The sequence below is a fragment of the Thiothrix fructosivorans genome, assembly GCF_017349355.1.
GTDB lineage: Bacteria > Pseudomonadota > Gammaproteobacteria > Thiotrichales > Thiotrichaceae > Thiothrix > Thiothrix fructosivorans.
This window is the reverse complement of sequence record NZ_JAFMPM010000005.1, coordinates 230,687-288,357: the sequence shown is the minus strand read 5'-3', so window position 1 is coordinate 288,357 and position 57,671 is coordinate 230,687. Positions and strand designations below refer to the sequence as shown.

54 protein-coding genes and 2 tRNA genes (1 of these 56 cut by a window edge) are annotated in these 57,671 nt (G+C 51.3%); 24 read left to right on the top strand and 32 right to left on the bottom strand.

Annotated features, from left to right (window positions below; all coding sequences use genetic code 11):
* Nucleotides 1-53: 53 nt before the first annotated feature.
* The 6 genes from J1836_RS02475 to J1836_RS02450 all read left to right on the top strand — a co-directional run bounded on the left by J1836_RS02475 (nucleotide 54) and on the right by J1836_RS02450 (nucleotide 2,510).
* On the top strand, nucleotides 54-755 hold the full coding sequence (locus tag J1836_RS02475) for a hypothetical protein (RefSeq protein WP_207249305.1): 702 nt from the start codon (nucleotides 54-56) through the stop codon (nucleotides 753-755).
* Nucleotides 756-829: 74 nt separating this feature from the next.
* Nucleotides 830-1,069 carry a helix-turn-helix transcriptional regulator gene (locus J1836_RS02470; RefSeq protein ID WP_207249304.1) on the top strand — a complete coding sequence of 80 codons (240 nt, stop codon included), beginning with the start codon at nucleotides 830-832 and terminating at the stop codon, nucleotides 1,067-1,069.
* A 2-nt stretch (nucleotides 1,070-1,071) separates the two neighbouring features.
* Nucleotides 1,072-1,404 carry a hypothetical protein gene (locus J1836_RS02465; RefSeq protein WP_207249303.1) on the top strand — a complete coding sequence of 111 codons (333 nt, stop codon included), beginning with the start codon at nucleotides 1,072-1,074 and terminating at the stop codon, nucleotides 1,402-1,404.
* Nucleotides 1,397-1,651: a hypothetical protein gene (locus J1836_RS02460; RefSeq protein ID WP_207249302.1), complete on the top strand. Its 255-nt coding sequence runs from the start codon at nucleotides 1,397-1,399 to the stop codon at nucleotides 1,649-1,651. Before J1836_RS02465 ends, J1836_RS02460 begins: the two co-directional genes overlap by 8 nt.
* The gene (locus J1836_RS02455; RefSeq protein WP_207249301.1) at nucleotides 1,641-2,102 is read left to right on the top strand and encodes a hypothetical protein; all 462 of its coding nucleotides are present in this window, start codon (nucleotides 1,641-1,643) and stop codon (nucleotides 2,100-2,102) included. Before J1836_RS02460 ends, J1836_RS02455 begins: the two co-directional genes overlap by 11 nt.
* 198 nt (nucleotides 2,103-2,300) lie before the next feature.
* The gene (locus J1836_RS02450; protein ID WP_207249300.1) at nucleotides 2,301-2,510 is read left to right on the top strand and encodes a hypothetical protein; all 210 of its coding nucleotides are present in this window, start codon (nucleotides 2,301-2,303) and stop codon (nucleotides 2,508-2,510) included.
* Between the two features lie 1,078 nt (nucleotides 2,511-3,588).
* Here J1836_RS02450 and J1836_RS02445 read toward each other — a convergent pair.
* From J1836_RS02445 to J1836_RS02435, 3 genes are all read right to left on the bottom strand, one after another.
* Entirely contained in the window at nucleotides 3,589-4,221 is a 633-nt protein-coding gene (locus J1836_RS02445; protein WP_207249299.1) for a hypothetical protein, read from the bottom strand.
* A gap of 190 nt (nucleotides 4,222-4,411) precedes the next feature.
* A complete protein-coding gene (locus tag J1836_RS02440; RefSeq protein ID WP_207249298.1) occupies nucleotides 4,412-5,185 on the bottom strand; it encodes a hypothetical protein in 774 nt (257 codons plus the stop codon).
* A 158-nt stretch (nucleotides 5,186-5,343) separates the two neighbouring features.
* Nucleotides 5,344-5,631, bottom strand: a complete 288-nt coding sequence (locus J1836_RS02435) for an Arc family DNA-binding protein (protein WP_207249297.1) — start codon at nucleotides 5,629-5,631, stop codon at nucleotides 5,344-5,346.
* A 120-nt stretch (nucleotides 5,632-5,751) separates the two neighbouring features.
* Here J1836_RS02435 and J1836_RS02430 point away from each other — a divergent pair, with 120 nt between their 5' ends.
* From J1836_RS02430 to J1836_RS02400, 7 genes are all read left to right on the top strand, one after another.
* Nucleotides 5,752-5,916, top strand: coding sequence for a hypothetical protein (locus J1836_RS02430; protein ID WP_207249296.1), 165 nt, complete (start codon nucleotides 5,752-5,754; stop codon nucleotides 5,914-5,916).
* Between the two features lie 110 nt (nucleotides 5,917-6,026).
* Entirely contained in the window at nucleotides 6,027-6,443 is a 417-nt protein-coding gene (locus J1836_RS02425; protein ID WP_207249295.1) for a hypothetical protein, read from the top strand.
* Entirely contained in the window at nucleotides 6,440-8,131 is a 1,692-nt protein-coding gene (locus J1836_RS02420; RefSeq protein WP_207249294.1) for a replication endonuclease, read from the top strand. Before J1836_RS02425 ends, J1836_RS02420 begins: the two co-directional genes overlap by 4 nt.
* On the top strand, nucleotides 8,128-8,352 hold the full coding sequence (locus tag J1836_RS02415; RefSeq protein ID WP_207249293.1) for a hypothetical protein: 225 nt from the start codon (nucleotides 8,128-8,130) through the stop codon (nucleotides 8,350-8,352). The genes J1836_RS02420 and J1836_RS02415 overlap by 4 nt, the downstream gene beginning before the upstream one ends.
* Nucleotides 8,349-8,693, top strand: coding sequence for a hypothetical protein (locus J1836_RS02410; RefSeq protein WP_207249292.1), 345 nt, complete (start codon nucleotides 8,349-8,351; stop codon nucleotides 8,691-8,693). Before J1836_RS02415 ends, J1836_RS02410 begins: the two co-directional genes overlap by 4 nt.
* 11 nt (nucleotides 8,694-8,704) lie before the next feature.
* Entirely contained in the window at nucleotides 8,705-10,801 is a 2,097-nt protein-coding gene (locus tag J1836_RS02405) for a hypothetical protein (RefSeq protein WP_207249291.1), read from the top strand.
* 91 nt (nucleotides 10,802-10,892) lie between these two features.
* Nucleotides 10,893-11,180, top strand: a complete 288-nt coding sequence (locus J1836_RS02400) for a hypothetical protein (protein WP_207249290.1) — start codon at nucleotides 10,893-10,895, stop codon at nucleotides 11,178-11,180.
* A gap of 123 nt (nucleotides 11,181-11,303) precedes the next feature.
* Here the strand turns inward: J1836_RS02400 and J1836_RS02395 are convergent.
* The 3 genes from J1836_RS02395 to J1836_RS02385 all read right to left on the bottom strand — a co-directional run bounded on the left by J1836_RS02395 (nucleotide 11,304) and on the right by J1836_RS02385 (nucleotide 16,190).
* A tRNA-Met gene (locus J1836_RS02395) sits at nucleotides 11,304-11,380 on the bottom strand.
* 70 nt (nucleotides 11,381-11,450) lie between these two features.
* On the bottom strand, nucleotides 11,451-13,775 hold the full coding sequence (locus tag J1836_RS02390; RefSeq protein ID WP_207249289.1) for a hypothetical protein: 2,325 nt from the start codon (nucleotides 13,773-13,775) through the stop codon (nucleotides 11,451-11,453).
* Between the two features lie 114 nt (nucleotides 13,776-13,889).
* Entirely contained in the window at nucleotides 13,890-16,190 is a 2,301-nt protein-coding gene (locus J1836_RS02385) for a DNA internalization-related competence protein ComEC/Rec2 (protein WP_207249288.1), read from the bottom strand.
* A gap of 53 nt (nucleotides 16,191-16,243) precedes the next feature.
* Here J1836_RS02385 and J1836_RS02380 point away from each other — a divergent pair, with 53 nt between their 5' ends.
* On the top strand, nucleotides 16,244-16,771 hold the full coding sequence (locus tag J1836_RS02380) for a DUF2062 domain-containing protein (protein ID WP_207249287.1): 528 nt from the start codon (nucleotides 16,244-16,246) through the stop codon (nucleotides 16,769-16,771).
* Here the strand turns inward: J1836_RS02380 and lolD are convergent.
* From lolD to J1836_RS02365, 3 genes are read right to left on the bottom strand one after another with little or no spacing between them, the layout of a single operon-like run.
* A complete protein-coding gene (gene lolD, locus J1836_RS02375) occupies nucleotides 16,757-17,437 on the bottom strand; it encodes a lipoprotein-releasing ABC transporter ATP-binding protein LolD (RefSeq protein ID WP_207249286.1) in 681 nt (226 codons plus the stop codon). The genes J1836_RS02380 and lolD overlap by 15 nt on opposite strands.
* The gene (locus tag J1836_RS02370) at nucleotides 17,430-18,695 is read right to left on the bottom strand and encodes a lipoprotein-releasing ABC transporter permease subunit (protein WP_207249285.1); all 1,266 of its coding nucleotides are present in this window, start codon (nucleotides 18,693-18,695) and stop codon (nucleotides 17,430-17,432) included. The genes lolD and J1836_RS02370 overlap by 8 nt, the downstream gene beginning before the upstream one ends.
* Nucleotides 18,688-19,935, bottom strand: a complete 1,248-nt coding sequence (locus J1836_RS02365) for a lipoprotein-releasing ABC transporter permease subunit (RefSeq protein ID WP_207249284.1) — start codon at nucleotides 19,933-19,935, stop codon at nucleotides 18,688-18,690. The genes J1836_RS02370 and J1836_RS02365 overlap by 8 nt, the downstream gene beginning before the upstream one ends.
* A gap of 59 nt (nucleotides 19,936-19,994) precedes the next feature.
* Here J1836_RS02365 and J1836_RS02360 point away from each other — a divergent pair, with 59 nt between their 5' ends.
* The 7 genes from J1836_RS02360 (at nucleotide 19,995) to J1836_RS02330 (ending at nucleotide 27,688) form a co-directional block, all read left to right on the top strand.
* Entirely contained in the window at nucleotides 19,995-20,243 is a 249-nt protein-coding gene (locus J1836_RS02360; protein ID WP_207249283.1) for a hypothetical protein, read from the top strand.
* Between the two features lie 90 nt (nucleotides 20,244-20,333).
* Entirely contained in the window at nucleotides 20,334-21,014 is a 681-nt protein-coding gene (locus tag J1836_RS02355; protein WP_207249282.1) for a hypothetical protein, read from the top strand.
* 11 nt (nucleotides 21,015-21,025) lie between these two features.
* Nucleotides 21,026-22,189, top strand: coding sequence for a copper amine oxidase (locus J1836_RS02350; protein WP_207249281.1), 1,164 nt, complete (start codon nucleotides 21,026-21,028; stop codon nucleotides 22,187-22,189).
* 11 nt (nucleotides 22,190-22,200) lie between these two features.
* Complete coding sequence (locus J1836_RS02345; RefSeq protein ID WP_207249280.1) at nucleotides 22,201-23,562, top strand: copper amine oxidase; 1,362 nt, start codon at nucleotides 22,201-22,203, stop codon at nucleotides 23,560-23,562.
* A gap of 43 nt (nucleotides 23,563-23,605) precedes the next feature.
* Entirely contained in the window at nucleotides 23,606-25,501 is a 1,896-nt protein-coding gene (parE, locus tag J1836_RS02340) for a DNA topoisomerase IV subunit B (RefSeq protein ID WP_207249279.1), read from the top strand.
* Complete coding sequence (locus J1836_RS02335) at nucleotides 25,498-25,965, top strand: MEKHLA domain-containing protein (protein WP_207249278.1); 468 nt, start codon at nucleotides 25,498-25,500, stop codon at nucleotides 25,963-25,965. The genes parE and J1836_RS02335 overlap by 4 nt, the downstream gene beginning before the upstream one ends.
* Nucleotides 25,966-26,056: 91 nt before the next feature.
* The gene (locus J1836_RS02330; RefSeq protein WP_207249277.1) at nucleotides 26,057-27,688 is read left to right on the top strand and encodes a hypothetical protein; all 1,632 of its coding nucleotides are present in this window, start codon (nucleotides 26,057-26,059) and stop codon (nucleotides 27,686-27,688) included.
* Here the strand turns inward: J1836_RS02330 and tadA are convergent.
* From tadA to recA, 15 genes are all read right to left on the bottom strand, one after another.
* The gene (gene tadA / locus J1836_RS02325) at nucleotides 27,650-28,156 is read right to left on the bottom strand and encodes a tRNA adenosine(34) deaminase TadA (protein WP_207249276.1); all 507 of its coding nucleotides are present in this window, start codon (nucleotides 28,154-28,156) and stop codon (nucleotides 27,650-27,652) included. The genes J1836_RS02330 and tadA overlap by 39 nt on opposite strands.
* A 12-nt stretch (nucleotides 28,157-28,168) precedes the next feature.
* Nucleotides 28,169-28,501, bottom strand: a complete 333-nt coding sequence (avd, locus tag J1836_RS02320) for a diversity-generating retroelement protein Avd (RefSeq protein ID WP_207249275.1) — start codon at nucleotides 28,499-28,501, stop codon at nucleotides 28,169-28,171.
* Nucleotides 28,498-29,592, bottom strand: a complete 1,095-nt coding sequence (locus J1836_RS02315) for a reverse transcriptase domain-containing protein (protein WP_207249274.1) — start codon at nucleotides 29,590-29,592, stop codon at nucleotides 28,498-28,500. Before J1836_RS02315 ends, avd begins: the two co-directional genes overlap by 4 nt.
* A gap of 159 nt (nucleotides 29,593-29,751) precedes the next feature.
* The gene (locus J1836_RS02310; protein WP_207249273.1) at nucleotides 29,752-32,676 is read right to left on the bottom strand and encodes an SUMF1/EgtB/PvdO family nonheme iron enzyme; all 2,925 of its coding nucleotides are present in this window, start codon (nucleotides 32,674-32,676) and stop codon (nucleotides 29,752-29,754) included.
* A gap of 194 nt (nucleotides 32,677-32,870) precedes the next feature.
* Nucleotides 32,871-32,951, bottom strand: coding sequence for a hypothetical protein (locus J1836_RS21940; RefSeq protein ID WP_242632704.1), 81 nt, complete (start codon nucleotides 32,949-32,951; stop codon nucleotides 32,871-32,873).
* Nucleotides 32,952-33,179: 228 nt separating this feature from the next.
* On the bottom strand, nucleotides 33,180-34,427 hold the full coding sequence (gene tilS / locus J1836_RS02300; protein WP_207249272.1) for a tRNA lysidine(34) synthetase TilS: 1,248 nt from the start codon (nucleotides 34,425-34,427) through the stop codon (nucleotides 33,180-33,182).
* Nucleotides 34,428-34,436: 9 nt separating this feature from the next.
* Nucleotides 34,437-35,390 (bottom strand): acetyl-CoA carboxylase carboxyltransferase subunit alpha, encoded by a 954-nt coding sequence (locus J1836_RS02295; protein ID WP_207249271.1) that lies wholly within the window; start codon nucleotides 35,388-35,390, stop codon nucleotides 34,437-34,439.
* A 71-nt stretch (nucleotides 35,391-35,461) separates the two neighbouring features.
* Nucleotides 35,462-36,232 (bottom strand): ferredoxin--NADP reductase, encoded by a 771-nt coding sequence (locus tag J1836_RS02290; protein WP_207249270.1) that lies wholly within the window; start codon nucleotides 36,230-36,232, stop codon nucleotides 35,462-35,464.
* Nucleotides 36,201-37,835 carry an NAD(P)/FAD-dependent oxidoreductase gene (locus tag J1836_RS02285; protein ID WP_207249269.1) on the bottom strand — a complete coding sequence of 545 codons (1,635 nt, stop codon included), beginning with the start codon at nucleotides 37,833-37,835 and terminating at the stop codon, nucleotides 36,201-36,203. The genes J1836_RS02290 and J1836_RS02285 overlap by 32 nt, the downstream gene beginning before the upstream one ends.
* Nucleotides 37,836-37,914: 79 nt before the next feature.
* A tRNA-Ser gene (locus J1836_RS02280) sits at nucleotides 37,915-38,005 on the bottom strand.
* Between the two features lie 61 nt (nucleotides 38,006-38,066).
* A complete protein-coding gene (gene csrA / locus J1836_RS02275; protein WP_207249268.1) occupies nucleotides 38,067-38,267 on the bottom strand; it encodes a carbon storage regulator CsrA in 201 nt (66 codons plus the stop codon).
* Between the two features lie 272 nt (nucleotides 38,268-38,539).
* On the bottom strand, nucleotides 38,540-39,769 hold the full coding sequence (locus tag J1836_RS02270) for an aspartate kinase (protein WP_207249267.1): 1,230 nt from the start codon (nucleotides 39,767-39,769) through the stop codon (nucleotides 38,540-38,542).
* A 33-nt stretch (nucleotides 39,770-39,802) separates the two neighbouring features.
* Complete coding sequence (gene alaS, locus J1836_RS02265; RefSeq protein WP_207249266.1) at nucleotides 39,803-42,415, bottom strand: alanine--tRNA ligase; 2,613 nt, start codon at nucleotides 42,413-42,415, stop codon at nucleotides 39,803-39,805.
* The gene (locus J1836_RS02260) at nucleotides 42,412-42,852 is read right to left on the bottom strand and encodes a regulatory protein RecX (protein WP_207249265.1); all 441 of its coding nucleotides are present in this window, start codon (nucleotides 42,850-42,852) and stop codon (nucleotides 42,412-42,414) included. Before J1836_RS02260 ends, alaS begins: the two co-directional genes overlap by 4 nt.
* Entirely contained in the window at nucleotides 42,852-43,904 is a 1,053-nt protein-coding gene (gene recA, locus J1836_RS02255) for a recombinase RecA (RefSeq protein WP_207249264.1), read from the bottom strand. The genes J1836_RS02260 and recA overlap by 1 nt, the downstream gene beginning before the upstream one ends.
* A gap of 185 nt (nucleotides 43,905-44,089) precedes the next feature.
* On the opposite strand from recA, the gene J1836_RS02250 reads away from it, so the two are divergent.
* Nucleotides 44,090-45,916, top strand: coding sequence for a PHA/PHB synthase family protein (locus J1836_RS02250; RefSeq protein ID WP_242632668.1), 1,827 nt, complete (start codon nucleotides 44,090-44,092; stop codon nucleotides 45,914-45,916).
* Here the strand turns inward: J1836_RS02250 and pncC are convergent.
* The 4 genes from pncC to J1836_RS02230 are packed head-to-tail and all read right to left on the bottom strand — an operon-like array spanning nucleotide 45,913 to nucleotide 48,962.
* Nucleotides 45,913-46,386 carry a nicotinamide-nucleotide amidase gene (gene pncC / locus J1836_RS02245; protein WP_207249263.1) on the bottom strand — a complete coding sequence of 158 codons (474 nt, stop codon included), beginning with the start codon at nucleotides 46,384-46,386 and terminating at the stop codon, nucleotides 45,913-45,915. The genes J1836_RS02250 and pncC overlap by 4 nt on opposite strands.
* Nucleotides 46,386-47,330: a S49 family peptidase gene (locus tag J1836_RS02240; RefSeq protein WP_207249262.1), complete on the bottom strand. Its 945-nt coding sequence runs from the start codon at nucleotides 47,328-47,330 to the stop codon at nucleotides 46,386-46,388. The genes pncC and J1836_RS02240 overlap by 1 nt, the downstream gene beginning before the upstream one ends.
* Nucleotides 47,331-47,336: 6 nt before the next feature.
* Nucleotides 47,337-48,005 carry an HAD-IA family hydrolase gene (locus J1836_RS02235; protein ID WP_207249261.1) on the bottom strand — a complete coding sequence of 223 codons (669 nt, stop codon included), beginning with the start codon at nucleotides 48,003-48,005 and terminating at the stop codon, nucleotides 47,337-47,339.
* Nucleotides 48,006-48,962 (bottom strand): RluA family pseudouridine synthase, encoded by a 957-nt coding sequence (locus tag J1836_RS02230; protein WP_207249260.1) that lies wholly within the window; start codon nucleotides 48,960-48,962, stop codon nucleotides 48,006-48,008.
* 543 nt (nucleotides 48,963-49,505) lie between these two features.
* Here J1836_RS02230 and J1836_RS02225 point away from each other — a divergent pair.
* Complete coding sequence (locus J1836_RS02225; protein ID WP_207249259.1) at nucleotides 49,506-52,787, top strand: Rne/Rng family ribonuclease; 3,282 nt, start codon at nucleotides 49,506-49,508, stop codon at nucleotides 52,785-52,787.
* A 17-nt stretch (nucleotides 52,788-52,804) separates the two neighbouring features.
* Here the strand turns inward: J1836_RS02225 and J1836_RS02220 are convergent, their stop codons facing one another.
* The 4 genes from J1836_RS02220 to J1836_RS02205 all read right to left on the bottom strand — a co-directional run bounded on the left by J1836_RS02220 (nucleotide 52,805) and on the right by J1836_RS02205 (nucleotide 56,768).
* Entirely contained in the window at nucleotides 52,805-53,284 is a 480-nt protein-coding gene (locus J1836_RS02220; protein WP_207249258.1) for a low molecular weight protein-tyrosine-phosphatase, read from the bottom strand.
* A gap of 30 nt (nucleotides 53,285-53,314) precedes the next feature.
* Nucleotides 53,315-55,348 (bottom strand): elongation factor G, encoded by a 2,034-nt coding sequence (gene fusA, locus J1836_RS02215; protein ID WP_207249257.1) that lies wholly within the window; start codon nucleotides 55,346-55,348, stop codon nucleotides 53,315-53,317.
* Nucleotides 55,349-55,533: 185 nt separating this feature from the next.
* Entirely contained in the window at nucleotides 55,534-56,430 is an 897-nt protein-coding gene (locus tag J1836_RS02210) for a potassium channel family protein (protein ID WP_242632667.1), read from the bottom strand.
* A gap of 5 nt (nucleotides 56,431-56,435) precedes the next feature.
* Nucleotides 56,436-56,768, bottom strand: coding sequence for a hypothetical protein (locus J1836_RS02205; protein WP_207249256.1), 333 nt, complete (start codon nucleotides 56,766-56,768; stop codon nucleotides 56,436-56,438).
* Nucleotides 56,769-56,939: 171 nt separating this feature from the next.
* Here J1836_RS02205 and J1836_RS02200 point away from each other — a divergent pair, with 171 nt between their 5' ends.
* A protein-coding gene (locus tag J1836_RS02200; RefSeq protein WP_242632666.1) for a YajG family lipoprotein crosses the window boundary here: on the top strand, nucleotides 56,940-57,671 show its 5' portion. It continues 111 nt past the right edge of the window; the window shows 732 of its 843 coding nt (coding positions 1-732); it begins with the start codon at nucleotides 56,940-56,942; its stop codon lies beyond the right edge, outside the window.

Here is a 57,671-nt window from a genome sequence, read left to right as displayed (position 1 = left end):
ATTCTTCTTTGAGGGTTGCGCGGTGAAGGTGTGTTGTGTCTCAAATTGTCAGTATGAATAAAGATGATGCTTTAACTGCTTTGAGTAAAGGTGAAATATCCATAGAGCAGTTTAGTGAGCTTTTTACCATCAAAGAAAAAAAGCCACCTAGAAAGCGGGGGCGACAACCAATAAAAAAAGAAAAGGCATATGACGTTTTATATCTTTATATTCGTACATATTGTCCATTTCATAAACTTCAAAAGAAGTTCAAGCTAAAAGATTTTAGCAAGAATTTTATTGAGCACAATACTAATCTTGGCTCAGGTCAAATAGGAAGGCGTAGAATTGAGGAGTATTTGGAAATATGCAATTCTTTTGAAAGAAGAGAGTGGGGGGAAATCATATCTAATTTATTAGAATTAGAAAGCAATGATAGCAATCGTATATTCATACGAAAGGAGATAGGAGACTTCTATTCGTTTTTTAATTGGGCATCTTCGGAGGGTTTTAAAGAATTGCAATATTCTACTTGTAAATGTGAGGAGAATGCAGTTTTGTGTACGCTGCATCCATTTAGTAAAAATAGCTTATTTGATTACTTCTTTGATCTTCTTTTTAAGAGAATGTGGATTTGCTACCATTTTGATGAAAATAATCCCATACGAGAATATCTGCTTAAGGATGCAGCAATATTGATTCGTGAAAGCATTAAGGCATGGTATCGCATGAAAAAAATCAATGAGTTAGAATGTAAAATCGCGGAAAAATCGTAAGATAAATTATCCGCGTACAACTAGCCTATAAGACCTGTAACACTACGTCCATAGTCAATCACACAGGATTAGTTATGGACAATCAGGCAGTTATCTATCATTACACCGTCAACGGGCAACCGCCCAAAAAAACGGGCGTGGCAAATATCAATCAGACACTAGCACACGCTGGCGTAACCAGTCGCACCACGCTGATTAAGTGGGAGCGTGAGGGGCGATTTCCTAAGCGCGTGAGTTTGGGTAGTGGGCGTGTCGGCTGGCTGTGGAGCGATCTATACGCATGGTCGGACAATTTGACCGCCAAGGAGGGCTAATAATGGACAATAAAAAAGCCGACCCCGCTACAGAGTCGACTCCAGTTAATGCACAAACCGATAATACCAAAATCCGTATTGCTTGCCCATACGAGCATCGCCTGTTGTCGCAACTTTTGCGAGGTCAAACAAGCCGCAAAATATTAGATGGGATTATTGGGACAACCAATACACCGGAGTATGTCAGTCGGTTACGTGACCGTGGCTTAAATATTGCAATGGAGTGGATACCCGCAATTAATCGCGACGGCAAAAAGATAAGGCATGGTGCATATTATCTGCTACCTGATGATTATGACCGCGTGCGTAAATCGCTGGGAGTAACCAATGGTTAGTTATTTTGCACAAGACAAAACTAGCGGGTTAATTATGTCGGGCGGGCTTAATGCCTGCCTGCAATGGGCATTTAACCGCATTGCAAAAAGCCCTGAATCAGTAATTGCTATCATCAAGGCTCGACCCGCAGAGGATGCGCGTGTTATTGCCGATGTAGACAAAACCGGCGGTCGTTGGGTTTTTGGTGGTCGTTACGTCCCAAAACGTGAGGTGTCAAAACTCACGAAGGCGGCACATGGCAGCTAAACAAGCATCCAAAGAGCATCACATCCGCTTGCATGATTCCTTGCTGGATAGCGCGGCATATCTGGATTTAAAGCCACCAGCACGGGCTTTGCTAATTGAGTTCTTGCGAATCCATAGACCTAGCAGAAATGGGCGTTTGTCCATCTCAACCCGTGATGCAATGGTGCGTATCAATGTCTCAGAACCAACAGCCATAAAAGCATTTGAGGAATTGGCAACGCATGGCTTTATCCGCTTGAAGAATCATGAAAACTGGATGGAACGTAAAGCGCGTGAATGGGAATTAACCATGCTGGCAGTCAACAACCACGAGCCGCGCAATGATTGGATGAAATGGGAACAGGGCGCGAATCTCTGCCCATTGCCGACGAAGCAAAAAAAATCCTCGACTAAAAAAACAGGGGCAGTGTTGCCCATGAATTTTGAGCAGAGGAGGGTTTCAGTAGGCTAATCACTGGTTTCTCTGCTAAAAAAACAAGGGCAGAAAATAGCTAAGTGATTGATTCCATCCTATGCAGCGTATGTGCCTCTGCTAAAAAAACAGGGGTACATATAATTACCAATGGTGCAGCTATAGAATCCCAGTGTTTAAGCAGTTATTGAAAGGGTGAAACCGTAATTGCGCCAAAACTTAACGAGGTGAAAACCAATGATCGAACCACCGAAAAGCCTACCGACAGAGTTGAAAGACGCTTGGATTCAGGCAACCGGAGAAGCTTTTATGGAAGGCGTGGAAAAAACACTGTTACGCCTGAGTAAGCAACTAGAGCGCAACCTGAGCGTAACTGTTGATGCTGAATTTCTTGCGAACACTGAACAGAAATCACCACAAGTTCTGTTTCTGGATGACTTCCGGTAGGAATCCCACTGGGAAGCATTAGGGAATCCCAGTGGCACGGAAAAACGGTACTGTTCCGTTTTCGGTACTGTTCAATAAACCCGTGGTAAAGCAGCGGAAAACCCGTGGCTTTTATGCAAGTGCAATGCAAGTGCAATGCAAGTGCAATGCAAGTGCAATGCAAATGTCCCGTGGCTGTCCCGCTTCTGTCCCGTGGGACATCCGCATCTTGTCACTGTGACAGGTGCGTGACCGTATGAGTAAAAACACTTAAACCCGTCAAGGGCAAACCGGAAGCCGCAGCTAAGCGACCAGAGCGAAGCGGCGGGAGTCTGAACGGGTGAGGATTTGGCGTAGCGTACCCTTGTTGCCACGATAGTTCCCCGCAACCAACGGGCGCGGCTGTAGAAGATCAATACGGCAGATTAAAAAATAAGCTCGGCATGAGGGGCAAAGGCTATTCGCCGCCTGCCCCTCTGCCATGTGGCGAACATCGCCGAAGGCATTATTGTGATGCAGCCTGACAATTACCGTTTTGGCTGGTAAATGACCGTAAGAAAACGCAAGGTAAAAACGTTAGTCTAACCACTTCATAAAACTTCACTTATTTGGTGAAAACCTTCCGCCGATTTTCCACTAATAAGCTATTGTTTTTAATGGTTAAATTGTCATTATTTGCCGTTTTAGGTGTTAAGAAAAGTCAAGTCAAACCTACCGGCAAATCTACCGCGAGTTTTACCGCTAATTTGACCCCAAACCTACCGGAAAACCTACCGCCGATTTGCCACCCGATTTACCACTAATAAGCAATTGTTTTTAATGGTGAAAGTTGCATTATTTGCCGATAAAACCGCATCCCAGCTACTAGAGAAAACTAGAGGTTTTCACCGGTATAAAACGGAACGATTTCGGAGCGCGTTTTTGTGCAGATGCAATGCCGATTGAAGTACCCCAGCGGTGAAGATGCGCGGCTAGGAAAACACCCTTTTTCCCGCATTTGAAATGGAGGTTTCGGCATTCGTGGGCTTGTGGGCGGTTCTGGTGCGTTCACGCTGCAAATGTGGGCAAAGCTCACAATTGGAGGGGGCGCATTCTTGACTTAATAACCGCCATCATTCGGCAAAACCACAATCTGAGTCTTCGCGCCCTTCGGTGTAGCGATACCCACTAATGCCCCGTCAGTCATACCATTGTTGAATACGGCAGTCATACGGCAATACTTAACCCCCTCCTGCACCATATCCGGGATAGATTCAGGCTTTTCCATGCGGGTGATCTTCAAACCGTTGGCGCGTTCTGGCTTGATGTTGGCATTACCAACCCGTAAGGCTTCATCAATAACGGCTTGATCGGCGCAAGTACTGGAAGCTGATAGCAATCCATCCCCGGCTAACTCCCCTTCATCCGCCAGCGCCCCCGCATTCTGCCAAGGCTGTTCCTGCGCGGCTTCATCTTCCGGCGGTGAATCCATCATTTCTGACATCTGCTTAATCAGTGTACCCACACCTTCATTCATGCCCGACTTGCAGTATTCAGCCTCTTGCGGGTTCTTCATCGTGCCACAGAACAGGCTTCGGAATTGTGCAAAACGCTCTTGTGCCAGCAGCGTATCGCGCTTGTTGCCCGCATCCATGAGTAGCTGGATATGCCCGTCAAATGCCTCTTGGATGGGATCAGCGGCGAATGCTGGGGCGGAAAGTAGGGATAGGGAGATTAGTAAGGCGTGCTTCATGGAGATTCCTTGAGTTGTTGTGTTGGGGAAATTTAGCACACATCAATAATCACACACCATCCATAAAAAATTTCACATGAAAAAGCATCTTTTGATATTGATCGGATCGTGGGAGATTCTGACTGGTGTAACACAGCTAGAATGCGAAAAAATACAAGAGATAAGTAATACCTTGACGCGGGTTAATCAATTAATCATTGGTCGTATCGGAAGCCAATTGCAGGCACTCAAAAACAAAATCCGAAGGCACTAGGGCAAGTGCCTTCTCCACCTTTCCTTTAGACTTTCCTATTTTCTTGGCAATGGCACTAATAGTCATACCTTCTTCCTGTAGCCTTTTGCACAGGGGATGTAGAACGCCATGCTCGTAAATATAGTCCGCGTAAGTCAGTATTCTTCCGCTGTAGGCATCCCAATTTTCCCAATATCCGCCATTCTTGCACATATCCCTAAGAAACAGATGGCGCTGTTCGTTGTTCCTCAAATCCCCATATCCGGCTGCTGATGCGACGATGGCTGCAAGCCGTTTGGCTTCATATTCAGAGTTGTCGCTATCCGCGTCACTCTCTTCATATTCGCCGTCATCATCGCCATCAAGGTTTTTCTGGTATTTCTCCAAGAGCATCCCGGATTTTGCCATCAAGGTAATTCTGAACCATGTATTTGTGGTCGATTGTCTGATGTACAAGGCAACCCATCGCAACATCCCCACAAAGTCATCATCGTCAATATCATTCCGGCTGATGCTGCGACTCTCAATCACAGCAATAGAATCGCTTCCAACCAAGTCTTTGCTAATGATTACTTGCGCAAGAGATTCGGGAACATCAATAATAAACGCGCCGTAATATGATGGTATTGATGCGCCCATCACCAGTCGCGCCGGATACGAAAGCCCATAGAATTCAGCAAGAAGCAGTGCTTTCCCTGTCAGCAGCTCTGCCTCATCAGTCCCATTACTCATTTGCTCTACTACTCCAAGATTCGTTAAATTTATCAGCTATGGAGAACCTATCATCAACCACCTAAAATCCCAACAAGAAAAATGATTACACAGCGTAATCTCTAGTCAGTTTTTTTGAACGTGAGAATTCTTCTCTCACGATACGCTGAAATACTTTCTCAGTAGTGGCGCTTTTGCATGGGTATGGAAAAACCCGTTTCGTGTTCTGGTGCTGGCGCTACACCGGACTTCTTAAGCTCTTCTCGAACAACTTCTAATGCTATCGCTCGAATACGTTCTTCATCAGCTTTTTCAGCATCGCTTTTGTGTCCAGACGCAACGGATAGACACGCAATTATTTCAGCGTGCAAAGACCGACCGTTTTGAGCCGCAACTTCTTCAAGGCGCTTTCTGAGGTCAGACTCAAGGCGTAACGGGTAAGGTGTGATCTGCTTTTCTTTGTTCATGCGCTAATTATGTGACTCTGTTAAGACTCTATCAATGTTTCTATAGTTGACTCTATATTAGACTCTATCTATCATGGACTCTTATTGAGACTCTTTTTAGACTTCATAAGGATTATTAACATGGAAAAAAAGCAACACGTAAAGCCGTATCCCATTCGATTTACTGAGGGTGTTGGTGATTGGGTGCGTGAACAAGCAAAGGTGCAAGACCGCAGTATTAACTACGTCGTAAATAAAATGCTCGAACAGGTAAAGGAGGCATCGGAACAGAAACAAACGGCATAAACGAAAACGCCCCACCGTGTTGGTGAGGCGCTCAAGGGCTAATCGGGTATTGAGCCACCCTTTCAGCCATTTACTGACCACTAAACCGTTAATTTAGAAGGAATCCAGTAATGGAAGATCATACCAAAATCATCGAACAATTACCCTACGCAATTCTCACACAATGGAAAACCGCGCAACGCGAAGACACCCCAACTGAATGGGCTTATGTCGCTGGCATGATCGGCGGTGAAATTTCCCGTAATCCCGCCCCCGCTTTAATGGACTTGCACAATGTCGCCATGCAAAACGCAAACACGGCGGCAAGTCGGGCAACCACGGGCAAATTCTCACTTCTCACCCCTGCCCAAAGGCTGCAAGAGCTTTTCAGCATCACAACCCGAATGAAAAGCCATGCCGCCATTTTGGGGCAATTCTTCGTTAGACCTACGACAAAGAAAACCGCAATCGCTGGCATGGATACAGAAATATCCAACATGCTGGTTCTTTGGGAATTGGTGAAAGCTGATTTAGAGGTGCAATCATGATGCACGTCGCCCAAACTAACCCCGCGTATTCCAGCTTCAACCCCGCTTTTGTTAAAGATATTGAAGCCGAATGGCAACAGCATCATGCTGAATCCGCGAATGGTGAAAACTATTTGCACCAGCAACAAGCCATTGCCAGCCGTTCACCTGCCAGCGACAAAGACGAAGACGGCTTGCGCTTCTCTGCGATGTTGGCAGCGTCAAAATGCAAACAGCTTGCACCAGAGGGAACACCACTAAAACGCGCATTCGACTACCTGAAAAGCCGTAATATCGCCCCGCCAATCGTTTCTAAGCAGACAATCCGTCACGATGGCACAACGGGCGAAAAAGCCGTTACCGAAGGCATTAGAGCGCGTCTCTGTTCTGAAAAATGGTGGTTGCGTAAATTGCGCAATCAACAGGCGCAACAACAGGAATTGCAGGCTATCCGCTTAGGCTTTGTGAATGCTGGAAAGCAAGTTTATATCAGCAATCACTCACTGAGCCGCGCTTTGATGCGTCAAGAGCGTAATCGTGAATGGCTAGAATCCTGCGATCTAATTGACGTGGATACCGGCGAAGTCATGCCCATGATGCAAGCCGTTGATGCTGGCATATCCAACCCTAACAACCGTCGCAACGAAATGATGTTACGCATCAGCGATGGCGAAAAGTTCTTTGCAGCACAAGGCAAAATCGCCCTATTCCTTACCCTGACTGCACCATCAAAGTTCCATCAATTCACCCGTAAAGCGGGTTACATCAAAACCGATTCAATGGGCGTTAAGCACACGATCGGCGGTCAAATTGTCCAGAATCCGAAGTATCAAGAGGTGATTGAATGGCGGCGTGGTCGGGGCAAATCCGCCACCATTGAAAACCGCATCAATACCCCGCGTTTGGGGCATGAATGGCTATCAGTGAGTTGGGCAAGGTTACGCGCTGCACTCAAACACAAGGCGATTCAGTGCGATTTTATGCGCGTTACTGAGCCTCACCATGATGGTGCTACACATTGGCATTGCATCGCCTTTGTTGCTGAATCCAGCGTGCCAGCATTCACCAAACTGCTATGGTCAAAATGGTTGCGTGAAGATGCAGACGAAGCGGGCGCAAAGAAATACCGTGTTGACATCGTGCGAATTGACCCGAAAAAAGGACGGGCAGCGTCTTACATTGCAAAATACATTTCAAAGAACATCGACGGCGCATCTGTTACCGAAGACTTTGAAAGTGGGCTTGATGCGGCTGAATCCTCAGCACGGGTTCACGCATGGCGAACAACACACGTTATCCGTGCGTTTCAATTCTCCCGTGGATTCGGTCAAGTGGGCATCTGGCGCGAACTACGGCGCATCAAAGACGGTCAAGACGGCATTGTAGAACTAGCGCGTGTTGCTGCTGACCATTCCGACTATCTGGCATTCCTCACAATCCAATCACAAAAGGCATTACAGCCACTTTCCACAATCAGGATAGACAACCCTAAGCCCAACCTTTACGGCGAAATCACAAGCCGCGTAATCGGTCTGGAATACGCACCTGATTCTATCGAAGTCATCACGCACACCCATACATGGGAAGTCGTTCGACGTGTTGAAGAATCAGAGAGTGATGATGTTGACCGCTTTGAATTTCTGGCAATCGCTGAAAATTCGCCCCTTGGAGTTCTGGAAAATAATTGTAGATATGAGGTGGCAGCATGAACCAGCAGCACATCGTCATGAACTCCAACGCTCAAAAGTGGCTAACCCGCAACTGGAAAGCCGCATTAAAGGATGATTCTGAATACCAATGGAATCACCTAGAAAATGCCCTGAATATCCTTGAAGTATGCGCACCGACCGACGAAGAGCGGCGCGAATATGCCTTTTTGGGACATCTGGCATTAACTCACTTGTTACGTGTCGGGAGGGGCGAAGCATGAGCAACCCACTCTTGACCGCCTCACAGAATGCGGAACTGGCAGCGATTCGCAACGCGGGCGCTATCCGCACCACCGACAACGGTATCGACTGGCGCGTTATCCATGCCCTGATACCGTGGTTCTCTGCCTTCGTGGCGTGGTTGTGGTGGGCATTCTTCCTGCTAATCCCGTCGGTATTCGGCCTGCACTATGCAGGGATGATGCCAGCGATGAATAACGCGGCTTACACCATGATGGGGCTGACTTTGTGTCTAGCGGCAACTATCGCGGCGCAATCACAGCACGGCGTAAGAGCAATTGCCTTTACGTTCTCAGTTCTCCTTCTCGCTTACTGGTTTTGAGGTAAACAATCATGAACAACAAAAAACCCTTTAATGCAGGTCTGGCTTATGCCGAATACAAGCAACGTCAACTTGCTTACATCATCGCGGCTATCACTGCCTACCTAATGTCGGCTTACTTCGTGGTGGGCTACTTTGCCGGTCATCTGCGAATCATGGAATGGGACGGTTCCCAATGGGCGCAAGCTATCCCCTCTTTGGGGCTGGTAGCGGTCATGACTGCCTATCAGTTCTTTCTGTACTCGCAGGGCGATACCGAAGGCGGCAAAAAGGCCACCATCATTGCTGTGTGTGTAGCGGTCGGGTTCTCCCTGCTATCGGAGATCGGACAAGGCATGGAACGGGACGCTATCCGCATGGAAACCAAAAGCCAAGAATCCCCAACCTACAAAGCGGTGATTGCAGCCATTGGTGGAGCCACGACTGGAAGCTACAACCCCTACTCTGCTGACCTGCAAAACGCTGAAATGAAACTGGCGCAATGCGAGGAACGTCTATCCCGTGGAAAGGAAAAACATTGTGAAGGTGCTAAAGCGCGTGTTGAAGCCGTAAACAAAATGATTGCCAACGGAAACGCAAGCAATCAGGCCAAAGCTATTGCACTCGCTGGCACGGCTAAAACGATGGAACGTGATGAAAACAACTATCACCCATTGGTAAACTTCATTCGTGAGGTGTTTGGAGCGGGCGGAACTGTTGCCAGCTTTCTTTTAAGCCTGACATTGATAAGCTTCTTTGAATATGCGTTTCACTATTTGGGCGGTCAATTCGCACAATCCAGAGAATACCTGATGGCACATGGTTACGACGTGACCCGCAAATTACGCCAACCACCGCGCAAACATGACGGCAGTGTTACCACCTACAGCAACGCCAACGAAACCGCCCCACTGTCGGCCTTTACCAATGGCGCGAACTCTGCCCGTCAAACCGTGGGCGAATATGCCCAAAAAGTCGAAGCCGGGTTAAAAGCCTCACCTGAGGTTATCGCCACCGAATACGCACGCGCAAACTACGCACATAATCAAATGATGGGCGATGTTCAAAACGTAGCGGGCAAAGTTGGCGACAAACTGGACGAACTAGCGGGTAAACCCGATCAGGACGTTATGAACGAAATGCTGAAATCAATCAGGACGCAATTGCTGAATAGTGAGTTAGAACCCACTGTTAAAGCACTCTACCCTGCTATTGAGAAAACCCTGCACGACGCTGGCTATGAAACGCCTAAGAAAACTGTCATGAAGTTGGCAGAAAATTTACTGATGCATTTGTCCACCAAAGACAATGTTCTAGTGAAACGCGGCAATGAATACCAATTGGCTGAACGGTGGGCTAGTGATGCGCCATTTATTAAAGAGTCTAGCGGCTTTAAGCAATCGCCAGAACAACGCGCCACCGTGCAACGCTTATATGAAGAGCAATTGGCAGAACATGAACGCGCTACACATTCCGGCTTATCTGGTGAAAATACTATTAAGTATTTAGCGCCAAAAGAAACGGACTCACCTTCCCCAACATCCAGCGTAAACGTTCCGCGTTTGTCCGTAGAGGAAACGGTGAAGCGCATCCATGCCAACGTAAAGCAATCAGGCGCGAACTCACCAGAAGCGATTCAGGCGGCGGTGTTTGATGCTTATGCAGGCATGGCAAACCCCGCCCCGCTGAACGATGTCATCCTTGAGCGCATCGCGGAAAAAATCATTCCAACCAATGAACGCGCTCATTCAACCAATGAACGTACTGTCTGCAATGAACCTACTCATTCAACCAATGAACGCGCTCATTCGCATGATGCGGAAAAAGAGCTACTGGAAGCAATGAAGGATGCTCAAAGCAAGATCGAAGCCGACATTCTGAAAGAGGGCTACGGGCTGTATGAACAATGGAAAGCCGCGATTCTGTCAGGTGAAACAAAACTGACTACCCGCGATGGACGTTCATTCGTTAACGCTCATTTGTGCCAAGGCAAAAAACGCACGATCACCCCCGAAGGAATGAACGCGCTCATTGTCATCTGGCAAGCACGGGCGGCAAAAGAGGGCGTATTGCTGCTGAATCCTCGATACACCGGAAAACCGCCTTTTCCTAAATACCTGTTAGCGTAACCCGCGATTCATTCACCAAGAGCCGGACTAGTTCCGGCTTTTTGCATTTGTGGCATGATGCGCGGCTTCAATACAAACCTAAGGTGATGCGATGTATCAGGATTGGAAGCAATGGGGGCGTGCAGTATTCGCACTGCTAACCCTGTTATTGGTGAGTTGGCTAATCGACGCAAAACAGCTTGTTCAATTGGCTAACTGGCAATTCATGAATGATCTTCCTGAATGGCTAGGCTGGTTGCAAGTATCGCTCTTTACCATTGCAGCGGGTTTGATATTTCCGAAGGCGAAACACTTTGAAGAATGGGGTAGTGACTGGTATCAATTCATGATCGGCGGATTCGTCTGGGGTATCGCCTTGTTTATGTCACTGTGGCGATAGGGGGAGAGGGTTGTCCAATCCTAGCAAACAAATTGCGTGACTAAACCCGTGACTAAGAAAGCCGTAAAAATAGCCAAAAACAAAAAGGGTTGCATCCGTTAAGATACAACCCTTTGAATTTGTTGGTGGCTACACCTAGATTCGAACTAGGGACCCCATCATTATGAGTGATGTGCTCTAACCAACTGAGCTATGTAGCCGTAGAGGCGCAAATATTAACGACAGTAGAACGAACTGTCAATCCCCTTTTCAAGGAAAATACCGCCAACCTTAGAAAATAGCCATCAGGCGCAATCCCAGCACAAATACCAATGCCGCCATCAAGCCCGTCACCGCACCTTTAATAAACACGCTTTGCGCCCCCGCTGCATACTTGACCACGCTTTTATCCAATTTATCCACTTGGCGATCGCGCTGGGCAATGATCAAATCACGCTGATGCAAAGATTCATCACGGTTCTGCAATTGCTGGAGATGCTCTTTCAACGCATTCTCCAGATGCTGAATCCGCAAGGTCAATTCCTGAAGGCGTTCATCCCGACGACGAATGTGTGCTTCCTTAGCAATAATCGTCTGATCACGCTCATGCAGGCTGCTATCACGCTTATTGAGCTGATCATCCCGCGCTTGAAGCTGCGCATCACGTAACCCCAGCGTAATATGGCGTTCATGCAAGCTGCTATCACGCTCCGCCACCGTGGCATCACGCAAGTGAATCTGCTGATCCCGCGCTTGCAGTGCCTCCTCTTTGAGCTGAAGGTGCAAATCACGCTGTTCAAGCTGTGCATCACGCTCCGCCACTGTTGCATCACGTTCGGCAATCGTTTCTTCGCGTTCTGACAAAAATTCGTCGCGATCCTGCACGGTTTGATCACGCAACTGTAACTGCACATCGCGCTCCGCAATGCTTTGATCACGTAGGTGCACATCCAATTGCAAGTGACGCACTTGCTCATCCCGTGCCGAAATTTCGGTATCTCGCGCTTGCAAACTGGTATCGCGCTCGGTAATGAACTCGCCCAACGTTTGGATGTGCAAATCACGTTCATGCAGCGAGGTATCGCGCTGAAGAATACTCTGATCACGCTCGGTAAGCTGGAAATCACGCTCCCGCACTGTATCGTCACGCTGCTGAATCGCCGCATTGCGCTCCGTCAACAACGAATCACGCGCATGAATGGTTTCATCGCGTTCCTGCATCTGCGTGTTTAACTGGGAAACGTGCGCATCACGTTGCTTAATGCCGTGGTCGCGTTCGCCGATGGTGACATCACGGCTTTGCAACTGGGCATCACGCAACTGCAACTGCTTATCGCGCTCGCGCAATTGCAAATCTTGCCCACTGATACGCGTATCACGATCACGCAGCGAAATATCGCGCTCCTTGACGCGTCGATCACGCTCGGTGATTTGCACATCACGCTCTTCCACCGTGCGATCACGGCTCGATAAACGTGTATCACGGTCACGCAAATCGTCGTCTGCTTTATTAATACGCTCATCACGCATCGCCAATTGGCGATCACGTTCCGTGAGATTGGCATCACGTTCCTGCAAATGGTCTTCGAGTTCACGAATCGTTTGCAAGAAATCCAGCCCTTGCTGGTCACGAGCGCGAATCGCCTCCTCGCGCAAGCGCAATTCGTCATCGCGCTCACCAATGGTACGGTCACGTTCGCTCAGTTCGCGGTCACGTTGACTCAGCGTGGTATCGCGTTTTTCGACTTGCTGCTGTTGAATGCCAATGCGCTGGTCGCGCTCTTGCAACAAACTCGCTTTTTCCTTGAGCAATACTTCCCGTGTTTGAATTTGCTGATCACGCTCCGCAATGGTGCGATCACGGGATTGCAAATGCTGGTTGGCAAGGTCGATATGCCCATCACGCGCCGCCAGTTGACGATCCCGTTCCGACACATGGTTATCACGGTCGCTGAGATGCTTATCACGTTCCTTGAGCATTTTTTCCTGCTCAAGTGTCTGGCGGGTGCGTTCCTGCAACAGTGTTTCGCGATCCACCAACTGCTGGTCTTTCTTGATAATGCTGTCATCACGGCTTTGCAGCAGCTTATCTTTGCTTTGGATGGCTTGATCGATGCGGGATAAGGAACGGTCTTTATCTTCCAAACTGCGGTCACGCATTTGGATTTGCAGCTCTTTTTCCTGAAGCAGCTTTTCGTAGTGAGCGAGGTTTTGTTCTAGACTGCTCAAGCGGGATTCGCGGTCACTCAACATAGTATCGCGCTGTTGTACCGCACGATCTCTGGCAATCACCCCTTCGTCGCGGGTGCGCAGGGTTTTTTCTTTGTCTTCCAACAACTGGTTTTGCTGAGTCAAAAGCTTTTCTTTTTCGCCCAGCAAACGTGCCAAGGTTTCCATGCGCTTGTCGCGTTCATCAATGCGGGCATCGCGTACTCGAATATGACCATCCTTTTCCAGCAGCAACCCCGACATTTCCTGCAAACGCCTATCGCGTTCAACCAAACGCAACGCTAATTCATCGACACTGACTTTCAACGCTTGCTTATCATTGAGGGTGAGATAAACATTGGAATCCAGCTTTTTGAAAATGTCGAGATCCTTTTCTTCCAGTTTCATACACTCGTTCCTGAACACTACTAGCCTGAAGCACGCGCAGAAATCGCCTCTTCAGTACGCAAACCCGTTGGGAAATTGCCTAGATTCTGGCATAAATAATAATGTTTCGCCACGTTACTTTTCAGGGTAACGATGCCACCCGTGATTCTGTACCTCGCGCCATTGGCGTAAGCGCAAGTTCTCACCCGTCGCCGGAAAATCCAAACGCAATTCACCCGTTGCTGTCGTGTTCAATAATTTTATATCGCGAGCAATATAACGCTCCACCACACTTGGGTGCGGATGGTGAAAACGGTTACGATAACCGCTGGTCACTATCCCCAGCGTCGGTGCAACCGCGTTAATAAATGCCGGGCTAGAAGAAGTCTTGCTACCGTGATGGGGCAGCAATAACACTTCCGCCGCCACATCATCCCCTGATTTGCTCAACCAATGCTCAGCTGGACGCTCAATATCCGCCGTCAATAAAGCGCTGTGATAAGCATTTGCTATTTTTAAAACGCAGGAACGGTTATTCTCCTGCTGATCAGAAAAATCCATACTAGGGTGCAATACGCTGAATTTCACCCCATCCCACAGCCATGACTGACCCGCTTCGCATAAATTCGAATGATGGCTCGGCAACGTATCGCGGCTACTCACCCATAGCGTATCCACTGGCAACGCCGCCAAGAGTGCTTCTGCCCCACCACTGTGGTCATTATCCGCATGAGAAACCATCAACGTGTCGATATGCGTAATGCCTTGCCCACGCAACCACGGCAAAACCACCAATTCCCCCGTATCAAAGCTATCCGATACTTTTGGTCCCGTATCAAATACCAAGGTATGGTTCGCCGTTTGCACCACGCTTGCCAAGCCCTGCCCCACATCCAACACACTCAAGCGAAACGCCCCCTCAGCCACCTTAGGCGGCTGGTACAACAACAAAGGCAACATCAACAATGCCCCCAACCAGCGCCCCACCATCCCGCGTGGCAACCACAGCAACACAAAACCCAAGCCTGCTAACACCAACCACGGCAACGGCAGCAACGACACATACACCGCCGCAAATGGCAACGTCGCCAGCCACGCCAACACCCACATCAAGCCATCCAACAATCCCGCCGCCAACCACCAGAACCAAGCCGCCCCTGTTGACCACCACCCTGCCAAGACCATCCCCAGCAAGACTAGCGGTGTCACCACAAACGTTACCAGCGGAATCGCCAGCATATTAGCCACAGGCGAACTCAACGACACCATCCCGAAAAAACCCGCCGCCAGCGGAATCGTCCCCAATGACAACACCCACTGCATCCACACCACTGCCGACTTACCCACCTTACGTTGCCGCATTCCCAGAAACACCAGCAGCGCCACCGTCACAAACGACAGCCAAAACCCCACGGATAGACTCGCTAACGGGTCAAGCAGCAACACCAGTAACAACGCCATAGTCAGCGTCACACTGAACGGCACTTGCCGCCGCCACACCAAGCCCGCCAACATCACCAGCAACATAATCAGCGTGCGCTGCGTGGGAATATTAAACCCCGCCAGCAACGCATACCCCGTTGCCAATACTCCACCCGACAACCCTGCCGCAATGCGCAACGGCAACCACAAATACAACACCGGAAACAGCCGCCAGATACCCCACACCGGCAGAATCCCCAAACCCGCCACCATCGTGATGTGCAGCCCCGAAATTGCCAGCAAATGAATCGTGCCCGTATTGCGCAAGATTGCCCACTGATCCTGAGCAATGGCTTCGGTATACGCCACCGCCAAGCCCTGCACCAAACCGATCATGGCAGAACCCTGCAACGTTGTTGCGATCTGTTCTTTGATATGTTGGCGTAGATTATTCGGCAACCACCACGCAGCAGCAGTGAGGCACTGATTATCCACCGACTGGCGCACATAACCACTGCCACCAATACGTTGCGCAAACAACCATTGTTCGTAGTCAAAACCGTTGGGATTCATGAAACCATTCGGACGCTTGCCACGCACCAACAATTGCCAGCGCTCACCTGCCCGCATCGCAGGCAACGGCTCGTCATACCACGCCATGCGCAAGCGTCCGCTGTACGTGGGCGTATCCGCCTCCAGCACAAAATGTAAACCATCCAACCGATATTCCGGCACATCCGCAATAGTACCCGTGAGCAGTATGTCCTCGCCTTCCCATGCGGCAGGTAACCAGTCGCTCCGCACTTGCTGCGCCGTCCACAACGCGTAACTACTACCCAGTAATACGCCAAGAAAAACCGTCGCCAGCCGCCAGCGCCGATATGCCACTAGCAAACCGATGCCACCCAATACGCACAACATTCCGCCCCAAAAGAGCGTATCCAGCACAGGCAGGCGCGGCAACACCCACAGCACCAACGTGCCGACAAAAAAACTCACTGAAAAGGTGCGCATTAGGAGGAAACCATAGATACTATTGCCTTCTTATTGTTCTGATATTGGACTTCATGCCACGCAAGTTTTTACGGAAATGGTCGCCAGACCCCGCCAAACTCAAGGAACACAAGCACCTCCAATTTTTGGGGGATACCTTGCATCTACCTTGCCTGTGGCATTTGAATCGGCGTAATGTGGCAACCGCGTTTGCTATCGGGCTGTTCAGCATGTGGCTGCCCATCCCATTTCAAGCCGTCTTAGCGGCGTTACTCGCTGTTTTTTTTCGCGCCAATTTGCCGATTGCGGTGGTTTTGGTATTCGTCACTAACCCCGTGACCACACCGCCCATGCTGTACGCCGCCTACTTATTAGGCACAGCCATTCTCGGTGCTCCAACGGCAGGTTTTAACTTTGAACCCAGTTTGGATTGGTTAATGAATGGCTTGATCCTAATCTGGAAACCCTTTTTGCTGGGTATCTTTATGATGGCAACCTTGTCAGGCATAGCAGGCTATTACGGCGTACACCTGTTATGGCGTTTACATTTGCTGCGACGCATCAAAGAGCGCCGTGCTGCCCGTAAGTCAAGCCGCCCCTAACACCCCATCCGTCAGCCGATACACCGTATCCATTTTCGCCGCCAATTGCAGGTCATGCGTCACCACCACAAATGCCGTTCCCAAGGAATCGTTCAAACTCTGCATCAAGTTAAACACATTGTCAGCGGTATGATGGTCAAGGTTGCCCGTTGGCTCATCCGCCAACACCGCTTGTGGGCGGGATACCAAAGCGCGGGCAATAGCGGCACGTTGACGTTCCCCACCGGAAAGCTGCGCGGGTTTATGATCCACACGTTCTTTCAAACCGACCTTTGTCAACATATCGACGGCTTGCGCACTGGCATCAGCCACTTTCACGCCACGAATCAGCAACGGCATTGCCACGTTTTCCAACGCCGTAAATTCCGGCAGCAAATGGTGAAACTGGTAAATAAAACCCATCGACTGGTTACGCAATGCACCCCGTTCAGTATCGGATAACTGATCCATGCGCTTGCCCAGCACCTCGACATGCCCAGAAGACGGCAAATCCAACCCACCCATTAAGTGCAGCAAGGTGCTTTTACCGCTACCGGAACTCCCCAAAATCGCGACTTTTTCACCGGCATGAATCTGCAAATCGACCCCGCGCAACACATGCACATCCAGCCGTCCCTCGGTGAAACGCTTGCTCAATTGTTGGCAGGAAATAATGACCTTACTCATAACGCAGCGCCTCCGCAGGCTGGACTTTGGACGCACGCCACGCAGGATACAGCGTCGCCAGAATAGACATAAACAGCGCACTCAAGGCAATTACAATGACATCGCCCGGATTCACGCGTGATTCGAGTTCGCTAATAAAATAAACATCGGCATTGATGAAATGAGTATCAAACAGACGTTCCAGAAACGGCACAATCACATCCAGATTAGTTGCCAGCAACAAGCCCAACACCACCCCAATCAAAGTACCGAACACCCCAATCAGCGTGCCTTGCACCATAAAAATCTTCATCACTCGCCCCGACGACAGCCCCAAGGTACGCAATATCGCAATATCGCCTTCCTTATCCGTCACCACCATCACCAACGTGGACACCAGATTAAACGCCGCCACGGCAATGATTAACATTAGGATAATGAACATTACCGACTTCTGCGCTTGAATCGCTTTAAACTGATTTTTGTTCAAATTCGTCCAATCGTTCGCCCACATATCCGGCCAAGTTTGCCCCATGCGTTGCAAAATCGTTTGCGCGGTTTGTGGTGCACGATACAAATCATCCAGCGTCATACGCAAGCCCGTGACATCTGCGCCTAAATTGAAGGTAGTAGCCGCATCTTCAAGATTCACGTAAGCCGAGGTGGTATCAAATTGCTGCATATCCACGCGGAAAATAGCCACAATCGTGAAACGTTGCAACGCAGGCATCTCTCCCGTTTCCAGTGAATTTTCGCTAGGGCTAACGAGGGTAAGCGCATCGCCGACATCGACTTTCAGCTCTTTCGCCATCGTCGCGCCAATCGCAATGTTGAAAGTACCCGCTTGCAGTTTTTGCATATCGCCTTTCACCACATGCTCAAACACTTTGCTCACCTGCCGCTCTTGATCGGGCAGGATACCTTGCAACACCGCAGCACGCGCTTCATCGCCCTGATTCAACATCGCGGGCTTTTCAATAAATGGCGAAACCGCTTTGACGTGCGGAAAATCCAGCAGCTCTTTCTGCACTTTTTGCCAGTCAGACACCGCCAAATCGTTTTCAGAAACCGTAATGTGCGCCAACATACCCATAATACGTTCGCGCATGGTTTGCTCGAAACCGTTCATGACGGAAAGCACCGTGATTAGCACCAACACGCCAATCGCAATCCCGATCATCGACGCAAGCGAGATAAACGAGATGAAATGCTTATCACGCCGCGCACGGGTATAGCGCAAGCCGACAAACAGCTCCATCGGTTGAAACATATTACTCATAGCGCAAGGACTCCGCAGGCTGGATTTGTGAGGCACGCCACGCCGGATAAATCGTCGCCAATACCGACGCAATCAGCGAGGCAACACCAATCCAAATCACATTGCTCCAACGCAAATCGGAAGGAATTTCACTGATGTAGAACACGTCAGCCGAGAAAATCTTAAACCCGAACAGGTTTTCCAAAAACGGAATCACCGTGCCAATATTCAGCGACAGCCACACGCCTAACGCCACACCAACGATTGTGCCGAAAATGCCGATAATGCTGCCTTGAATCATAAAGATGCGCAGGATACGGTTCGCATCCATCCCAAACGTGCGCAAAATGGCAATATCCGCCGCCTTGTCATTCACGGTCATCACCAACGATGCCACCAGATTGAACAACGCCACCAATACCACCAAGCCAAGAATCAAGCTCATGGCAATGCGCTCGGTTTTGACCGCACGGAAAAAGCTACCGTGTTCCTGACTCCAATCCACCACCGCAAAGTCTTTGCCGAGTTTGGCTTGTAAGTCGTACCCAACAGCTTGCGCGGCAAACATATCATCCAGCTTCAAACGCACACCGCCCACATTCTCACCCAGCCGGAACAGCCGCGACGCATCGCCCAACTCAATAAAGCCGGTCATGCCGTCGTATTCGGGATGCCCAATCTGATAAATGCCGACCACGGTAAAACGTTTCAAGCGCGGCAAAACGCCTGCGGGCGTGACTTGCACCTGCGGCACGATTACCGTCACCTTGTCGCCAGGGATAACGCCGAGATTTGCAGCCACCTCCACACCCAGCACAATGCCGTATTCACGCGGTTTCAGATTGCTGAAACTGCCTTCCAGCATTTTGAAATTCACGTCGCTGACCTGACTTTGCCGCGCCGGATCAATGCCCTGCAACACCACGCCACGCATCAAATTGCCGTTGGTCAGCATGACTTGTTTTTGTACGTAAGGGGCTGCGCCGATGACGTGTTTTTCGGCTTTTAAGTCGTCCAATTTCGCCGTCCAATCCGAAAGCTGCCCATTTGTCCCCGAAACCGTGACATGGGCAACGACTCCCAGTATTTTGTCCCTGAGTTCCTTTTCAAACCCGTTCATGATCGACAAAACCGTGATCAGCACTGTGACCCCCAGCAGAATGCCGAGCATCGAAGCGAACGAAATGAACGAGATGAAACGGTTACGCCGCCGTGAATGCGTGTACCGCTGTCCGATGAATAATTCGAGTGGTGTAAACATGGGTGGCGATTGTACAGATGATGAGTGTCGTTTAATAGTGAAGTATCGGGAGATCAGACATGCGTTTGTCTAAATGGTTTAGTGCTTTATTGCTGGCTATCCCTTTTTTCGCCAGCGTCGCCTTTGCGGACTACCCCAACCGTGGCATGAGCATGAATAGCGTCAAAGCCCAGTATGGCGCACCACAATCGGTAAAGCAGTCGGCAAATCCGGTCAAAAAACGCTGGCCTAAAATTACCGTGTGGCATTATGGCACGTTTTCGGTGTATTTTGAGCGTAGTAAAGTGCTGCATACTGTGGTGCACTGATTTTTATACAGCTCGTCTGCTTATTTTGCGCCCCCGTAACCAACGTGCTATTGGTTAGCGGATAAACACGCACAATAATCGGGGGCTTCCGTGACAAATCATTCACCAACCATGCAGCTTGTCATGCGTGGCATTGTTCTATTGTGGGCACTGGCAAGCCCAGCCAGTCATGCAGGTAATTTAGACCCACTCGCCCCCAACGAAATGGCGCGTGCCGCCAGCCAAGCTACCTTAAGTGCCACACCTACTACCACCTCAACCCGCCGCCAAGCCAGCACCACCAGCACCGCCCCCGCTAATGAAGTGCTATTAATCGAACGCCACATCAACAACAAGGGCAACACAGAGCGGTTAGCGGACGTATACACCTATGATTACCACACCAATCAAACCATCATTACTGTGGTGAATCTCGACACCAATACCACGCTTGCCAAGCACTACCAGCAAAACGTGCAATTGCCGCTCACCGACAAAGAACTCAAACGCGCTGCCGAACTGATTTTTAACGATGATGAGCAACGCCCCCTGCTCAACGCCGAATTCAAGCGCATCACGGGCAAAACCCTCAGCGACCCCAAACAATTGCACGTCAAAGCCTTCGTGTTCCACGCCTCCAGTTTGCCGGAACAACTTAATGCAGCCTCGCAAGAGTGCGGCGTGCAACGTTGCGCCCAAGTACTGCTCTACACCGTCGATTCCGTGGTATTTGAAGTCAGCCCTATCGTCAACCTATCTGCCAACGTTGTGACCCAGAACATTGGTTTTTAAGGAATCCCACCATGAAATACCGTTCAACAACGTTATGCCTACTCGCTATCTTGACGCTATGGCAAGCAGCCGCTCATGCCACCCCCGACGACACTTGCAACGGGCAATCCTTTAGCAAAACCTTCGCATCGGGCGCGAAATGGCGCTTATGCTGGGCAAGCCAACCCGCTGAAGGCATTGTTCTTTCGCAAATTCACTACCAAGCCCCCCATCAACCAGAACGGCGCATCCTCGGTCAAGCCTCGCTCTCGCAACTTGAAACCGCTTTCGATGACGGTTCAGTGACACCCTTATTTCTGAGCACTGAAGCAGGCTTTGGTGGCAATAATCTGCAAACCCTCACCGCGCAAGATTGCAGCAACGGCACACTCCACGCCGCTGAGGGACGCAATGTCTTGTGCGAAACCACCCGTGACAGCGGCTATTCCTACAAATACGTCACGCAACGCCAAGGGCAATTATTGGAACTTGCCAGCCACTCGCAAATCGGCGCACGCAACTACAGCCTACGCTGGCGTTTTTACGAAAACGGCACGCTTGAACCCAGCCTCGGTTTGAGCGGGGAATTGCCTATTGTCGATGCCACCGACTCCGCCTACGGTTGGGCAGTCATGCAAAGCGGCAAGATTGCCACGGGTTTCACCGATCATGCCCTGTGGCGGCTGGATTTCGACCTTGATACCACGCCTGCCAATGATGTCGTCGAAGAAATTACCAGCACACCCACCGCCGACCGTATCCGCAAAACCAAAGCGATCACCACGCTGGATACCGAAACCGGACGCAGCTTCGACCCTGACATCAAACGCTTCTGGCGAATACGTGATGGCGTGCTCACCAATGGCAGCGTCGGGCAACTCTCCTATGAACTTGTGCCGAATCGCTATGATCACAGCCGCGCCAATAGCAGCAACGAAGATTGTCTGGCGCATGATGTGTTTTTCACCCGTTACAAGGCTTGCGAACAACACGCCGCGCACAACGCCACCACCGATTGCGGTGCTAATGTCAGCCAATTCGCCAACGGGGAAAGCCTCGACCAGCAAGACGTAGTGGTGTGGTACAAACAAAGCTACCACCACCTGCCCCGCAGCGAAGACAGTAACCGTATTGGCACTGTCTGGAGCAGTTTCCAATTACTGCCGCGTGATTGGCACGCGACCAATCCCTTCTGAGCAGCCCTACCATGAACATCAGCTATTACCTTTACGCTATTCTGCTTTGCAGCGGCTTTATTCCTAGCTTGCAAGCGGCGGAATTTTGTGACGATGCGTATTACGTCGATACCACATTACCCAACCAAGCCCGCTGGGATATGTGTTGGGAACACCGCGCCCGCGAAGGCGTTCTCTTGCACCACATCCATTACACCCCCGCCAACGGCACGCGTCGCATGGTGTTGTATCAAGCAGCAGTGGCACAAATCCACGTCCCCTACGACAACAATAGCTCACGCTTTCATGACGTGACCGATTATGGCTTAGGTGATAAATACATCAGCGCGTTAAAGCCCGAAGAATGCATCAGCGGCAAACTGTTGAATTATTTCGGCAAAAATATTCTCTGCCAGCAAGTGCAACCCCGCGATGATGCCTACAGCGTGGACAATGAACGTCAGCAAGGCGATGCCCTCAGCCTGTTCAGCGTGTCGGTGATCGGCTCGTATAACTACATTCCTGAATGGCGTTTTTTCGATGACGGGACGATTCAACCGGGCATGGGCGCGACGGGCGCATTACAGCGGTTCGGTTACAACAGCCTGATGCCGCACGGCTGGCCGTTGACCGACTACAAAGTAGGCATTGCACACTTGCACAATTTCTTTTGGAAACTCGACTTTGAGCTGGGCGGCACGCCTAACGATGATGCGGTGGAAGAAATTAATTACACCCAAAGCGATGGTAAAACCTTACGCAACAATACCCGTTTTACGACCGAAGCGGCGCGTTCGGTTGACCCTGTGCAATTGCGTTCATGGCGAATCTTGGATACACAACTGACGAATAGCAAAAACCTGCCGATTTCTTACGACATCCAATTGCCGGAATCAGGGCAGCGCGACGCAGGTCCTAGCTTTGAGCCGTTCACTGAGCACGATATTTACATTACCAAGCAAAAAAGCTGCGAGTTGTTTGCTTCCCACAACCCCAGCACCAATGGCTGTGCCGAAGACTTGAGTACCTTTGCCAATGGCGAAAACATTGAGGGGCAAGACGTGGTGGTGTGGGCATCGACGACGTTTTACCACATGCCGCGTGCCGAAGACGCGCCGCGTATGGATGCGCATTGGTCGCACATTAGCCTGATTCCGCGTGACTGGCATGACAAAAATCCGTTGAGTGATAGCGCTGAAACGGCGGCGAAAACTAGCACGCCACCGCCCGTGCCCCCCACGCCGCCCGTCGTACCTGTGGAAGTTGTGAACACTGCCACGTTCTTGGGGAAAGGTTGGCTGTATCCGCGTCATTTCAATATCCCGTTGATTATGCGCAGTTTGCAGCTAGCGTGGGCAGCAGAGCGTTTCAAACCCTTTACGAAGTCGCCCTAACCCGCTATTTTGAAGCACATTCAGAACAAGCCCGACGAGAATAATGAGCAACAACACCTACAATGCCTCTTCCATCGAAGTCCTCACCGGACTCGACCCCGTGCGTAAACGCCCCGGCATGTACACCGACACCACGCGCCCCAACCACCTTGCGCAAGAAGTCATCGACAATAGCGTAGACGAAGCCCTCGCCGGACACGCCAACCAGATCGACGTAACCCTGCACGCCGACGGATCAGTTTCTGTCACCGACAACGGGCGCGGAATGCCGGTCGACATCCACCCCGAACAAGGCAAACCGGGGATCGAAGTCATCCTCTGCACCCTGCACGCAGGCGGCAAATTTTCCGACCAAAACTACCAATTCTCCGGCGGCTTACACGGTGTCGGCGTATCGGTGGTCAACGCCCTGTCGCGCAAGCTCGAAGTCACCATCAAGCGCAATAGCCAGCTTTACCGCATGACGTTTGCCGATGGCAACAAAGCCAGCGAACTCGAAGTGATCGGCAAAGCAGGCAAGCGCGAAACCGGCACAACCGTACATTTCTGGCCGGATGGCAAATACTTCGACACCGTAAAATTCGGCGTTAAAGCCCTCAAGCACAATTTGCGGGCAAAAGCCGTTCTCTGCCCCGGCTTACGCATCCGTTTTACCGACGCATCGACCGCCGAACCCGAAGTGACCGAATGGTATTACCAAAGCGGCTTGCGCGATTACCTCAACGAAGCTATCAGCGAATTCATCACCCTGCCCGAAGACCCGTTCACCGGCTCACTCACCGCGCCGCGTGAAACACTCGATTGGGCATTACTGTGGCTACCCGAAGGCGGCACAGCCATCCAAGAAAGCTACGTTAACCTGATTCCGACCGTGCAAGGCGGCACGCACGTCAACGGTTTGCGCACGGGTGTCACCGATGCCTTGCGCGAATACTGCGAATTCCGCAACCTATTGCCACGCGGTATGAAACTCACCCCCGATGACGTGTGGGAAAATATCGCCTTCGTGCTGTCGTTCAAGATGCAAGACCCGCAATTTGCAGGGCAAACCAAAGAACGCCTGTCCTCCCGCGAAGCGGCGAGTTTTATCAGCGGCGCAATCAAAGATGCGTTCAGCCTCTACCTCAATAACAACACCGTGATCGGCGAACAACTCGCGCAATTAGCGATCAATAACGCTACCAAACGCCAGAAAGCCAGCAAAAAAGTCATCCGCAAGCGCGTCACCGCAGGCCCCGCCCTCCCCGGCAAACTCGCGGATTGTTCCTCGCAAGACACCACCCGCACCGAATTGTTTTTGGTAGAAGGCGATTCCGCAGGCGGTTCAGCCAAGCAAGCGCGTGACCGCGAATTCCAAGCCATCATGCCGTTGCGCGGTAAAATCTTGAATACGTGGGAAGTCGATTCCGAACAAGTGCTGGGTTCGCAAGAGGTACACGACATTTCCGTGGCGATTGGCGTAGAACCCGGCAATGTCGATTTGAGCCAGTTGCGCTACGGCAAAGTGTGCATTCTCGCCGATGCGGATTCGGATGGGGCGCACATTGCCACCTTGCTTTGTGCCTTATTTGTCAAACACTTCCGCCCCTTAGTTAAAGCGGGTCATGTGTTTGTGGCAATGCCGCCGCTGTACCGCATCGACATTGGTAAGGAAGTCTATTACGCGCTGGATGAAGCTGAAAAGCAGGCACGTCTCGACATTATCGCCGCCGAAAAGAAACGCGGCACAGTCGCCGTTACCCGCTTCAAAGGTCTGGGCGAAATGAACCCGTTGCAATTGCGCGAAACCACCATTGCCCCCGATACGCGCCGTTTGGTGAAACTCAGCCTCGACGACACCGACGCAGCCGATCTGATGATGGATATGTTGCTGGCAAAGAAACGCGCTGGCGACCGCAAGCAGTGGCTTGAAACCAAAGGCAATTTGGCAAGCGTATGATGGATTCCGCTCAACTCACTGCGCATTTGTACCTGCTGCATTCCAGCTTTCGCCATTACGTCGGGCGCGATTTGGCGGAGTTGAAGTGGCAAGGCGAAAATACCGCACTCGCGCTGGATACTGCGCCGTTTGTGCTGTTATCGCACAATACCGACGCTGACCCGATCTTCACTTACGGCAATCAGAAAGCGTTGGAAGTATTTGAAATGGATTGGGAAACACTGACGCAGTTACCCTCACGCTATTCCGCTGAAGCCTTGGTACGTGAAGAGCGCGAACACTTGCTGCAAACGGTCGCCCGCCAAGGTTACATCGACGATTACGCGGGAGTACGCATTTCCAGCAGCGGGCGGCGTTTTTTGATTCGCCAAGCGATTGTGTGGAACTTGCGGGATGCACATGGCAACTACGCGGGGCAAGCCGCTTACTTCGATCAGTGGGAATATCTGCCCGAAAATCACTAGAACAGGCTATAGTCAGGGAAGCGAATAATCATCTAAGCTGAACTTCATCAGTACAGGGCAACCCGCCAGACGGCGGATAAGGAGACGTTACATGCCTAACACAATCGAACAGCAAATCAATGCTGATCTTGCTGCCTTTGCACAAGACCCCAAAACCTTCATGAACCGTCAACCGCCAAAAACGGATGCCGCAGGCAACCCCGTGCGCGGTATGACGCTGTTTTCACAAGCTGACATTGACAGCCTGGACTACATTGACGCACGCGATACGCAGCGGATGCACGTCTTACAACCCGGCAGTGGTGAAGCCTCAACGCGGGCAGCGATTGCTTCCAACGATAAACCCGCTAACCTCGTGGATGCGCTGACGTACAGCAAGCTCAGTGATATGGAAACGGCAGGGCTTAAAAAGAAATCCTTGGCGGAATCCCCGTGGTCAGACGATTACTGGGCGATTTATAAAGGAATTTTGGGCGCACGTTATGCCGACCCGAATTTCCCTAAATCCAGCGATTGGAAAAAGAATTTTGATTACGTGCGTAATGCACCGGCTGCGACGATTCTAGCCAGCGGCAATGCCACCAAAATCAACCAGCTTTCCCCGTCTGAAAAATACGATGCGCTGGTCGGCGATACCAATGAATCCCTGACCAAAAACATGTGGGCGGAAGGTAAATCCTATTACGACACCAATGGTTCGGTCGAAACGTGGATGGGTATCTGTCACGGCTGGGCACCCGCTGCGTATATGCTGGCGCGTCCGACCAAGAGCGTGACGCTGAAAACCCCTAGCGGCGTTGCCATCAAGTTTTACCCGTCTGACATTAAAGCATTGTCGTCGTTGCTGTGGGCAAACGCGGCGAGTGCGACACGCTTTATCGGTGGGCGTTGCAATGACAAAGATCCCGCTGCTGATGCCATCACGGGGCGCGTTAAATCGGCGGATTGCTTCGATACGAATCCCGGCTCATGGCATTTGGCTATCGTGAACCAGATTGGCGTGAGCAAGCGCAGCACGGTGCTGGACGTGACCTTCGATTACGAAGTCTGGAATCAGCCGCTCCACGCTTACGAATACCGCTATTTCAATCCGCAAAGTAATCAATACGCCAGCACCTTAGCCGGAGCAACCGTCACCAAAGCGGCGTACACCAACGATAAATTCAAGGCGTATCGCAGCACGCAAGCGCATTCGATGGTCGGTATCCGCATGGATGTTTCCTACGTGGTCGAAACCAATCCTAGCCAGCGTGAAAGCGACAGCGCGGCACAAGACGCGATTCAAAAAGTCACCTATTACTACGATCTGGAGCTGGATGCAGCGGGAACAGTGATCGGTGGCGAATGGTATACCAACAAGCACCCTGATTTCCTGTGGACACCGGGCAAGGGCTTACGCGCAAAAACGGCTTATGATGCGCAAGCGACCGGTACATGGGCGGCGGGTACGGCTGTACCGAGTGCGTGGCGCACCGCCGCGAAATCCGCTTCCACCCAGCAAGGCTCACCCTTAGCAGCAATTGTGGAGCAATTAATTAAGTTCGCGAATGGCACGCAAACGGCTTCCAGCCCGACAGCGGTTACACCTGCGCCGACTCCAACACCCACGCCAGTTACGCCGACACCCACTCCGACGCCTGTTACGCCTGCGCCGACACCCACCCCTACGCCAGCACCAACCGATTCATGGCTGAGTCGCACGCTGCGCCGCTGGTTTGGCTAAGGCGGCAGCCGCTCGCCGTTCTCGGAAGAATGCCTGTAATAACGCAGCGCATTCTTCCTGCAATACCCCACCTTGCACTGCCACGATTTTGTGATAATGACGCGGGTCTTGCAGCAGATTGAACGCACTGCCAGCCGCGCCAGTTTTGTGGTCATACGCACCGAAGACAACACGTTCGATACGGGCGTGTAGCATTGCGCCGACGCACATTAGGCACGGTTCAAGCGTGATGTAGAGCGTTGTATTCGGCAGGCGGTAATTTTCGGCAGCAATACCGGCGGCACGCATGGCAAGCATTTCGGCATGGGCGGAAGGGTCGTGCAACGTGATCGGCTGATTCCAGCCTTCGGCGAGGATTGCGCCGTCGCGAATGATGACAGCACCGACGGGAACTTCACCTTGTTGCCATGCGTTTTGGGCAAGGGTTAGGGCGTGGCGCATCCAGTGTTCGTCTGATGAGGTATGCATTGGCGAGTTACTCTATACAGTGGATTTACACCACCCACCCAACAAGCGCCCGACTTCTTCCAACAAAAGGCTAGCATGTTCAAAACGGCGCGTGTCTAGGAGTGTTAGGTCGTGACTGAGGCGTAAGTAAAAACGTAGCTGTTTGAGTTTTACGTCAGCCTGTTTGAGTGCGGTAGTTTGTTGCGCCTTGTCGGTTGCCTGATACAGGCATTCCATGAAATCCATCGCCGTCGTTTGCAGACGTTCGGTGACAACAAAACGTTGGTTGCGGGGGAACTTGACGGTTTGGGGGATCAGCCAGCGGATAAAATCGTAGCTTTTGGCAAATAAGGGGGATTCTTTCATGCAACTTTGCGCCCTCTTCCCGTTACCTTGCGCACGGGCACGGATTTGGCAAACAAATTACGCCGCAAACCCCACGTATCGGCGCGTTTCACATGTGCCACCCAACCCTGAATGCGCTGGTTCAAATCCTCATGGCTTAATTCACCCCGTGCATATTCACGGTAATAACGCTGTAAACGCCGTTGGAAATTCACCCCATTTTTGCGTTTGAGGCGGCGGTGATCGGTGTAAAGACGGAAACCGAGAAACGGAATGCCACTGGTGATGGGGTAAACCGTGCTGGATTTTTCATGCAGCGCAAGGCGTAAACCAAACAGGAATTCGCGGATAGCGGTTTTCCATTGCCACAATTGCGCTTTGCTATCGGCAAACAGCAGAAAATCATCAACGTAACGGACATAACCCCGACAACCCAGTTCGCGCTTCACAAACTGGTCAAGTTCGTTGAGGTAGACATTCGCCCAGAATTGGCTGGTGAGATTACCGATAGGCAGCCCACGCGGTCGGTTGACGGCGAACAGATCATCGCCGGGGAAATACACCATCTGGTATTCACCCGTGAGGATGCCTTCCCCGCTTTTGACAATTTGGCGCATCAGCCAACGGATTTTTTCGTCGGTGATTTTGCGGTAGAGCAGCGATTCCATCACCGCGTGGTCGATACTGGGGAAAAATTGGCGCAGGTCGCATTGCAGCACGTAGGGGTAGCGACGCATCAGGCGTTGAGCCTTGTCGATGGCGGCGTGTGTGCCTTTGCCCTTGCGGTTGGCGTAGGAGTCGCCTATGAAGGTGTTGTCGTAAATGGCTTCGGTGATGTTATGTAGGGCGTGATGTACCACACGATCACGGAACGGCGCGGCGGATACCAACCGTTTTTTGGGGTCACGGATGTAGAAGGAATAGTATTCGCCCGGTTGCCATGTTTGGTCGGTCAATTCACGTTGCAGGCGGATCAATTCATCGGCAAGGTTCATCTCAAAGCTGGCGGCAGCGGGGCAGCCACGCTTGCCCTTCGCGGCTTTTTGCCACGCTTCGTAAAGATTGCTGAATTCCAGCAACTGTGGATACAAATTATCGAATACCTTTGCCATAACTTTTGCGCGTCGCCGCTACGCGGCGTTCTTTGCGTAACTTCACCGTTATCTCACTTATTCTAGCAGCCTGCCAAGCTGAACGTTTTAGTATTCAGAAGAACAGGAATCAGAAACCAGCATACCAGTCCACAGCATCCCAGCATAGCCAGGGAGAACTCAACAACCTAACAACAACCGAAAACCCAGAATGGGGTCGCGATCGTCAGGATGAAGCCAGTCACGAACCGCGCACCGCACGCCGACGGAAGAATCGTCCCAAGAACCCCCGCGAATTATTCGCAAGGCATGTTCGTTCAGGTTATTTCGCTGTTTTTCCTGAACAGCCCACTGATCATAGGTGAAATCTGGTGAACCGCTTTTTTTACCCCACTGACTGCTTGTCCACTCCCAAACGTTACCTGTCAAATCATACAGTTGAGCATGTTGTTTCTCGAAAGCACCTCCAGCAGGAAATAAACCTACCGCCGACGTCCTACCTAACCCTGTATCCTCGTAATTACCTTTCGCAGGATCAGCTTCATCTCCCCAAGCGTAACGCGAACCTGCCTCACCACGAGCCGCATATTCCCATTCTGCTTCTGTCGGTAAACGCACTTTACCTTGATAAACATTAGTGATATTGAGCCACTCACAAAATGCCAATGCCTCATACCAACTCACGCCAATGACAGGATGATTCGCATTATTCCATTTGCGTTGTTCCCAGTACCACGGCTGGCGGCGTGTCTTTTCTTCCGCCAATGCCTCTGCATAATTCTTTTTCAAACTGGGATTATCATCCAACAATGATAAATCTGCTTTTCCACCTTTCCACCACTGATAAGCTGCTTCGCAGGTATGCCAGTAACGCTCATTCTCATAGCCACCAGCTTCCACAAAACAAGCGAACTGAGCATTAGTAACAGGGTAACGGCTCATCTGAAAAGCAGACACTTCAACCCAATGTTGCGGGGTTGAATGCTTATCCCATGAACGTTTAACATCATCAGCCGCAAACCCCATCTGGCATTTTCCAGCCGGAATAGACTCCCATTTAATATCAGGCAGCCCCTTGTGCTCACCCTCACGGATAACACCAACACCACTACGGGGATCACCAAGGTCGCCCAATAAACGCCCTGCTTCAGCCCTCACCTCCACAGGCAATTGGTATTCGCCTTCAACCAAGTGCAATAGATGCCGTATCAACCACTTATTGAGCTTCTCATATTGTGGACTCGCATAGCTTTGTAGTGGCTTTTTCTGCTCAACCGTGGCACGAGCGGCGAGGAAAAAATACTGCCATTCATCTTCAGGATAATTCGCATAATCCAATACTTCTGGATAGATGTAATACGTCAATAAAAACGAAACAGCACCCGGCTTATCAGTGCCGGACATCTTCGCACTGATCAATAACAAAAATACTTCACCCCACCAATCTTTCCCCTCTTTTCGTAACAAATCATTAATGACATCCTGCCAGTTATCCATCTCCGTAATAGCCAACGCCACCAAGTAATCTTGAAAAGAACGGTGGTAAAACTCAAAACTATCGCCCTGCCCCGGTTTAAGAATGCCGCTGCGGAAACGGATAAAATCCAATAAATTAGCTGGATTATTATTGCGGGTAATATGTTTTGAAAATAACCCTCTGATTGCAGTATCAGCTATTTGCAAGGTTTTATTCTTATGAGCATCCCATGCCACGGCTTGCAACGCAGCCATCCGCGTTCCTTCCGTTTCTGTCAGGGCTTTTCTCTCAAAATCCTCTAATGGATAATCCGCATTTTCTCGATACGCTCGCATTGTCCAGCGCTCTAACATCAGCGCAATCGCCTCGCGGTATAATTCAGCACGAGAATGCGGCAAAATTTCATATGCAAAATGCAGCGTAGCCAATAACGTCAAAATCAGTGGACGACGGGCTGGTGTTAGTAAATATTCCCTGTCCGACAAATCGACAAAAAGCTGATGCGCCTGTTTTGCAGCCATTTCTTTGGTACGCTGTTTTGCCTCACGCAACAACAAAAACCAATGATTAACAAAGCTCTCCACCTGATCATCTGTCATTTCTTGAAGCTCAAGGCAACGAAATGCCTCCAACCAATAAGCACAATCATCACTTGCAAACACATAGGGACGACTGGTAATAATCAAACGCGCTTGTGGGGCTAATATGCTAATAAGACGATCTATTGCATCCAGCATATTCCGACGCATTCCATCCGTTTCAGGGACTTCATCCAAACCATCCAGCAGAATAATCCCTTCCGCTAACAACGACGGTTGAAGTGCTTGCCATGTTTGTTTACCGACATCATCACCCATCAGCAAAGGCATCTCACGTTGCATTGCATCCAGCAATGTATCATCGCTAAAACCATTTTTCTTACACCACCATGCAACCGAACGTAAACGCAGGCGCATCAATGGCAGACGCTTGAATTCAGCGGGTAAACGTTTATCCGTTTTGCCAATATGAGAACCAGCGATATGCCACGCCAGATTATCCATGAACATACTTTTGCCTGAACCAGCGTCACCCAAGACAATCACGCGCCGATAATCTTCTTCGGCACTTGCTTGCATCAAGGCTTTACGCTCCTGCCCACGGAAACGCATATTACCCGTTGCTTCTACGTCTTCCTCACCCTCTGTATCATCCACACCATGTCGTTTTGCAGTGCAGGGGACGACATCCATTTCCTGATAGACTTTGGGCAGATTAATACTGTTAGAAGCATTGCGGGCGTATTCCGTAATTCGCACATTAACCAGAGCCAAATCAATGTTTTCGCAAGATTTATGCAAGGCTTCGTAGTAAGCCTTAAGCAGAAAGGCGCTATCTTTCGACTCATCTTTTTGGGATTTAAAGAAATTCAATACCGTAAACACGCCTCCAATCGCACTAATCGGCGCTACAAAACCACCAATCGTTCTACCCATTTGTTCAGCGCTAGCACGACGTGCGGGGTCAAAACCGAGCCACCAATCCAAAACACCGACTATCCAACCGACAATAGTATCTGGGAAGCTCCACAGCAATACGCCAAGAACTACGCATCCCAATCCTATCCACATCCAAGTACGTTTCGACACAAGCCCAACTCCTTTCCAGAAAGGGATTCCCGCACCGTGCCAACCAAGGCAGGATGCGGGAAAGTTTCGCTATTTGACCGGAGGGCAAACCGTCGCGATCTGGGCAGGGACAAGCTGGCTGTTGGCATTGCACCACCGGCGGCTATCCGTGGATACACCGCTCTGCCGGGTACAAGCCGTTGACTATGGAGAACTCAACTCTCTAACAACAACCGAAAACCCAGATTGTTGTTGCGATTGTTAGGATGATTCCTGTTACGAATCGCGCACCGCACATTGTCGGTAGAATTGTTCCAAGAACCCCCGCGAGTTGCCCCAACCCGCCTGCGAATGTGGCGGATATTTGACAGATTTGCAAACAGAATTTGAAAGCCCTAACGCTGCGATATACCATGAACCATCATCGCTAACATGGAGTAAACCCATGCCACAGACAACCCTCTCACCAAAACCCACGAATTGGGATGACTTTTTCAACGACACGCAGCGTCCTACCGCCGACTTCATGGCTGAACGGGTAGACCCACCACCCACATCAACCGCTCCCCCACATACACCAACGGCAAACGCTCCCGCTCCCACGGCGGCACACCCCACTCTTGCAACAAATGCTTAAGGCTATGATGCCCGCCGCGCTGCGGCAAATACACGCTTTCCCCACCTTGCCGAAAGCGCACGATCACACTGGCAGGATACCCCGCCTCCGCCACCAACGTGCGTCCCAACGATGCAATCACTAAGGGCTGGCGCGTCTCCCACACCAACACCTGCTTAGGATCATGCACAGATAAAGGCGACATAGCATACACATCATCCCGATAACGGCGCATTTCGCAGCCCTCCCAACGCACACACGGCGTTGCATCAGGACGGGCTAGCAATACATCACGCAATACTTGCAGCAGCTTTTTCTCTTCCGGTAAACGGAAGCCACGTAACGTCAGCCATTCCCGCAACAAGGCTTTTTGCATCGCCACATCCTCAGCCAACAGCTTGCTAACCGCGAGCGTGTCAGGCTTAGAACCGTGTAAATGCGGCAACTTCTCGCGCAACAACGCTGTCAACACCTGACGGCTTTCGCCTTGCAAACGTGCTGCTCGTGCCAACGTTTTACTCGCCGCAGGCCAACGCTGTTCCAACAACGGCATGACCTCATTGCGCAAAAAATTACGGTCAAAACGGCTGTCTTGATTACTAGGATCATCAATGACATTCAGCCCATGCTGTTTGGCATACGTCGCTAATTCCGCACGACTACACGCCAATAACGGACGACCCAAATAGCCACGCGCTAACGGACGCACCTCCGGCATCGCCGCCAACCCGTTCACCCCACTACCGCGTAGCAAATGCAGCAACAACGTTTCCGCTTGATCGTTTTGGTGATGCGCCGTCAGCAGCATTTCCCCCGCCTGCAAATGCTGGCTGAAAGCCGCATAACGCGCCGTTCGCGCCACCGCCTCCAGACTTTCCCCCGCCGGAATCTGCAACTGCAAATGCGCCACCGCAAAAGGAATCGCCAGACGCGCACACACCGCACGGCAATGTTCCACCCACGCAGCCGCCACCGCCTGCAAACCATGATCAATGTGCAGGGCGCGAAACGCTAAGTGTGGATAGTGCTCACGCAGACCCGCGCAAGCATGAAGTAAAACGTGCGAATCCAGCCCGCCACTGAAGCCAATCAGGTAAGCAGTGGCAGACTGTTGCTGGAAAAATCGTAATAAATGATCCGTAGGGGCGCAGGACATACGCCTTCCCTACTCCTCGAACTGCCCAAACGCCATAATGCGCTGGTAACGCTTATCCAGCAGCTTATCGAGCGGCATGGCTTTCAAGTTACGCAAATTGGTATCAAGCGCTTCGCCGATATTATGCGCTGCCGCTTCCATATCGCGATGCGCTCCGCCCAACGGCTCAGGAATAATCTGCTCAATCAACCCCAGCGATTTCAAACGATCAGCAGTAATGCCCATCGCATCCGCCGCATCTGCCGCTTTATCCGCGCTTTTCCACAAGATGGACGCGCAACCTTCCGGTGAAATCACCGAGTACGTGGCGTATTGCAGCATCATCACGCGGTCGCCTACGCCAATCGCTAACGCGCCACCCGAACCGCCTTCGCCGACGACAGTACAAATAATCGGGGTACGCAATTTCGCCATTTCGTACAAATTACGCGCAATCGCCTCGCTTTGCCCGCGCTCTTCCGCACCGATACCGGGGTATGCGCCCGGCGTGTCGATAAACGTAATAATCGGCAGTTGGAATTTTTCCGCCATGTGCATCAGGCGCAGTGCTTTGCGATACCCTTCTGGGCGCGGCATCCCGAAATTGCGCTTGATGTTTTCGTTGGTATCACGCCCTTTCTGATGACCGATCACCATCACCGATTGACCACGGAAACGTGCCATGCCGCCGATAATCGCCTTGTCATCCGCAAAGGCACGATCACCATGCAATTCCTTGAAATCCGTAAACAAATAGCGGATCAAGTCGAGCGTATACGGACGTTTAGGGTGACGTGCAAGCTGCGAAATCTGGCGCGGTGTCAGTTTAGAAAAGATCGAACGCGTCAACGAAGCGGCTTTTTCTTCCAGCTTGCCAATTTCTTCGCTCAGGTTAATTTCCGCGTCACCCACGTAACGCAGTTCTTCAATTTTCGCCTGTAATTCGGCGATAGGCTGTTCAAAATCAAGAAAATCTGGGTTCATATCTGTTGTTTGTCCGTAACCCCAACCATAGAAGCGGCTGATTTTACAGTGCTTGCTGACAGATTACGACTTTAAAAATACTGCTCGGTGGTGATATGCCCCGGCTTGTGGCGCAAATGACGCTGCATTCCCCGTTTTCCCAGCAATGCTTTCATATCATTGAGCATATTGTGATTGCCGCACAGCATCACATGCGTGTCAGTGGCACTGATACTCGTACCCGCCACTTGTTCCAACGCGCCGGATTCGAGGCTAGTGGTAATACGCCCTTCCAAGCCGTGCGGATTAACTTCGCGGGTAACACACGAAATGAAGCGGAATTGCTCAGGGTGAGCGGCGGCGAGTGTTTGAATCAGCTCGGCATAAGCGAGTTCGTTCACCAATGGCGTGCCATGTACCAGCACGATTTTCTGGAAACGTTGCCACGGTTGTGCGGTTTGGAGGATGGAAAGATACGGACCCAATCCCGTTCCGGTAGCAATCATCCACAGATTGGGTACGGCGGGGATTTCATCCAGCACGAAAAAGCCTTTAGCAGGCTGGGAAATTTCAAGGCTATCGCCCGGCTGCAAGCGTGCCAATGCATTGGACAGTTTACCGTTGGGAACGATATTGTAGAAAATTTCCAGCGCGGCTTCGTCCGGCGCATTGATCAAGGAATAGGATTTTGCCACCAACTCAGTTACACCCTCGGTAGTGACGGGCAAACGCAAGGTGACAAACTGACCCGCCACGAACGGCATTGGCGCGGTTTTGATGTGCAACGTTAGTAGGCGATCAGTCCAATGCTGATTACTTAATACCTCGGCGTTATGCCAAGTGGTGCGGATGATTCCGGTCATGCTGAGCCTCCATCATTTGGGTAGCCAGTGCCTCAGCGACACGGATACCATCCACGCCCGCCGAGAGAATACCCCCAGCATACCCCGCACCTTCACCAGCCGGAAAAAGCCCTTTAACGTTTAGGCTTTGCAAATCTTCACCACGCGTCATGCGCAACGGCGACGAGGTGCGCGTTTCCACGCCCGTCAGCACTGCGTCGTACATCGAGAAACCTTTGATTTGGCGCTCGAATGCAGGCAGCGCTTCGCGAATCGCTTCAATCGCATACGTCGGCAAGCTAGTAGCCAAATCGGTCAGGTGTACACCGGGTTGGTAGGATGGCTCGACCGAACCTAATTGCGTGGAGGCAATGCCTTTGATGAAGTCGCCAACCAATTGCCCCGGTGCTGAATAATCCCCGCCACCCAATTCATACGCGCGGGATTCCCATTGGCGCTGGAACTCCATACCTGCCAGCGGATTGCCGGGGTAATCTGACGGGGTGATGCCAACCACGATGCCCGCATTGGCATTACGTTCGGCGCGGGAATATTGGCTCATGCCATTGGTGACGACGCGCCCTACTTCGGAGGTGGCGGCCACGACTTGCCCGCCCGGACACATGCAAAAGCTGTACACGTCACGTCCGTTTTTGGCGTGATGCACCAGTTTGTAATCTGCCGCGCCCAGCAAGGGGTTGCCTGCGTGTTTGCCGAAACGTGCCTGATCAATCAGCGCTTGCGGGTGCTCGATGCGGAAACCGATTGAAAACGGCTTTTGTTCCATGAACACACCGCGTTCGTGCAACATTTTGAAAGTATCGCGGGCACTATGCCCCAATGCGAGGATAACGTGATCAGTGCGCAGTTGTTGACCCGTTGCCAGCGTAAGGCCGCGTATGTGTCCGTCTTCGATCAATACATTGGTGACTTGTTGCTGGAAACGGATTTCGCCGCCCAAGGCTTCGATTTGGGCACGCATGTTTTCTACCATTTTCACCAAGCGGAACGTGCCGATGTGCGGCTTGCTGACGTAGAGAATTTCTTCGGGTGCGCCTGCTTTGACGAATTCGTTGAGGACTTTGCGCCCGTAATGTTTCGGGTCTTTGATTTGGCTGTAGAGCTTGCCGTCAGAAAATGTCCCCGCGCCACCTTCGCCGAATTGCACGTTGGATTCGGGGTCAAGCTGGTTCTTGCGCCACAATGCCCACGTATCTTTGGTGCGTTCGCGGACTTTTTTGCCACGTTCCAAAATAATCGGGCGGAAACCCATTTGTGCCAACACCAAACCCGCCATTAAACCGCACGGCCCAAACCCGACAATCACAGGGCGTAAATCAGGTGCTTCTTGCAGATGTGCCACAAAACGGTACGTGGTATCGGGGGCAATTTTGACATGCGGATCAACCGGAAACTTCGCCAGTATCGCGGCATCATCCCGCACCGTCGCGTCGATGGTATAGACCAACACAATGCCATCACGCTTACGCGCATCGTAACCCCGTTTGAATACGGTAAAATCCAGCAACTCAGCGGTCGTAATGCCCAAGCGTTCAGCAATGGCAATCGGCAAGAAATCAGCAGGGTATTCCAGAGGCAGGCGCAATTCGGTAATACGTATCATGGGGCTTGATTAGTGCGATGATGTAAATTAATACAAAAAAGCCCTCACAGAACTTAACCTGTCAGGGCTTTTTAAAATATGGCGGAGAGGGCGGGATTCGAACCCGCGATGGGCTTTTGGCCCATACTCCCTTAGCAGGGGAGCGCCTTCGGCCTCTCGGCCACCTCTCCAATAGATCATTCAGTGAATGAAGGCGCGAAGAATACCTTCAATTCGTGTTTACGTAAAGCCCTAATTCACATTTTCTTCGATCGTCACCGTATCAAGGTGTTCATGACGGATGCGTTCAAAGATTTCTTCACGGTGTACTGCAACGTCTTTCGGTGCATTAATACCCAAGCGCACTTGGTTGCCCTTTACCCCTAAGACCGTCACACTGATATTATCCCCAATCATGAGAGTTTCTCCCACTCTCCGTGTCAGAATCAACATATCGCATAATCTCCATATTGCTGCATTTATGTATCCCAAAATCCCCGTGATACCCCTAAAGCATCATCGACAGTCGTTGGTAGCGTCAACAATCCCATATTGGCACTTAACTGAAACTTAACCTATTTTTGACCTTCGTTGTATTTTTACCAATGTATGATTTACACAACAAGGATTAACAAACCAACCTAACATGTTCATATTTGGATAAAAAAAACCCACTGCAACAGACTCTGCGCAGTGGGTTTTTTCACCAAAAAGGTGTGGAATGATTAAGCTATTTGTGCTAATCCGAAGGATTGATGCAATACGCGCACCGCCAATTCCAGATATTTTTCATCGACCACTACCGCCACTTTGATTTCTGAGGTGGAAATCATGCGGATATTGATGCCTTCATCTGCTAGCGTCTTAAACATTTTGCTCGCAACACCTGCATGAGAACGCATTCCCGCGCCCACAATAGCGACCTTGGCAATGTTTTCATCGCCCGTGCATTGCTTTGCACCCAAAGCCTCGCCTGTTTTACACAGAATCGCTTTGGCCTTGGTGTAATCGTTCTTGTGAACGGTGAACGTGAAATCAGTGGTGCTATCCGAACCAATGTTCTGCACGATCATGTCGACTTCGATATTGGCATCGGAAATCGGCCCCAGAATCTGGTACGCCACGCCCGGGCGATCCGGTACGCCAGTGACTGTTAATTGGGCTTCGTCGCGGTTGAACGCAATACCACGGACGGATACTTCTTCCATTACTTCTTCCTCACGAGTGACCAGCGTGCTTTTACCTTGACCAAATTCATCGAAACTGGACAACACGCGGATAGGCATATCATATTTATAAGCAAATTCAACCGAACGAATTTGTAGCACCTTCGAGCCTTGGCTAGCCATTTCCAGCATTTCTTCCAGCGTCAGGCGCGGAATGTGGCGGGCTTTGGGTTCAACACGCGGGTCGGTGGTATACACCCCGTCCACGTCAGTGTAAATCTGGCATTCGTCCGCCTTCAGCGCAACGGCAAGTGCTACGCCAGTGGTATCCGAACCACCACGCCCTAAGGTGGTAATGCTGCCGTCTGCGGTCACGCCTTGGAAACCCGCCACCACAACCACACGACCTTCTGCCAAATCTTTGCGAATCGGTTCAGCATCAATGTCACGGATACGCGCTTTAGTGTGCGCGTCATCGGTCAGAATGCGGACTTGCGCCCCCGTATAAGAACGTGCGGGTTGACCTTTCTTCTCCAACGCCATCGCCAACAGACCAATCGTGACCTGTTCGCCCGTGGACAGAATCGCGTCTTTTTCACGCTCTGAACCTTGGGGGTTAATCGCATTGATGAGCGCCACCAGCTTATTGGTTTCACCCGACATCGCGGAAACCACCACGATGACATCATTGCCCTGTTGTTTCCATCGGATTACCCGATCAGCCACCGCTTCGATACGCTCAGGTGTGCCAACCGATGTACCGCCGTATTTCTGTACGATCAGTGCCATTGTTTACTGTTTACCTTCAAAACACTTTAAAAATTAAACCCGCTCGGCAACCCAAGCAGCTACCGCTGCCAGTGCTGCGGGCAATGCCGCCACGTCTGTGCCGCCGCCTTGTGCCATGTCAGGGCGACCACCGCCTTTACCGCCGATTTTACCCGCCACAAAGCCCAGCAAATCACCAGCTTTAACTTTAGCCGTTTCGTCTTTAGTAACACCCGCGACCAAGCTCACTTTACCATCAGCCACCGCCGCGAGAATCACTACCGCTTTCCCCAACTTGTTTTTCAACTGGTCAACGGTGTCACGCAATGATTTGGGATCGGCACCTTCCAGATTCGCCGCCAACACGCGTATTCCACCGATTTCTACCGCTTGATCAGCAAGGCTAGAACCCGCTTGCGATGCCATTTTGCCTTTGAGCTGTTCCAGTTCCTTTTCCAACGCACGGTTCTTTTGCAGCATGGTGTCGAGCTTGTCCGCCACTTCCACGGGATTGGACTTGAGTAAACGCGCCACATTATCCAAACGACTGGTGACATCACTCAGCCATGCCAGCGCGTTTGCGCCTGTCACCGCCTCGATACGCCGAATACCCGCCGCAACCCCGCCTTCGCTGACGATCTTGAACAGACCAATATCGCCCGTGCGATTGACATGGCAACCACCGCATAATTCCGTGGAAAAACCAATTTTCAAAACGCGCACTTCGTCGCCGTATTTCTCGCCGAACAATGCCATTGCGCCGGATTTCTTGGCATCATCCATGCTCATGACTTGCGCCAACGTCGCGGCATTGTCACGAATTTCACGGTTAACGATGGCTTCTACTTCGGCAAGCTGTTCTGGCGTAACGGCATCTGGTTGGGAAAAGTCGAAACGCAACCGCTCTGGGGTCACTTGCGAACCTTTCTGCTCAACGTGCTCGCCCAATACTTGGCGCAAGGCGGCGTGCATCAAATGCGTGGCGGAATGGTTGAGGATAATGGCTTGACGACGTGCCGCATCCACTTCCGCTGTCACATTGCTCTGCACTGCCAATTCACCCGATTCTAGCGTACCGACGTGAATGAACGTTTTGCCTTGCTTGCGAGTATCGGTCACGCGGAACACGGCAGTATCCGTGCGCAATACGCCGGTATCACCCACCTGACCACCGGATTCGGCATAGAACGGGGTGTGATCTAGGACGATTTGCGCGTCATCACCCGCTTGCAAACGCTCAACCGCCATACCTTGGCGGAACAATGCAGTAACACGAGCAGTTTCCGCCAACGTACCATAACCGTGGAAACCGGTTTCGTCCGTAACGTCCAGCTTATCGCCGTAATCCGCACCAAATTTACCCGCAGCACGCGCGCGTTCACGCTGAGCATTCATGGCTGTCTCAAAACCTGTTTCATCCAGCTTGAGATTACGTTCACGCGCAATGTCACCCGTCAAATCCACGGGGAAACCGTAAGTGTCGTAGAGCTTGAACACGGTGTCGCCATCAATGGTGTCGCCGGACATGCCTGCAATCGCCTCTTCCAGCACTTTCATGCCATGTTCCAGCGTTTCGGCGAAGCGGCGTTCTTCTTTTTCCAGTGCCAGTTCGACTTGCGGTTGGGCTTTTGCCAGTTCGGGGTAGGCTTTACCCATTTCATCCACCAGCGGCTGAACCAGCTTGTGGAAAAATGGTGCTTCCATACCCAACTTGTAACCGTGACGGATAGCGCGGCGAATAATCCGGCGCAATACATAGCCACGCCCTTCATTCGACGGCAACACCCCATCCACAATCAAGAAGGCGCATGAACGGATATGGTCAGCAATCACTTTCAGCGACGGATTATTCAAATCTGCGTCTTTCGCCAGTGCTGCGCCCTTGCTCAACAAAGTTTGGAACAAGTCGATTTCGTAGTTGCTGTGTACGCCCTGCATCACCGCCGCCAGACGCTCTATCCCCATGCCGGTATCGACTGACGGCTTGGGTAGCAAATTCATCGTGCCATCTTTGGTGCGTTCATACTGCATGAACACCAAATTCCAAATTTCGATGTAACGGTCGCCATCTTCTTCGGGCGTACCTGGTGGGCCACCCCAGATGTGCTCGCCGTGGTCGTAGAAAATTTCGGTGCAAGGGCCACAGGGTCCAGTGTCACCCATTTGCCAGAAGTTGTCGGAAGCGTAACGCGCCCCCTTATTGTCACCAATGCGGGTAATCCGATCCGTCGGTACACCCATTTTTTGCGACCAAATGTTGTAGGCTTCGTCATCTTCCGCATACACCGTGACCCACAGCTTGCCCTTCGGCAGCTTCAAGGTTTCAGTGAGGAATTCCCACGCATACTTGATCGCATCTTCCTTGAAATAATCGCCAAAGCTGAAGTTGCCGAGCATTTCAAAAAACGTGTGGTGACGCGCCGTGTAGCCGACGTTTTCCAAGTCATTGTGTTTACCGCCTGCCCGCACGCAACGTTGCGAGGTTGTGGCACGGTTGTAGGCGCGTTTGTCCATGCCAAGGAACACATCCTTGAACTGCACCATGCCAGCGTTAGTAAACAGCAAGGTCGGGTCATTACCCGGCACTAAAGAGCTGGAAGCGATGATTTCATGCCCTTTGCTGGCAAAAAAATCGAGAAAATGTTGTCTGAGTTCAGCAGTATTCATTGGAAAGCAGCTTTAATCGCATCGGTATAAAAACCGCGCCCAGCGAGAAATCGAGACTGCCGGGCGCGTTCCTTGTAATCCGCCGGGATTTCCCCGCCAAATTTTTTGTGCCGTTGTTCAACGGCTAATTCATGCCAATCCACATCGGCTTCCGCCAATGCGTGTGACGCAATGGCTGTATCCACGCCATGCTCACGTAATTCATAGCTAATCCGCTGTGGCCCGCGCCCCCGCGAGACAGACGAACGGATAAAAGCAGCCGCATAACGGGCATCATCGAGATACCCCATTTCTTGCAACTTGTCCAGCACTTGATCAAGCGTGACGTTATCACATTCCAAACGTTGGCGGACTTTTTGCGCCAATTCAAAGCGGGAATGCTCACGTTGTGCCAACAAACGCACCGCCACCGCTTCGCATTCCCGCACACTAGCCATCAAACGATGTCGTCAACATCATCGCTCGCGGCATCATCAGCAATCGCAGCCGCAAAACCCGGTGTGCTGAAAGCAGCTTCGCGGATAGCCTTTTCGATTTCGGCTGCCGCAGCGGGGTGTTCCTTCAGGTAATTGCGGGCATTGTCCTTGCCTTGACCAATTTTGTCACCTTTGTAACTGTACCACGCGCCTGCTTTGCCGATCAGCCCTTGCTTTGCGCCCAGATCAACCAACTCGCCTTCACGGGAAATACCTTCGCCATAGAGGATTTCAAATTCAGCTTGTTTGAACGGCGGCGCGACCTTGTTTTTAACGACTTTGACACGGGTTTCAGAGCCGGTGATTTCATCGCCCTTCTTAATCGCGCCAATACGGCGAATATCGAGACGCACGGAAGCGTAGAATTTCAGTGCATTACCACCCGTGGTGGTTTCAGGGTTGCCGAACATCACACCGATTTTCATGCGAATTTGGTTGATGAAAATCACCATCGTGTTGGAACGCTTGATATTCCCCGTCAACTTACGCAACGCTTGTGACATCAAACGCGCTTGCAAACCAACGTGGGAATCACCCATATCGCCTTCGATTTCCGCTTTGGGGGTCAATGCGGCTACCGAGTCAACCACCACGATGTCAACTGCGCCGGAACGTACCAGCATATCGGTGATTTCCAAGGCTTGCTCACCGTTATCCGGCTGCGAAACCAGCAAGTCATCGACATTAACGCCGAGTTTTTGCGCGTAAATCGGATCAAGTGCGTGCTCAGCATCTACAAACGCAGCCGTGCCGCCCAATTTCTGGCATTCAGCGATAACTTGTAGGGTCAGCGTGGTTTTGCCGGAAGATTCTGGGCCGTAAATTTCAACGACTCGTCCCTTCGGCAAGCCGCCAATACCGAGGGCAATATCCAGCCCCAATGAGCCGGTGGAAATGGCTTCAATATCGCGCGACGCACTAGAGTCGCCCATGCGCATCACAGCACCTTTGCCGTATTGGCGTTCGATCTGACCTAAGGCGGCGGCGAGGGCTTTCTTTTTGTTCTCGTCCATGCGGACACTCCTTTAATGGTAAATTCTTGGGTTCAGGTGGTGAAAGCGGGGATTATTCCATAATGGGGAGCAGCAAGCCAATCATGGAAGATGAAAGCGGTTATTTTCAGGAAATAACGAAATGTTGCGTTGCAGCAAGAAAACTATCGACAATCGCCCCATAAACTAGCTATTGTGACATACCTATGAATATCACCAGTCCAGACAAGTGGAAGCCCTTATTTATGCAACAGCCAGTACCAACACCGAAGCACACGGTTGACCCCGTGCAATTACAAACGAACATCACCCGCGCCATGCTCCTCTGGCAACGCTTTGTTACCCGCATGATGAGCGATGCTGCCAGCAAACAGGGCAAAGATGCTGAACAAGGCGATAACAGTTTCGCCACGGCTGTTGCTAAATGGGGCGTTAACTTATTATTGCACCCGACAGCGCTCATGGAAGCCAATCTGGCACTGCTTACCAGCCAGACCAAATTATGGCAACACAGTACCGCTCGCGTACTAGGCTTCGGAAATTTATCACCGGGCGTGCCTGCGATTACCGACAAACGTTTCAAACACCCTGCATGGCAAGAACACCAGTTCACTGAAGTGCTGCTCCAGTCTTACCTGAATATGTCGACCTACTGGCGCACCCTAGCGCAAACTGCGGGTGGCTTATCCGAACAGGATGCGAAAAAAGCTGAGTTTTTCATCAATAGCATGATTGACGCACTTGCGCCCAACAACTATTCGCACACCAACCCACAAGTGTGGCAAACCATTGTGGAAACCAATGGCGAAAACCTCGTCAAGGGTATGGAAAACCTGCTGGATGACTTCCAAGACGGGCAACTGCGCATCCGCATGACCGACATGAAGGCATTTGAACTGGGTCGTGACATTGCCACCACTCCCGGCAAAGTCGTGTTCAAGAACGAATTGCTGGAACTGATCCAATACACCCCGACTACCGCTAAAGTGCGCCAACGCCCTGTGTTGATCGTACCACCGTGGATCAACAAGTATTACATCCTCGATTTGCGCGAAAAGAATTCCTTCGTGAAGTGGTCAGTGGCGCAAGGCAACACCGTTTTCATGATTTCGTGGGTCAACCCCGACACGCAGCACCGTGACCTGAACTTTGAAGACTACATGCAGGCGGCTATCGCGGCGATGGATGCGGTCGAAGCAGCCACTGGCGAACGCGACCTGAACGTGATCGGCTACTGCCTCGGTGGCACGCTGACCGCTGCCACGCTCGCTTACATGAAAGCCAACGGCGATGAGCGTGTCAAAAGTGCTACGTTCTTCACCACCTTGCTGGACTTTGCCGACCCCGGTGAAATCGGCGTATTCCTGAGCGATGAACAAATTAGCTCGCTGGAAAAACGCATGGACAAGCAAGGTTATCTGGATGGCAAAGACATGGGGGCGGCGTTCAATATGCTGCGTTCCAACGACCTCATCTGGTCATTCTTTGTGAACCTGTACTTGCTAGGCAATGACCCCATGCCGTTTGACCTGTTATATTGGAACTCTGACAGCACGCGGATGCCTGCGGCAATGCACAGTTTCTACCTGCGCAATATGTATTTGAATAACTGCTTGAGCCAACCCAACTGCATTACGCTGTCTGGCACACCAATTGATTTGGGCAAGATTGATACCCCTGCGTATTTCGTTTCCACCCATGATGACCACATTGCCCCGTGGCGCAGCACCTATCAAGGCGCGAAACTATTCTCTGGACCAGTGCGCTTTGTATTAGGACAATCTGGTCACATTGCAGGCATCGTCAACCCCGCCGCCGCTAACAAATACGGTCACTGGATCAATGAAACGCTGTGTGATGATGCCGATGATTGGTTGTTTGCTGCCAACAAGGTCGACCTGTCTTGGTGGCATGATTGGAATAGCTGGGTAGCGACCTTCTCCGACACCGAAGTGGATGCGCGTATCCCCGGTGCTGGCAAGTTAGCCGTTCTCGGTGACGCACCGGGTACTTACGTGCGCGAGAAAGTCTAAGTCAGTGCCTGCAATACGCCACTGAGCGCGTATTGCACGGCTTGATAACGTACCGCCTCCCGATCACCCTCAAACGTGCGGGTGGCGGTACGTACTTCCCCACCCTGCACCGCCCAGCCGAAACACACTGTACCAACGGGTTTAGTCGCTGTGCCACCGCCAGGCCCTGCAATGCCGCTAACCGATACCGCCACTTGCGCACGGGAATGCTGTAATGCCCCCGCCGCCATTTCCGCCGTCACCGATTCACTCACCGCGCCGTATTGCGCCAACGTTGTTGCTTGCACGCCCAACATATCCTGCTTGGCTGCGTTGCTGTAGGTGACAAAACCGCGCTCAAACCACACAGAACTGCCCGCTAAATCGGTACACAGCTTGGCAATCCAACCACCGGTACACGATTCTGCGGTTGCTAACATCCAGCCTTTGGCTCGCACTGCCTTGGCGACTGCGTGTAGCAACGCGTCCATTAGCGCAGCACAGTACGGGGCGTAGCGTCCATTGACATCAACGCTTTAGCGGATGTTTCGACTCTTTCGCTCAAGCGTTGCAGCAAGTCTTTCTCAGTGGTGAAATTCACCATCTCTTCGGCTTTGATCAGCTCGCGTGCCACGTAAGCATCGCTCCCCAAGCCATCAATCAAACCCAGTTTGATGGCATCTTCACCTGTCCAAAATAAGCCGGAGAAAATATCGGGGTTATTCTGCAAACGCTCTCCGCGCCCTTCCTTGACCACATTGATGAATTGCTGATGCGTGGTGTTCAGCATATTGTTGACGTGCGCTACCTGCGTTGCGTTTTCGGGCAAGAACGGATCAAGCATCCCCTTGTTTGCCCCAGCCGTATACAAACGCCGTTCAACACCCAGTTTTTCCATTAAGCCAACGGCGCCGAAATTATCCATACGCACCCCAATCGACCCGACAATACTGGCTTTGTCCGCGTAAATCTTATCCGCCGCTACCGCGATATAATAACCGCCAGAAGCACATAAATCAGACACCACAGCATACACAGGAATCTCTTTATGAGCCGCCTTCAAGCGTCTGATTTCATCATTAATAATGCCAGATTGCACAGGGCTACCACCGGGGCTATTGATGCGTAAAATCACCCCTTTGGTTTTTTCGTGTTCAAACGCTTCTTTGAGCGCGGGGATGATCAGATCGCCGCTGGCTTCTGCGCCATCCATAATCACGCCATTAATATCCACAACGGCGGTAATATCCCCGTCTAATGCCAATTTGCTATTGGATGCCCCTGAACCGAGCAAAGCAAACAAGCCAATCAGCAGGTACGCGACAAAAAATAGCTTAAAAAATATACCCCAACGCCGCGCCCTGCGTTGCTCTTTGATGCCTTCCATCGCCACGTCTTTCAGGGCTTGAATGGCTTGTGTTTCTTCTGGAATCATGAACGTTTAACCTTGTTTGGTGGTTTGTGTGGCTAACCAGCCAGGAATGTGTGTCACGTCATCCACATGACCCAGCGGGTGATGTTGCCGCAATTGATTGAGGTCATGCACGCCGTAACTGACAGCCAGTGAAGCCATCCCGATAGCCTGCGCCATCTGCAAATCATATATACTATCGCCGATCATTAACGCATCATGCTTGGCAGTATCACAATCTGTCAAAATTTCTTCCAACATTTGTGGATGGGGTTTGGAACGGGTTTCATCCGCACAGCGTGTAATCGGAAACAATTCACGCAGTCCTGTTTCATCCAACACCTTATCCAAACCGCGCCGCGATTTGCCTGTGGCGACGGCTAGCGTGTAGCCTTGCGCCGCCAAGGTATGCAGTGTTTCGCGGGCACCGCTGAACAATTCGCTACCATGCTTAGTGCGCACCAAAAATTCTTGGCGGTATTCATCGGCAATGTCACGAATCTGGCTTAACGGCTGCTCTGGGTAAAGGTGTTGAATCGCTTCATCCAACCCCAACCCGATAATATGGCGGATTTCGGTATCAGAACGGCGCTCTGCTCCGACCACCGCGATAGCATTGCGCATACACTGCGTAATATGCGCCGCTGAATCCATCAGCGTGCCATCCCAATCAAAAATCAGCAGGGAATAAGGTTTCATTTAACGTTCTACTGCATTGATTTTAATATTGATTAGCACTTCTTTCAGATCATCAGGCAACGGTGCTTCTATCTCGTAGCGTCGCCCCGTCGCACGCAAAGTAAAATCGACACGAGCTGAATGCAAAAATAGGCGCTTCAACCCCATTTCACGAAACTTACGATTGAGGGCAAAATCACCATAGCGATCGTCGCCTAAAATCGGATGCCCTAAGTTCTGCAATTGCACACGGATTTGGTGCATCCGCCCGGTGAGAATTTGCGCTTCGAGCAAAGAGGCACCGTGCAAATTCTTCAGCGATGAAAAAATGGTTTCGGAGACTTTGCCTTCACCCTCCTCCACTACTTGCACCTTCTGGCGCGAACCTTCTTCTTGGCTCAAATCCATCGTGATGTGTTGGCGACCGTGCTTCCAACGCCCTGCCACCAAGGCTTTGTAACGCTTGTCGATCTTGCCATCGCGGAAAAGTGTGTGCAATTCGGTCAAGGCTTGGCGCGATTTGGCGAGAATCACCACACCACTGGTGTCGCGGTCGATGCGATGCGCCAATTCGATATAAGGCAAATTCGGGCGCAACTGGCGGAAGGCCTCGATCAAACCCAATTTATAACCGCTGCCGCCGTGTACAGGCAGACCGGAAGGCTTGTTGATAAAGATCAATTGCTCATCTTCTTTCAACACCGCCGCTTCCAATACGGCTAACAGGGACTCTGAAGCAATAGCGGGTTTATCGGGCGGATTAATTTCAGCCTCCATTTTGATCGGTGGAATACGGATAATTTCACCGAGCACCAATTTTTTTTCTGGCTTGACGCGTTTTTTATCCACGCGCACTTCGCCTTTGCGTAAAATTCGATACAAAGCACTCTTGGGAAGCTGCTTGAGATGACGGATCAGGAAATTATCAATGCGCTGACCATCTTCATTTTCAGTAACTGTGTAGTATTCGACTGCCATAGTGAAAAAACATACCAACTAAATTTAAATGCAAATTGAATATAATTAACCGAATTGATATATTCGCAACAGGCAAACGTTAAGGTGCAAACCTGACACAATGGGTTCGATCAAATCAGAACACGATGATATGACCCATGCCTGATGGATTCAATCACAAATTCTAGCGGTCAGAACATTCCCGCAGAATTTGTGCTGGGGCAAACAGGATAACAAGAGTCCGTACCCCCACCACCCAACGCCTGTTATGCAGATTAAAAAGCAAGCAAGCAGGTGTGACATTAACAGCAGTACTTGTTGCTTGATGTCTGTTGCAAGAATGCGCCAGCGGTTTACAACATTCATGCGCCCGCCCTTATGAGGCACTCCCATGACCCGTAATGACCGAACGATTCTTTCTGAAGGTAGGCCCGATTTAAGGTTAATCCATAAGCTTAGCGAAGAGAATACTTCTAATGCTTTGATATTACTCGAAATAAAATAATCGACCCCGCCTGAAACAAACAGGTAACAATGACTGCATAACCAAGGTTTATGTAGTACATGAAACGTATTCTAATTAATGCGACCCAACCGGAAGAAATCCGCGTTGCGATGGTTGACGGGCAGCGCTTGTATGACCTCGATATTGAACATTCCCTCCGTGCTCAGAAAAAAGCCAACATTTACAAAGGTGTCATTACCCGCGTCGAGCCTAGCTTAGAGGCGGTTTTCGTTAACTATGGCGCACAACGCCACGGCTTCCTGTCATTTCGCGAAGTTGCGCCTGAATTTTACAACCCCAATGCCAAGTACACAGGTCGTCCTACTGTTAAGGACGTGATGCGTGAAGGTATGGAAATTCTGGTGCAAGTCGATAAGGAAGAGCGTGGCAACAAGGGTGCTGCCCTGACCACCTACCTGAGCCTTGCCGGACGTTACTTGGTGCTGATGCCCAACAACCCCAAAGCGGGTGGCGTGTCGCGCCGCATCGAAGGCGATGACCGCCAGCAAATCAAGCAAACCCTCAACGAATTAGACATTCCCGACAACATGGGCGTAATCGTGCGCACTGCGGGTATCGAACGCGATGCCGAAGAATTGTCGTGGGATTTGGACTACCTGAAAACCTTGTGGAATGCCATCCAGCAAGCCTACAGCCAGCACAAAGGTCCAACGCTGCTGTATCAGGAAAGCAATGTCATTATCCGCGCCCTGCGTGACTATTTCCGCCGTGACATTGGTGAGATCGTCATCGACAACGAAAAAGTCTTCAAGCAAGCGCGGGATTTCATGCAGGCAGTCATGCCGCACAATATCCGCAAGCTCAAGCAATACACCGATGGCACGCCACTGTTCAGCCGTTTTCAGGTCGAAAATCAGATCGAAACCGCTTACCAGCGTACCGTTTCATTGCCTTCCGGCGGTGCAATTGTCATTGACCATACTGAAGCGCTGATTTCCATCGACATCAACTCCGCGCGTGCCACCAAAGGGCATGACATCGAGGAAACCGCACTCAACACCAATTTGGAAGCGGCGGATGAAATCGCCCGTCAATTGCGCTTGCGTGATTTGGGCGGCTTGGTCGTAATCGACTTTATCGACATGTTGCCCAGCAAACACCAGCGCGAAGTTGAAAAACGCTTGCGCGATGCCATGAAACTTGACCGTGCACGCGTACAAGTCGGGCGTATTTCCCGCTTTGGTTTGCTAGAAATGTCGCGCCAACGCCTGCGCCCATCGCTGGGTGAATCCAGCCAAATCGTTTGCCCGCGTTGTACCGGTCACGGTCACATTCGCAGCACCGATTCGATGGCACTCTCCATCCTGCGTCTGGTTGAAGAAGAAGCGATGAAGGAAATGACCGGTAAAGTCATTGCCCGTCTGCCAGTTGCCGTTGCTACGTTTTTGTTAAATGAAAAGCGTCAAGCCATCACCGACATCCAAGCGCGGCGCAATGTTGAGCTAACCATCATTCCCAACCCGTACATGGAAACACCGCATTACGACATTAGCCGTATCCGCAACGACAACCTCGAAGACGAAGAAGGCCAAAGCAGCTACCTGTACATTCCTGCACCACCTGTGTTGGAAGAAACCATCCAACAAGATGCTAGCCATGCACAAGCACCCGTTGAAGCAGCCGTCACCAATGTGATGCCCAGCACGCCTGCGCCGCAAAACGCACGCAATCAAGCACCTGAGCAAGCCGTTGTATCTGCCACACCAGCCCCTGAGCCGATTAAAGGGCCTGGGCTAATGCGGCGTATTTTCGGCAGTTTATTCGGCAATAACCCCAGTGTGGATAAAGCAGCGGAAGAAGCCGAAAGCAAAGTGGAAGCCGCTGCCCCCGCGCAACAAAAACGCGGCGAACAGCAGCAACGCAATGAACGGCGCAATGAACGGCGCAATGATCGCAACGACCGTGGCGGCGAACAACGTAACGACCAGCGCAACAACCGCAACCGTAATAACGGCAAAAGCGACGTTGCACCTGATACCGAACGCCCTGCAACAGACGAATCCCGTAACCGCAACACGCCAGACAACCGTCAAAACCGCCAGAACCAAAACCGTAACGGCGGAGAACGCACTGAGCAGCAACGGGGTAACGAACGTAACGCCAACAACGAGCCACGCGGTAACGATAACGACCGTAACGGCAATGAGCGTAACGACAACGAACGCCGTAACAACCGTAACCGCAATGAACGCGATAATACGGCAGTTGGCGAACCTAACCAAAACCGTCGTCCACCCCGCGAACAACGTCCACCAAGACAGCAGGAACAAGAACCAGCCGTTTTGGTACAAAACGATGATCAAACACCTGTGGAAATCGTGTTAGCCGCACCGCGCGAACAACGTGAGCCGCGTGAACCACGCGACAACAACCGCGAGAATGGGCAACAATCCCAAAATCGCCGTGACCGCTCGCGTCGTGATCAACGCAATAATCGCCCCGCTACGGATGAAGCTAACGGCAATGCAGCCCCTCCCGACGACAGCGACCCAGTATTGGAAACTACACAGCGTCCACCGCGCAACCCTGTGCAGCAGCCGAGCTACGCCGACACAGCAGAGCAGCACAACGATGACGATATGCTGGACGCAGTAGAGGCAGGCGATGATGATATGGAAACTGACGACAACGTAACTGGCAGCAACGACACCCAACCACGCGGCCCGCGTGAACGCCGTGGTCGCACACGTCGCCCACGCGGTAGCCAAAACCGCCAACAGCGCCCACCGCGCCCAGCAGCGATGGAGCTAGAACCGCCACCGCCTGAAAACTTAGAACCGTTCATTATCGACCTGACCGCAGCGCAACCGGCACAACCCCGTTACGAGCGCCAACCGTCACGAGCAGAAACCAGACCGACTCCAGTGGTCATTCTAGTTTCCCCACCCGAAACGGAAGAGCCACAAGAACGCAGACCGCCACGAGCACGGGTACAGCAGCCCGCAGAACCTGCACCAATCGTTGCCGTTGCTCCAGTTGTTGAAATGGCGGTTGCAGCGCCAGTTGTTGCCCCAGCAGCGCCAGTCGTTGAAGTGGTTACAGCACCGGTTGTTGAAGTCGCTGCCACTGAAGTTGCACCAGCACCAGTTGCTGAAGTCATTGTTGAGGTGAAAGCGCAACCCGCACCCGTGGTCGTAGAACCTGCACCAGCATCTGTTGCATCACCAGAGCCTACACCTGTACCTGCAACCCCTGCGGTAAACGTGCAAGCGGAGATAGCAGAAGTAGCCGAAGCCATCGCTGCAATACCCGAAGCAGCACCTGCACCTGTTGCGCCAATAAAACGGCGTCCATCCTGGATGCACACCGAACCTGAGTGACTTAAAAAGTCGCTGACTTAAAGATGGGTGCGGCGGATATGGGCTAATAAGCCTGCCGCCGCATCCTCTACCATGTCGAGTACGCGTTCAAAGCCGCTATTTCCACCGTAATAGGGGTCGGGTACTTCATCGACATTCCAACGTTCGGCAAATTCCATGAACAGCCGCACACGCTCACGTTGCGCTGCCGTCACCATATCCTGCAAATCATCTAAATTCGTGCGATCCATTGCCAACACGTAGTCGAATTCTTCAATATCAGCGATAGTCACCTTACGAGCGCGTTGCTTTGACAAATCCAAACCACGCCCTTTTGCGGCTACCTGTGAACGTAAATCGGGCGCTTTACCGATATGGTAAGCGTGTGTCCCCGCCGAATCGATCAAGATACGCTCCGTCAACCCTTGCGAATGCACCAAACGCTCAAACACGCCCTGTGCAGTGGGAGAGCGACAAATGTTGCCCATGCAAATGAAAATAACCTTAACTTTTTCCATAATATCAATATCTTAACTATAAGAAATTATTCAATCCTCAGTAGCCTTGTACTGCGCCATCAACGCTTGCTGGGTCTTTTCCGTGGTCGGCTCATAATGGCTGAACTGAATCGCCCAACTCCCTTCTCCTGCCGTTAGCGAATTCAGGCGTGAGGCATAATCCTCAAGTTCTGCCAGTGGGACTTTCGCCTGAATAATCATATTACCCGTTTCATCGGCTTGCGCATCATGAATCTGCGCACGGCGGGTCGCCAAATCGCCGGAAATATCCCCCATCGCAGCAGCCGGAACGGTTACTTCCAGATCAACCAGCGGTTCTAGAATAATGGGGCTTGCCTCAGCAACAGCTTGCATAAACGCTTTGCGCCCTGCCACCACGAAGGCAATCTCCTTGGAATCGACCGAGTGCATTTTACCATCCACCAACGTGACACGAATGTCCATCAGCGGATGTCCGCTAATCGCACCGGATGCCAGCACCTGACGTACCCCTTTTTCCACAGCCGGTATTAATGAACCAGAAATCGCCCCCCCCACAATACGGTTCACGAATTCAAAACCCGCACCCCGTTCCAGCGGCTCGACGTCAAGCTGTACTTCGCCAAACTGTCCTGCACCGCCGCTTTGTTTTTTATGGCGATATTGTGCCTGCACTGATTTGGTAATGGTTTCGCGATACGGAATTCGAGGCGGTGCGGCATCGACTTCCACATGATATTGCTTATCCATGCGTTCCAAAGCAATGCGTAGATGTAAATCACCTAAGCCACGCAGCACGGTTTCATTGGCGGTCGTATCGTATTCAATCCGCAAACAAGGGTCTTCCGCGACCAGTTTGTGCAAAACATCTGACAGTTTCTGCTCATCACCGCGTTTTTTGGCACGCAAGGCAAAACCCACCAGTGGTGTAGGTAACGTCATGCCGGACATTTCGATGCCATCATCTTCATGCCGTTCATGCAAAATGGTGTCTGGCTCAATCTCGCTGATCTTCGCGATGGCACAAATATCACCCGCTACTGCCTGCTGAACAGGAATACGCTCTTTACCCTGCAAGCGATACAGATGACCAATTTTGACGGGCTTGCCTTCAGCACCCACTAATACCTGACTGCCCAGTTTCAAGCTACCCTGATGCACCCGCAGCAACGCCAACTTGCCGACAAACGGGTCAAATTCCACGTGGAAAACATGCGCCAGCAAGGGCTTATCTGGGTCAGGAATAGCCCACGCTGCCACCGTCTTCTCACCTTTATGCCGAATAAAGGGATGCGGCGGGGCTTCTAACGGATTGGGAGCAAGTTTGGCAAAAATATCCAGCAGTTCAGCAATACCCACGCCCGTTTTGGCGGAGGCAAAGCACACCGGCACTAAATGGTTTTCACGCAACGCTTGTTCAAAGGCTTCATGCAATTCTGCCGCAGGCACAGTACCTTCTTCCAGATAATGTTCCATCGCAGCTTCATGCGCTTCCACCACCTGCTCAATCAATGCGGTATGGGCTACCGTCACTGAAGAAAAGTCTGCTGTGCCGGATTCATGGTCATACACTTCCACCACTTGCGCGGCGTGGTTGATGGGCAACTCCAGCGGCAAACATTCCCGCCCAAAGACATCGGTAATTTCCTGAAGACGCTGTTCGAGTTTGTCAGGAGCTGCGTCAATGCGATTAATCACCACCATGCAGGGTAGGTGTTGATGGCTAACCCACTCCATGATTTTGCGGCTCATTGGCTCAATACCCGCCGCTGCATTGATAACCACCACGACGGTATCAGCGGCGGATAAAGCGGTTAATACCTGCCCCTGAAAATCGGCGTATCCCGGTGTATCAATCAGGTTGATGTGACACCCCGCATGGTGGACGGTGGCGACAGAAACGTAGAGGGAATGCTGATGGAGTTGTTCGAGCGGGTCACAATCGGTGACAGTATTGCCTTTTTCAATCTCGCCCGCTTGAGTGGTTTCGCCTGCTTGAAACAGCAAAGCTTCGATCAGGCTGGTTTTGCCTGCGCCTGTATGTCCGGTGAAGACAATATTTCTGATGTCTTGAGTGATATGCACGCTGACTCCTATTGGTGTGAGTTTCCCCCCATTCTACTCCGCAAAGCATCCACTTATCTGACCTATATCATGTCAGGCTAGCGCTGCCGCTTCGCAGGGCGCACATGAATATGTCCCGGTGGATGCTTAATCACCATCGGCTGCGAGCAATGCGGGCAATTGGTGTAGGTTTGCAAGCGTGTTTCCTACTTGACCTCTTCAAACACAAGGCGAGCATCGGCGCGACTGATGCCGATACTCACACGCATTTTTTCGAGGTAACGCAAGCCACCAAAATCCAACTGACCGGATTCCATCGCTCTTACTAGCTCAAAGCGGAAATTTTCCCGCCGCCGTTTCAATTCGTTGATCATACCCGACGCTAAAATCGCAGCAGGCAACGCCGCAACCGCAATCCCCGTCACAATAATAATCCCGCTGAAAACTTTGCCCACAAGCGTAATCGGCACAATATCACCGTACCCGACCGTGGCGACTGTCACCGCCGACCACCACAAAGCGCGGGGAATGCTGCCGAATTCATCCGGCTGCACATGCCCTTCCGCCAAATAGATACCCGTTGCTGACAACAGAATCAACATGCACAGGATAAACAACGCCGATACCAGATTGTCAGCCTCTTGGCGCAACACCGCCAATAACAAGCCCAAGGAGTGTGAATAACGGGTCAGTTTCAGCAAACGTAACAAACGCAAGCTACGCAAGACGCGCAAATCTTCCACGCCAAAAAAGAAGCTGAGGTAAAACGGCAAAATCGCGACTAAATCAACCAGTGCTTTCGGCGACAGCAAATAACGCCCGCGCCCCTCCAGTGGACGCTGAAAATCAGCCTGACTGGATTCGACGCATATCCACGCCCGTACCACGTACTCCAGCGTGAAAACCGCCACCGAAAACACCTCGAACCACCAGAAAAACGGTTCATGCGCCACATAGATACTGTGTTCGGATTCCACCGCTACCACCACGACATTCACCACCACTAACAACATCAGAAAGCGGTTAATGAGGCGTGCCCACGCATTCCCTTTTTGTTCTTCCAGCGCTAGATATAACCACTGCCGTACTGGATTTAGCCCCATACCGCTCAGAAATGACGGCGGATTTTCTGGTACAATTCGCTGAGTTCCTCACCCAATTCGTGCAATTCTTCCACTACTTCGATGCGAATATCCGCTACCTTGTCACCGATTTTATGCTGCAATTCATCCACGTTTTCACCCAGATCGTGAATTTCCTCCTTGGCTTTCAGGTTCAACTCCCAACCCGCGTCGCGCAAGCGTAACTGCATGTTTTGCCATTTGGTTTCGGCGTGTTCCAGCTCCTCACGCGCTTCCATTCCCAACAAGTGCAAACGCACCCGCAATTCACCGCGTTCACTGGTTAATGTTTCAAGTAACTGCTGTAATTTTTCTTTCATAACATCAAGCCTCCTATGATGAGTTAATTTTACTATAACGCGATCGTCGGCATTAGGCACGGGCATTAGTCAAGGAATGGAACTTTTCACTCATAACAACGCTCTATCAACCTAAATCCATGCAGGTATTCGGGCGAATACCTTTTTTATTCTACAAGGAAACAAGGGCTGATGATGAAAAAAATAGTCTTGTCGCTGGCTGTGCTGGCTGGTTTGGGGTTATCTGCTTGCGCACCGATGAATCAACAAATGACGCAACCACCCGCGACGGTCGTACCCGCCAAAGATTTGAACTGGATTGCGGATAAAGTTTACCGCAACGAAACCAGCGGCAATCCTGAATTACTGGTGGTCTGGAATGACCGCGAAGAATTCGCCTCCCTCGGTATCGGGCATTTCATCTGGTATCCGGCAGGGCAACGTGGCCCTTACACCGAAGCCTTTCCCGGTTTGATCGACTACACCAAAGCGCAAGGCGTACCCATCCCGCAATGGTTAACCAATCGCCCCGTGACAACCGCGCCGTGGGCAAACAAAGCCGCGTTTGAACGCGCTCGCAATGACCCCGAAATGCAGCAATTGCGCACTTTCCTGCAACAAACCATGAATATTCAAGCGAACTACATGTCGGAACGCCTGACCCGCGCTCTGCCCACCATGCTGGCACAAGTTGCGCCGCAAGACCGTGACCGCGTATTAAACAACTACCAAGCCATCGAAAAAACCCAGCGTGGGCTGTATCCATTGCTGGATTACGTCAACTTCAAAGGCGAAGGCACCAGCCCCACCGAACGTTACAACGGGCAAGGCTGGGGTCTGATGCAAGTCTTGCTGACCATGCGCTCCGTCAGCGCAGGCCCGCAAGCATTGGATGAATTTGCCCGTGCCGCCGAAGAAGTGTTG

Bases quoted from the DNA above. Each gene is read 5' to 3' on its own strand.
- J1836_RS02465 (WP_207249303.1), top strand. From the start codon at position 1,072: ATGGACAATAAAAAAGCCGACCCCGCTACAGAGTCGACTCCAGTTAAT.
- J1836_RS02250 (WP_242632668.1), top strand. From the start codon at position 44,090: ATGAATATCACCAGTCCAGACAAGTGGAAGCCCTTATTTATGCAACAG.
- tadA (WP_207249276.1), bottom strand. From the start codon at position 28,156: ATGCATACCTCATCAGACGAACACTGGATGCGCCACGCCCTAACCCTT.
- avd (WP_207249275.1), bottom strand. From the start codon at position 28,501: ATGAAAGAATCCCCCTTATTTGCCAAAAGCTACGATTTTATCCGCTGG.
- J1836_RS02445 (WP_207249299.1), bottom strand. From the start codon at position 4,221: ATGAAGCACGCCTTACTAATCTCCCTATCCCTACTTTCCGCCCCAGCA.
- J1836_RS02225 (WP_207249259.1), top strand. From the start codon at position 49,506: ATGAAACGTATTCTAATTAATGCGACCCAACCGGAAGAAATCCGCGTT.
- J1836_RS02260 (WP_207249265.1), bottom strand. From the start codon at position 42,852: ATGGCTAGTGTGCGGGAATGCGAAGCGGTGGCGGTGCGTTTGTTGGCA.
- J1836_RS02365 (WP_207249284.1), bottom strand. From the start codon at position 19,935: ATGTTTACACCACTCGAATTATTCATCGGACAGCGGTACACGCATTCA.
- J1836_RS02410 (WP_207249292.1), top strand. From the start codon at position 8,349: ATGAGCAACCCACTCTTGACCGCCTCACAGAATGCGGAACTGGCAGCG.
- J1836_RS02285 (WP_207249269.1), bottom strand. From the start codon at position 37,835: ATGATACGTATTACCGAATTGCGCCTGCCTCTGGAATACCCTGCTGAT.
- J1836_RS02290 (WP_207249270.1), bottom strand. From the start codon at position 36,232: ATGACCGGAATCATCCGCACCACTTGGCATAACGCCGAGGTATTAAGT.
- J1836_RS02415 (WP_207249293.1), top strand. From the start codon at position 8,128: ATGAACCAGCAGCACATCGTCATGAACTCCAACGCTCAAAAGTGGCTA.
- J1836_RS02400 (WP_207249290.1), top strand. From the start codon at position 10,893: ATGTATCAGGATTGGAAGCAATGGGGGCGTGCAGTATTCGCACTGCTA.
- J1836_RS02440 (WP_207249298.1), bottom strand. From the start codon at position 5,185: ATGAGTAATGGGACTGATGAGGCAGAGCTGCTGACAGGGAAAGCACTG.
- alaS (WP_207249266.1), bottom strand. From the start codon at position 42,415: ATGAATACTGCTGAACTCAGACAACATTTTCTCGATTTTTTTGCCAGC.
- J1836_RS02235 (WP_207249261.1), bottom strand. From the start codon at position 48,005: ATGAAACCTTATTCCCTGCTGATTTTTGATTGGGATGGCACGCTGATG.
- pncC (WP_207249263.1), bottom strand. From the start codon at position 46,386: ATGGACGCGTTGCTACACGCAGTCGCCAAGGCAGTGCGAGCCAAAGGC.
- J1836_RS02360 (WP_207249283.1), top strand. From the start codon at position 19,995: ATGCGTTTGTCTAAATGGTTTAGTGCTTTATTGCTGGCTATCCCTTTT.
- J1836_RS02230 (WP_207249260.1), bottom strand. From the start codon at position 48,962: ATGGCAGTCGAATACTACACAGTTACTGAAAATGAAGATGGTCAGCGC.
- J1836_RS02370 (WP_207249285.1), bottom strand. From the start codon at position 18,695: ATGAGTAATATGTTTCAACCGATGGAGCTGTTTGTCGGCTTGCGCTAT.
- csrA (WP_207249268.1), bottom strand. From the start codon at position 38,267: ATGTTGATTCTGACACGGAGAGTGGGAGAAACTCTCATGATTGGGGAT.
- J1836_RS02380 (WP_207249287.1), top strand. From the start codon at position 16,244: ATGCCACGCAAGTTTTTACGGAAATGGTCGCCAGACCCCGCCAAACTC.
- J1836_RS02425 (WP_207249295.1), top strand. From the start codon at position 6,027: ATGGAAGATCATACCAAAATCATCGAACAATTACCCTACGCAATTCTC.
- J1836_RS02350 (WP_207249281.1), top strand. From the start codon at position 21,026: ATGAAATACCGTTCAACAACGTTATGCCTACTCGCTATCTTGACGCTA.
- J1836_RS02210 (WP_242632667.1), bottom strand. From the start codon at position 56,430: ATGGGGCTAAATCCAGTACGGCAGTGGTTATATCTAGCGCTGGAAGAA.
- J1836_RS02420 (WP_207249294.1), top strand. From the start codon at position 6,440: ATGATGCACGTCGCCCAAACTAACCCCGCGTATTCCAGCTTCAACCCC.
- J1836_RS02430 (WP_207249296.1), top strand. From the start codon at position 5,752: ATGGAAAAAAAGCAACACGTAAAGCCGTATCCCATTCGATTTACTGAG.
- J1836_RS02475 (WP_207249305.1), top strand. From the start codon at position 54: ATGAATAAAGATGATGCTTTAACTGCTTTGAGTAAAGGTGAAATATCC.
- J1836_RS02390 (WP_207249289.1), bottom strand. From the start codon at position 13,775: ATGAAACTGGAAGAAAAGGATCTCGACATTTTCAAAAAGCTGGATTCC.
- tilS (WP_207249272.1), bottom strand. From the start codon at position 34,427: ATGTCCTGCGCCCCTACGGATCATTTATTACGATTTTTCCAGCAACAG.
- J1836_RS02450 (WP_207249300.1), top strand. From the start codon at position 2,301: ATGATCGAACCACCGAAAAGCCTACCGACAGAGTTGAAAGACGCTTGG.
- J1836_RS02220 (WP_207249258.1), bottom strand. From the start codon at position 53,284: ATGGAAAAAGTTAAGGTTATTTTCATTTGCATGGGCAACATTTGTCGC.
- J1836_RS02470 (WP_207249304.1), top strand. From the start codon at position 830: ATGGACAATCAGGCAGTTATCTATCATTACACCGTCAACGGGCAACCG.
- J1836_RS02240 (WP_207249262.1), bottom strand. From the start codon at position 47,330: ATGATTCCAGAAGAAACACAAGCCATTCAAGCCCTGAAAGACGTGGCG.
- J1836_RS02455 (WP_207249301.1), top strand. From the start codon at position 1,641: ATGGCAGCTAAACAAGCATCCAAAGAGCATCACATCCGCTTGCATGAT.
- J1836_RS02435 (WP_207249297.1), bottom strand. From the start codon at position 5,631: ATGAACAAAGAAAAGCAGATCACACCTTACCCGTTACGCCTTGAGTCT.
- J1836_RS02460 (WP_207249302.1), top strand. From the start codon at position 1,397: ATGGTTAGTTATTTTGCACAAGACAAAACTAGCGGGTTAATTATGTCG.
- J1836_RS02330 (WP_207249277.1), top strand. From the start codon at position 26,057: ATGCCTAACACAATCGAACAGCAAATCAATGCTGATCTTGCTGCCTTT.
- J1836_RS02295 (WP_207249271.1), bottom strand. From the start codon at position 35,390: ATGAACCCAGATTTTCTTGATTTTGAACAGCCTATCGCCGAATTACAG.
- J1836_RS02205 (WP_207249256.1), bottom strand. From the start codon at position 56,768: ATGAAAGAAAAATTACAGCAGTTACTTGAAACATTAACCAGTGAACGC.
- parE (WP_207249279.1), top strand. From the start codon at position 23,606: ATGAGCAACAACACCTACAATGCCTCTTCCATCGAAGTCCTCACCGGA.
- lolD (WP_207249286.1), bottom strand. From the start codon at position 17,437: ATGAGTAAGGTCATTATTTCCTGCCAACAATTGAGCAAGCGTTTCACC.
- recA (WP_207249264.1), bottom strand. From the start codon at position 43,904: ATGGACGAGAACAAAAAGAAAGCCCTCGCCGCCGCCTTAGGTCAGATC.
- J1836_RS02270 (WP_207249267.1), bottom strand. From the start codon at position 39,769: ATGGCACTGATCGTACAGAAATACGGCGGTACATCGGTTGGCACACCT.
- J1836_RS02405 (WP_207249291.1), top strand. From the start codon at position 8,705: ATGAACAACAAAAAACCCTTTAATGCAGGTCTGGCTTATGCCGAATAC.
- J1836_RS02315 (WP_207249274.1), bottom strand. From the start codon at position 29,592: ATGGCAAAGGTATTCGATAATTTGTATCCACAGTTGCTGGAATTCAGC.
- J1836_RS02385 (WP_207249288.1), bottom strand. From the start codon at position 16,190: ATGCGCACCTTTTCAGTGAGTTTTTTTGTCGGCACGTTGGTGCTGTGG.
- J1836_RS02345 (WP_207249280.1), top strand. From the start codon at position 22,201: ATGAACATCAGCTATTACCTTTACGCTATTCTGCTTTGCAGCGGCTTT.
- J1836_RS02335 (WP_207249278.1), top strand. From the start codon at position 25,498: ATGATGGATTCCGCTCAACTCACTGCGCATTTGTACCTGCTGCATTCC.